Here is a 57671-nt window from a genome sequence, read left to right on the forward strand (position 1 = left end):
TGAGAGCAACACCACTCACGATGTGTACTTCGATGACCTGAGGATTCCCACACCAAGAGCAAGATTCTACAGGAAGATTATTACTATTCTTTTGGGATGAATATATAGGCATTGTATTCTAGTGTGCCCTTGCCCAAATCAAATCGGTTCAAGTATAATGGAAAGGAGCTTAATGAAGAATTTGATCTGGATTGGTATAATTATGGAGCTAGAAATTATGATTCACAGATTGGAAGGTTTTCAACCATAGACCCACTTGCGGACAAGTATCATTTCCAGACACCTTATGTCTATGCCGCTAATAATCCAATTAGATGAATTGATTACAATAGGGAAGAGTATGAGTCGAGTATGAGGGAGGGGGTGCAAGAAATTAGAGATTTTTATAACATGCTTGTAAATAATAATGAAGAAGATGATAATTAGGTATAAGTTTTTGTGTTTGGCTCTATCGGTTCTTTTAATCGGAGTGTCTTGCCAAGGTGAAACAGTCAATGGAAACGGTGAGAAAATAATGGGTAGATGGAGTGCTTATGAAAGAACTACTGCGAATGGCGATACACTAATGAGCACTGGGATAAGAACTACTTTAATATCTGATATCGAATTCATGAATGGCTCAATTGTGAAGGACTATAGTACCGAGGATTTTTTTTATGATTTCAGACTGGAAGGTGATACCTTGATTTTAGGTAGAAAAGAATATATAATCTCTTTTATCGGTAATGATACTCTTATAATGAAAGAGAAAAAAGGACTCATTTCTGATGGGGGGTTCATAAATTACTTAAAAAGATATTAGTTGGAAGCTAAGACCCAGTTGAAGCTGAAATCTGGGGATTTTGGTTTGATTAGAAAGGTCAAGTTGTTAGCCTACGTGCTCTTAGGTGTTGGTTATGGTGTCTGGCTTTTTTTTACTCCAGCTAGGCCTAATTTAGATTCATTCTCATTTCTTTTTGGTATTTCAAGAGAATGGAACATGTATTTCTATACTCTTAGTGGTGTTTTTGTTTTGAGTGGTATAATTATTTATCTGAAGTATTTGAGTATTAAAACTGGAGATTTACTTCTTATTACTGATAAAACGATTAATTATAAGAATACTAGGTTTAATATAAGTAAATTGAAGTCTATCGTATTTGAAATCAAGAATGTAGGTTTGAATGGCTATGGAACACGAAGTTTGAGAGTAGGTGGAGGTAATTTTTTGTCGTTCAACTACAAAGGACAAAATCAGAGAATTGAGTTTTATGTTGAAAATAAAAAAAGTGAAGATTCTATAAGATCATTTGTAAAAAAACTCTCCACTGACTTTGATGAAATAGTTTTGAAGGAGTAGGTATGCTATCAATTATCTGTTAAAAACACAAAGCCCTCTTCGGAGGGTTTTTTCATGAATACGCCTGTTTGGCATTGAAGTCCCTTAGGAGTGCATTAACAACCCTCCAGAGTCAGTCTTTTTCCTCATTAGGACGAGAGGAAGTCTCCCTTGGTCTTTAACCAAGTCTATTGGTGCCTTGGTGGCATCTACCAAAACCTCTAAAGAGCAATAACTGTGTGCATCGGGTGAAGAAACCTGAACAAGGGCCACAAAAAGTGGAATAACTCCCGTGCGGAACATAATAGGTACTTCGCAAGGAAGGCAAAGAAAAAAATAGCCTCGACCCTGCTGGTGATTCTTGCAAACGTTACTTCCTATGAACAAGGAATTAACGGGAGATATAATTTCATTGATTTCATTACGCTTTAAGGAATCTTGGTGATGCACAAACGTTTGCATCAAAGTTTTGTAGTACAGCAAAGTTCTGCACCGGCCATATCTGTATTTTTGATATTCCTTTAAAAGCCAGACGCATGAATTTTAAACTTAAGCATCCGTACAAATTTGGTAAAGGCTATGAGAAGCCCGTGGCCTATTTCTCTATGGAATTTGCCATCGACCAGCCCCTTAAAATTTACTCAGGAGGCCTGGGGTTTTTGGCCGGATCGCACATGCGCAGTGCCTATGATCTTAAGCAAAATATGGTGGGTATTGGTATACTTTGGAAGTACGGCTACTACGATCAGGTAAGAAAACACAACAATGAGTTGGATGTACTCTGGCAAGAACGGCACTATAATTTTCTTCAGGAGCTCGATTTCGATATTGAAATTACGGTCGACAACCACCCGGTTAAGGTCAAGGTGTATTATCTGGCGCCCGAAGTGTTTGGCACAGCCCCGTTGTTTTTGCTTTCTACCGACCACCCGCAAAACGACCACCTGGCCCACACCATCACGCATAAACTATACGACAACAATATCGCTACGCGCATTGCTCAATACATTTTGCTTGGGGTGGGGGGAGCCAAACTTCTGGAAAAGTTAGGTCATGAAGTAGAGCTTTACCATTTCAATGAAGCACACGCCCTTCCCGCAGCTTTTCGTTTGTTGGAAAAACTAGGAAGCGTAGAAAAAGTGAGGGAAAAACTGGTGTTTACTACCCACACCCCTGTTAAAGCAGGTAATGAGATAAACGACCCCAATTTCTTACATAAACTTGGGTTCTTCAACGGATTCTCTATTGGCGAAATAGATCGACTCATTGGCTTAGATGAAGGAATGTTCAACCACACTCTGGCGGCCTTGAGACTGTCTAAAATAGCCAATGCCGTATCCAAAAAACATCAGGAAGTTTCATCGGCCATGTGGGGAGGCTACACCAACATCTGCGATATTATTCCAATTACCAACGCTCAGAACAAAACTTACTGGACCGATAAAGAACTGGAAAAGGCCTATGAAAAACGAAGTGTGAAAAAGTTTACTAGCAGAAAGAAGACTTTGAAAAGCGAGCTTTTTCAACTGGTGGCCGACCAGACCGGGAAGATCTTTGACCCCAATATACTCACTATTGTATGGGCCAGACGCTTTGCAGGATACAAGAGGGCCGACCTGATTGCCCGGGATGTGGCTCGCTTTGAGGCCCTCCTCAACGATAAAAACTACCCTGTACAAATGATTTGGGCAGGAAAACCTTATCCGCTAGATCATTCGGCTGTAAGCACCTTCAACTGGCTGGTGCATTTTACACGAAAGTACCACAACGCCACAATCCTAACAGGCTACGAACTGAGCCTTTCGGCCATGATGAAAAAAGGATCCGATGTATGGTTGAACAACCCCAGAATTCCGTTGGAAGCCTCAGGAACTTCAGGTATGACAGCCGCTATGAACGGCTCGCTCAACTTTTCTACCAACGATGGCTGGATTCTGGAGTTTGGAGAGCATGGCAAAAACGCTTTCGTTATTCCGGAGGCCGATACAACCGCTCCGGAAGGCGAGCAAGACCAATGGGATGCCGACCATATGATGCACATACTTGAAGAGGAAATCGTGCCCATGTATTATAAAAACCACGAGCAATGGGTGGAAATGAACTTTCAGAGCATGGCCGATGTGAATAAGTACTTCAGGGCTTCGCGAATGGCCGATGAGTATTATAGAAAACTGTACAACCATCACTAGAAACTAAGATTATTGCTATAATTGTAAGGCAGTTGAGAGACCGTCTTTTTATTGGAGTTTCCAGGAGTACGTGCTCAAGTTGTATGGCTTGAGCTTCTCATACTGGCATCATTGGTGTCTTCACAAATGAGTCTTTTAAGACGTTAAGAAACCGTCAAGCCGGGCTTAGGCTTGCAAAAGGGGTATTAGCTCAGTTGGTTTAGAGCGCTGCCTTGACAGGGCAGAGGTCACTGGTTCGAATCCGGTATGCCCCACAAAATGGGGAGAAGCGCTTAGGCAGGAATACGTGCCCTTGCCTTATCTAATCTGTAGCTTCTCTGACCCTTCGTTTAATTCTCTACCATACCTTCAGCCCAACTTTTGGTATTCCCCAAAAATCCATTCACAATCACCAAATGATGCCTACAGTGTCTGAGGGAAAAAATCAGGAATTGGAACTAATACAGTGCATTTGGTAAAGCCATTGTTTTAGTTCAAAACCAAGTACTTCTGTAAATAAGACTGCTCGTTTTCTGTGACCTTTTGCTAGACATTCGTCAAAAGGAAAGCTATATTAGAAAGAGAAGCGTAACAGATGAAAATAAGAAAAGCAGTATTGGGATTTCTATGGTGCGTTGTGGTTCAGGCAACCATGGGGCAGTCCAATGAAGCCATTCGAAAATATACTGAAACCATTAGTGCGGGAGTGCCTGTGCAGGTGAGAGGTGAGCTAATTCACAGTGTTCGCTTGCTACCCGAATTTTATTTTGAAAATGAATTCAGACGGGTGTGGACCCGCCCCCTTCAGGAGTCTTTTCTCAATCTGGTGAATAAGGCCTATGATCATGGACTTACCCCGGCCGATTATCACTTTGAGGTGCTAAACCGCCTTTATGCCGATCCTGTGGAGTCGCAGAGCACCGATGCCGACTTACTGTTTACCGATGCCTTTCTTTTATACGCCAGTCATTTTCTCAATGGAAAGCTAAACCCGGAAGAAGTAGAAGGCGAATGGCAGGCAGTGCGTAGAGAGGGCAATGCCAAAACCTTTCTGAAAAAGTGCCTGCAACAAGGCAATATGGAAGAGCAATTTGAACAATTGCAGCCCGAAAGCCAAAGCTATCGTGGCTTGGTGAGCGCACTAATGCACTACCGCGAAATAAGACAAAACGGTGGCTGGAATACCATTGAAGCTGGAGAAACATTGAAGCCGGGTATGAGCGGAAGCCGGGTACAATCGCTCAAATACCGACTTTCCATAGAAGGCTATTTTCTTATGGAAGAAGAACCCAACGATCAGTATACACAAGAGCTGGCCGAGGCAGTAAGACGTTTTCAGCAACACCATGGGCTGGAGGCCGATGGCAATGTAGGTAAACAAACACTGGCTACCCTCAATGTGTCGGTAGAAGCCAAGATAGCCAAGATAAAAGCCAATCTTGAGCGGCTTCGTTGGATAAACCAAGACTTGGGCGATCATTATGTGTTTGTAAACATTGCCGATTATAAAATGAAAGTATTTAAGCTCGATTCGCTCACCTTTGAGCAGCGGGTAGTAGTGGGCAAGCCATTTCGGAAAACCCCGGTTTTCAGCGATACAATGACCTATTTTGTGCTGAACCCTTACTGGACGGTACCCCCAACCATTCTTTTCAACGATGTACTTCCTGAAGTGAAAAAAGACGTAAACTACCTGCAAACCAAGCAAATGAAAGTGCTGCAGGGAGGGCAAGAGGTAGCTGCAGAAAGTATTGAATGGGCCAAGCTCTCTAAAAACTATTTCCCCTATACCATTCGGCAAGAACCCGGCCCGGCCAATGCCCTTGGAGCTGTTAAGTTCATGTTTCCCAATAAGTACAACATTTACATTCATGATACTCCCAGCAAAGAACTCTTCAATCGACCCGACAGAGCCTTTAGTTCCGGATGTATCCGTCTCAACCAACCCCTTTCGTTTGTCAATTACCTGATCGCTGAAATGCCCGATTGGAATACAGAGAAAATAAAAGCGGTGTTGGAAACCGGCAGAGATAAAACTGTCATGCTGCGTAAGCCACTCAGTGTGCATATTCTTTACCTCACCGCCTGGGTCGATGAAGATGGCGTGCAATTTAGAAACGATGTGTACCAGAGAGATGCCGCGGTAATTAGTGCCCTTTCGGAAAGTGCTCCCAACCTTAATTAACTCATGGTTAGAATAGCCTCTACACTAATGCTTCTGGTAGCACTAAGTAGCGCTGCCCAGGCAAAAAATAAACTCTCGTTTCATGTGTTGGTCAACGGTGAAGAAGTACCCTATAGCCTCTTTAGTTTTTTTGTAATGCCCGGTGAGGTACTTGATGTTTCGGCCAATACCGATTTTGAGCTGCAGGGCAATGACCTTTCCGTGATCAACATTTCGGTTATGGCCTATAAAGTAGAAGCCCCTGCCAAGCCTGGAGCATATTCCGTTGCTATTAGCAAGGGCGAAGAACGAATGGTCTTGAACATTCTGGTGCTTACGCCTATGTCCAATAAAAAGGGAGAATACCTCAACGGATATCGTATAGGCAACTATCCGGCAAGAATGCTCAACAATGATCCAATATATGAACGCCCCAAAGGCTTGTTTGAGGTTACAGAGGCCACGGCCAACCTTCAACTCACTCCACATTTCAACATAAGCCAGTTTTTGTGTAAGCAAGCCGGAGGTTACCCCAAGTACCTAATTGTGAGAGAACGTTTACTGCTCAAGTTGGAATACCTGTTGGCCATTGCTCAGGCAGAAGGTATTGCCATTGAAACCTTTGGCTTCATTAGCGGCTATCGTACCCCTTTCTATAACAAGTCCATTGGTAATGTGCCCTACAGTCGCCACGTGTGGGGCGGGGCTGCCGATATTTTTATTGATCAGAATGGAGACGGACAAATGGACGATCTTAACAATGATGGGGTAGTAAACGATAAGGACGTGCGCTACTTCTATAACCTTGTAGAGGCAGAATACAATAAGCAGGAGTACAAAAAATTTATTGGTGGCCTGGGCTTTTACAAGAAAAATAGTCGGCATAGTGGTTTCATTCATGTAGACGTACGAGGTAAAAAGGCCAGGTGGTAGCTGTTACGCTTAATGGCCAAGCTCTTCCATGGCCTCCTCCAACAAAGGGTCTTTACCCTCCGGAAATTGGCTTAGCGTAGTATTTATTTCCCGATCCGGGGCAATGCCCAAATAGTCCCAGTTGTGGCCATCAGCATCCAGAATTTTCTCGAACGTAAGGGAGAACCACCAGCCATTGAGCATTTCGAATCCCCTCACCGAGCCCTGGGACCCTGCTGTGCGCTGTCCTATTACCGTAGCGTTTTCCAGGAGCTTCATGGCCAGTACAAACCGTTCTCCCGCACTTACTGTATAGCGGCTGGTGAGCACTATCACCGGTTTGTTGTAGTAATAATGAATTGAAGGATTGACGAACCACTGATAGGCCTTATCGAAATCGTTGGGTAGTGGTCCGTTTTTATTGAACGATTGATGCCACAAAAGCTGGTTTTGTGTAAAGTAGGCGGCAAGAGCCTGAGCATATATAGCGCTGCCGCCATCGTTGTTGCGTAGGTCTATTATTAGCCCACTCGTGGAACGCAGGGCGTTCATAGCCTCCTGAATTTCTGGTGGAGGTTGGTTGTAGATTGTCCAGTTAGTAAAGTCAGGCAGGTAGAGGTAGCCAATATTTTGTTCCAACCGACCATAAACTGCCCGACTGTTTTCTGAATATAAGCCCTGCAGATAGTGGTTTTTAATTCGGGCTAAATCAACCGTTCGCTCATAGTTTAGGTAATTGAAGGTAAGAAAGGTGCTGTCGGGTGTTACCAAACGAATGTGCGGATCCTCAAGACTGGCAAGTAGTCGGGAGCAAATAACAAAAAATTCGCTTTCTGTAGTGTGGGCATTTAGCTCGTCTTGTGCCAGCCGGTAAGCCGCTTCAAAATCCGGTCGTTGGTCAAAGTTGGCATAGTATGCCTTGGTGGTTTCATACAAATGCCTTAAAACCAATTCTTTATTACTCCTTTCGGCTTCTTCCATCAGGCAGCCGTTTAGTAATAGGACGAAAATCAGGGCAATCCATTTTTTCATACTTACAACCGATATTCCAATAGAACCAACCATTGCAGGCGTATGCCTTTAGACACTTTGGGATAATTAATTTTATAATGCTCGAACATTAGTTCGGAGCGCAGGCTGAGTGCATCAGAGAGCTCCTGAGCATAGAAAACTTGCAAGGTATATTGCCAAAAGCCATTGAAGGGTAATGACCACTCACCGTATTTTACTATACCCTTTTTCTGAAAAAGGTCGGCCAGAAAAACTTCATCTAAGGTGAACTGTGGGCGGTGAAGGTAGGCCAGTATGGGAAGCTGCACCTGCCAGCCTACTTGTTCTTTACCCGGTAAATAGGCGCCACTATACACCGCAAACAAACCGTTGACCGACTCCCAGCTATAGCCGTCCAAAGGAGTATAGACCCTGAAAAAAGTGGTGGAACGCAATGAGCCACCCAGGGAATGTGCCCACAGCGATTTTTGTTTAAGGCTGTAAAGTAAGGTATAGCTAATATCCACCCAATGCCATTCCCTTGTTTCAGTACCCACCTTTGTGCGCATGGGGTAGGCGTTGGTTAAAAGACTCGAAGTGGCTTGTATATTGAGTCGGTGCGTGTATTGCCGAGTGTTTAGGGAAGCTCCCAGAGTAAGCGGGAAACCATATCCGGAATAGCTGAGGGGAGACCCGGCTAGATCGTACGATTGCACGGTTTGCACCCCCGTACCCAGGCGTAGAAATGTGCCTTGCTGGCCTATGGCCTTCAGACCAACGCATAGAAAGAGTATGAAGGCTCCGTATTTCACCATTCCTCCAGTTTTCCACGGTCCATTACATGTCCTGATTCTACCCGTTGAGTCATTATAAAAACATCTTCTTCAGGAATGCCCACAATATCCTGTACCAACTCGAGAAAGCTTTTCTGCAGTTGTTTTATGCCCTCAGAGGGCCACAACGTAGGAAGGTTTATTTCAGCCCTCAGGCTGTAGTGTGCTCCGGCTGTCAGATAGTCCGTAAGCAATACAATGTTAATGTCGGCCGGACGGAGCCGGTTCAGAATAGACCAGGCTTTTACCAGTCGGTTCCAGTCGGCCGGTTCAGCGTATTTTTCAGAAACATAGCAGGTAAGTAAAGGCATAGAGAAATGAGTTTTTGGTTATACATGAGTTGGGAATGTATTCATTGATGGCCGAGACTATATCGCTCCATGAGTTTTCGCAGAGCAGGCGAATCTTCAATGAGTGAATGCTCCAGAGCCGATTCTATGTGCTTTAAGTATTGCTGATTCAGCTTGGTGTCTTTGAGCCAGTAAGAGGCCTTAAGTAACTCTATATAAGCTCCCGGCCGGCTCGGAAACAGTTCGTTGGCTAGTTTCAGATAGGGCAAACCATCTTCGATTTGTCCTGTCCACGTTCGGTCTCTCCCCAATAGAAATAATGGGTCAAAACTCACAAAGCCGGCATCTTTGGCCAATTGTGTTTGCAGAAGCTCTTTGAGCCCACTCCAGCCTAGCTGCTCTTTGAGTTTCACGATTTCCTCCTTTTGAAGAGGAGGGGGCAGCGGAGGGAAGTGGGTGAGTTTATCCGGCTTCCGAATAAAGCCAAAAGGCTCCATTATAGTATCGTTGAGTGAATTGTTGAGGGCTTCTGTGAGTGTCACCTTTAGTTGCAGCAAATGTTGCGAAGCTTCGGCCATATGGGCACTGCGGTACTGGTTAATGGCATGTGGGTATTGAAATAAACCATGAGTGGCCAGGCTGTCAGCCAAGCGAATCCAGTACTGGTCGGCATAGCGGAATGTGCTTTGAAACGAACTATCGATGCGGCTGGTATCTGGCCCATGCACCATAACATAAGGTATGTTGAGTTTTTGAATTTGGTAGTGCAGGGGGAAGAGCTCTTGAAAATGTTTGGTACTGCCTTTCCAGGTTTCTGTACCGTCAAATGAAATAATACCGTCCAATATGCCGGTGGCCTGTTGCAGCGCGAAGATAACAGCTCCTCCATAACCACTGCCCAAACCTAATAGGCTCTTGTATTTCAACCCCAAATGTGCGGTTATAAAGCGCAGACCAAAAAGCAAATCTTCAACAGAGCTAAGTTCCTGATAAGGCATATCCAGACCATCCACAGCCAAAGCAATAAAACCCTTCTGCGCCATGGCTTCGTGGAAGGCCCACTGAGCCTTCACATGCCCTGAATGAATTAAAAGAGGAAAAGCCGATTCTATGGGGTGGGCATTCTTAATGGCCAGCGATTTTTCTTCAAAAAGGCTACGGGCCGAGGTCAGGGGGAGTGAGGAGAGCAGGCGCTCCTCTTGCTGTGTACGGCTAGCAGCATCTGGTACTTTTTGTTGCAGAAACTCTTCTACCGCCCAATGGTAGTCTTTATGACTCATGTATTCAGGTTGGGTAGAAGCAATGGCCGGATACCAAACATGAATGAGCAACTTACGGTAACGCTGCTTGGGTGATTCTTTTAAATAATTGTGGAGTGAATTTTCCTGACGAAGCGAATCGACCCATTCAATGGCCCGGTAACCCACGGGATAATGACCTTGAGCATTTAGGGTTGAGAGCGCGAAAGGGCCAAGTGTAATAAGCACTAGAAAGACGCTGATACTTCTTTTCATATCGGTTTAGGGCTATTGTTTCTTAATGCATCGGCAGTTAATGAGCATGTCTGAAGTTGCACTGATGTAGGTTGGCTTTATGGTTGTGCTGTCTTTACCCTGATGGTAGAGATGAAGACCTATGATTTTAAGGTCGTTGTATGGTTGACTTTCGGGGGCAGGGTTGTTCCAGACCGTATCTGTGCGGCTCAGCCAAACTTCCATGGAGCCTCGGGCACGCAGGGGAGTTTCGTTTTCAGCAAGGTAAATGCCCGCCATTTCTATGTTCAAAGGATTCAAAACCTGGCGATGAACCCGTTTGCCTCCCCGGCTATTGACCTTGCCTTCTAATCCTGCAATCAAGTCTAACAAGTGGGCGAAGGAGGGCAATTGCCAGCCTTCCGGGCAAATTTTGGCAGTGTCGGCCCAGTGGTAAAAAAGTCCCAGGGTATGGCAGTCAGTTTCCACCGGGCAGAGTGCCGAGACTTCAGAGCCTCGGTAGGAAACATTTCTGGTAAACCATTCCTGTCCATTCAAGGGCAAAGTGGGGTATTCCTGTCCATCTCGGGAGTCGAGAGCTATGCCTTGCGCCTGAACAGATGAGGCCAGGAGCAACCCTGAAAACACAAGCATCCACTTACTTTTCATGGAGTGCAGGGTTTAGTGAAATTGGGTTAATCAGGTAGCCATCGTGCAGCGACTTATCGTTAGCCGGGGTACCGGTGAGTGAAATTTCCTCACCATTGAGGTAGAAGCGAATACCATAGGTGTCTTCTTTCAGCGAACCAAAACTCACCACGAGTTGGGTGTTTTTGTCAAAGTGTTGATTGGAAATAACCATTTCGAACTCCCTGTAAGAGCCCATGGTCCAGGTGTTGGCCGTCCAGCCAAAACGTTCATAAAACTCTTCAATAGTATCGACTCCATTCGGATGTTTCTCGTCCCATGAAGCCGGGTCACGATAAATCCATTCGAAGTTTTCCGTTGGTGTGGTTAGTTGTTGGCCGGACCGTTTGTAATCTGCCTGACCCAGGGCGGCTGAGGCATGAAGTATCTTCAGTGAATCATTATTTACCAAATAGGCATTGAGTATGGTGAAGTTGTTGGATCGTATCCCTATGTAGGTGAAGTCGGTCGATTTTTTCACTACATAAAGTGGGGATCGGCTCACTTCCCTCATATAAGTGGTATCGCGAATTTCGTGTATCGAGACACTGCCATCAATCGAGTAGTTTTCCGGTAAGTGCTGTAGGGAAGTCCAGCGAGGCCCTGAGTTAAGTGAAATGGAGTCGATTAGTCCGTTTTTGCCGGTCACAAATAAAGTATTGCTCACCAGCAAGGCATCGTGCAGGTGAGGCCATTCATTGGGCAATACGGACCAGGTATTGCCTCCATCTCTGGTTCTGAAAACAAGGGCTTTTGGGCTGTCTTCGTCCAGAGTTCCGCCAATTACAAAACCATCGTTGGCATTCTGAAAAAGTACCTTTCGGAGCACCCACCGGTCGTCCGGCTTAAAACCCGGAAGCAAAGCATTTTCCCAGGTATTTCCTCCATCTTCCGAATGCTGTACCACCCAGTTGTTATTCACCTTTCTGGTCTTCCAAATCTGCCGATCGTTAAGGTAGAACATCCCGTTCATGTAGGCCGGAGACCCGACTCTGTAATCTTCGGTATTAAGCAACTGGCGACTAATCTGATTCCAGGTTTTTCCACCATCGGTAGTGGTAAAAGCTATGGGTGAAAATGAAGGTTTTTCAGCCGATGGCTCGGTGCTAAATCCTGAGATGTAGCCGTTCTGTGCATCTTTAAAGTGCATGTCGTAGTAAGCCACAAAAACCCCTTTCGGTTGCTGGTTCTTGCCTGGAATGTTTCGGTAATGTTCCTTAATTCGGCCGGGAACCAACGGGCTTATTTCGGTCCAGTGGTTTCCGCCATCGGTTGTTTTATAAACATAGCCGTAGTCTCCGCATACATAGCCTGTCAGGGAATCCGTAAACTGTATGTCTTCAAAGAACTCTGCCCCTAAATGGGCTTTTTGTTGCCATGACCTACCGAGATCATTGCTGGCAAAAATATGGCCCCCACCATAGTCTACAGCCCAAAAGGAACCGTTTGACAGGGTAAGCTTATGCAAGGTAGTACCTTCGGGTAGTCCGCTGAGTTGTTTGGCCTTAATGGGTAAAAAGAATAGGTGTAAACAAAAGAGCAAGGCAAAAATTCTCATGGTTTAAAAGTTTAGCGTGGTCCAGTTAATGGTTTGTTTTCGGGTTGAATTGACCGGGAAGATCACTGGTTGAAAACCTTCCGGCCCAATCATATTGCGGATTTCTATGCGCCATAGGGCATTGTTTAAGTCGAAGTGCTTTTTGCTAAACTGAAACTCCATGCCATCATAGGCTATGTAGCTGCTGGAGTAAGGGTTGACCTCCGGCATACTGTCTCGGGCAAGCTGCATTTTTTTCCTGTCGAAGCGCACGGTGTTGGCCGTCCAGCCAACCGTGTACCCCCAGAGAGTGGGTGGTTCGGTGTCTGTCCAGGTGCTGTCTGGCAATGAGCGTGCACCGAGTTGGGAAGATGCGTGAATATTGAGCAAACCGGAGGCTTGTTGTATAAACACATCGACATACAAGGGTTTAGTTAGCTTACTTTTTACGGCCACATAGTAGTAGTACTCATCCGACTTTGAATAAATGCTATTGAGCGAGTCAAGGGTTACAACGTGGGCATCGGCCCATTCCGTAGTGCTAATTTGCCCATCAATCATAACGGGCCGGCTAAGATCTCCGCTGCAGCCTTGAAGGAGTTGAAAAATTGAGATGGTGCTCAAAAGTAGCCTACTCATCAAACATCGCTTTTAGTGACTCTCTGTATATGTTCAGCCGTTGTTGGTTTTCATATGATCCGCTGTTTACCAGCAGAATAAACGTGGCATCGTGCTCAGGAAAGTATTGGGCAATGGTTAGAAAACCATCGATACCTCCCGTATGACCGCTGGAATTGCCATAGGGGGTGCGGTTGTGTTCTAGCCCCAGACCATTTTGGAAATGGCCAAAATCCTCATCTACCCAGTCGGAAGGTAAGTCTTCATAGGCAGTCATTTCTGCTAATGATTGCTCACTAATGATGTCGCCCTGGAGCAATTTTTCGAAAAATAACCCCAGATCGTAAGCATTTATGGCTATGCCTCCATCGGCTGTGTTTAGCTCATCTCTGTACAGAAACTCACTTTCTACATACTGACCGTTGCCGTAAATATCTACATAGCCTTTTACAGTACCCGGGGGAATGGGCCGGGTGGTGCTGTAGTATGCACTAGAAAGCCCGGCCGGGATAAAGATTTTTTGCTCGTAGGCTTCTTGAAGCGATAGCCCTGAGGCTTTTTCTATGACCATGCCCAATAGCAGGTAATTGGTATTGGAGTAGTAGTAGGTTTCTCCAATGGCATTGGTGGCTTTTTTGCCGAAAGCATAGGCCAATACTTCTTCCTGAGTCCAGCCGTTGTCTTCGCGGTTAATCCGATCCAACTCAAATTGCAGGGTATAATAATCGGGAATACCACTGGTGTGGTTCAATAAATGGCGCAAAGTACTACCCTTCACGTTCTCGAGTTTCTCGGCTATTTTGCCATCCACCCATTCCGTTACGGGGTCGTCCAATGATAATAGGCCATCATCTTTAAGGGCCATTATGGTGGCGGCTGTAAACGATTTGCTGATGCTGGCAATCAGAAAAGGGCTACAAGGAGCCACATCGATTCCCGAAGCAATATCGGCCTTGCCACTGGCTCCAATCCACACGCCATCACTGTCTTTAATCATCATGGCAGCACCTACAATTCCTGCTTTCCGGTTTCTGTCCAGAATCTCCTGATAAACCGCTGCCCTGGGATGATTTTGACTGGAATCGTTGAAGTTGAACGAGCAGCTATAGTAGCTTTCGGGGTATATATCGGGATTGGCGCAAGCCCACAAAAGAACTATGAAAAGGGTCGGAAGTAAATAGGTTCGGTTCATTTCTGCTGAAGTTTTATGTGAGTACCTGCTTTCAGAAATGAGTGTACCATTACGGGGATACCATTGGCAAACGGAGTTTCAATGGCGAAATCCTGGCGTATGAATGGCTCCCAGGCCGATGAGTTCCGATAAGTGAAACCCAGGCCCGCATTGGCCAGCAAGTGAGGGCGGCCCGTTTGTTTTACGCTTTCAAAGGTGCCACTATCGGGGTTTAGCTCATACACTTTACCGGGGTAGAACACGTGCATGTATCCTGCTCCATAATAGACATCGGCTGTAAACGAGTCGCTAATCTTAAAACTCACTGCCCATTCGGCCTTCAGGTAGAAGGCGTTTTCTACTTTGCGGTGAAAATACCAACCCAATTGCAGGTTCATGTTACTGAGCCTGTTGGTGTGTTTTTTTTCATTGAGCTCGTAGCTCATTTCCATACCCGGGTGCAGTGGCGTAAACCGTGTAAACGGAAAGGCCATACTCTCAGTCATGGCGGCAATAGATATGCGTTGGTTGTTTTGAGCTTTTGCAACTTGCATAGAAAGACCTATGAAGATGAATAGTAATTGTCTTCTCATAAATGGGGTTATTTTTCCTTCTTAAATGTTAATAGTACTTCCAGTTGACCGTGCCACTCGGGTTTTTGACCATTGGGGTAGGTCTCATCGTAAAGTTTCAGGCTTAGTGTATGCTGGGTTATCGTAAAAGCATAGTATTGTCGGCCACCTTCAAAACCGGGAACCTTGGCTATGTCCGGAACCGCCAGAAATACATGCTCATCCATGAGGCTGTAGGGGCCACTGTTAAATACTATATTTCTGAAAGCTGTTATGGTTTCCTTGTCGCTTGGGGCAGATAAAGCAGAAAATGCTTTTCGGGCTTTGGCGGTTGGGGTGTATACAATGCTATAGCGGTTGCGGCCAACCAGCAAACTACCTTCCTGACCCTGAAAAGTGTAGGTGGTGTCGGAGTAGATGTAGTCGATTTGCGAGAGCTTCCAAGAGCCTATCAATTGATTTTTCGTGCTGCGTATCTGCTCTATATAGCTTTTTAATTCTTCGTTTCCGTAGCCCAAAGCCAGGGTATAGGCCGTTTCTGAGTCATCGAAGCAAGCTACTGTGTAGCTGGCTCCTTTGTCGAGAAGTAGACGGGCGGCTTTTGTGTTTTCGTAGAATATAGCCCAGTGCAAAGCCGTAGATTGGTTGATTACATCGCGATGATCCAAATCTGCTCCCGCTTCAATCAGTGCTTTAATTACATCCAAATGGCCTCCCACAACAGCACCAATGAGCGGAGTGAGGCCATAGCTTTCACCAGCCAGATTGGGGTTGGCCCCGGCTTCTAAGAGTTGAGTAACCAAAGGCAGATACCCGTAACGTGCGGCAATGGCAAGGGGGCTTTGCCCAACCCGGTTCAACAGATTGGGTTGTGCACCGTTGGCCAATAGAAGTGCAACTATTTCCGGGGCATTGATTCTGACGGCATGATGCAGAGGGCCTTGTCCAAGCCCATCGAGCCGATTGATGTAGATGCTTTTTGGAAGCTCTTTTTTCAACCAGTGGCTTTGTCGCGATCGCACAGCCCTGATGAGTTGCTCCAATGGCCGGGGTGTTCCGCTATCGAGTGTGGTACCTTTGAAAACTTGTATGACCGAATCGGCATGCCACAACCTATAAGCTACATCCAGGGCGTTGCCGTGCTTACTGTGAATAGATAAGTCGGCTCCAGCGGCTATGAGTTTTTTCATATGGGCTGCATGGCCATAGTATGCCGCCCAATTCAGGGCTGGGTCTCCATTTGCATCGAGTGAGTTGAGCTCGGCTCCGGCATCAAAAAGTAAGTCCATAACTTTTCCATCGGCAAAGGCACTGGCATACATTAGTACGGAGGGTTTTAGGCCATTGTCGATGAGGGTATTTGGGTTTGCCCCTGCTAGCAACAACTCTTTAGCCCGGTTGTAATCATTGTTTTGCACAGCTAGTGATAGCAGGCTGTCGGTTGAGTTAGTCTGAGCACTGGCAGGCCTTATGCCAAGGATACATATTAAAAGGCAAAGGCTTGTTTTAAGCCACATAGGTGAGTCTTTTAAAGAATACAGAAAAGAGGATAATACCGGCCAGACAGAAGCCTATGATATGATCGGCCATGTTGGGAATTACAAACTCCAACGATAACTTGTACCAGTTCATCAGGGCCAGATCGGAGGCAAAGCCTGTTAGCATGGCGGCTAGCAGGCAAGCCAAAAGGGTGGCTCGCAAGTCTTGAGGTTTTACCTGTGCTAAAAGAAGATAGAGAGCACCAACTGTAAAAAGGTTAATGAGGAGGCTTTGCAAAAAATCAGTCGGATTGAACAATTGTGATGGCCCCGATTTGTACACCATTAGAGGAATTCGGGGGGCTGTAGCCAGTTTTTGTTCCAACTTTTGGAGGCTTTCCGGACTGTTGTCTTCCGGAAAACCGGGGTAATGATATACTCCATCTTCCAGACGAACACTACTAAGTTTGGTAAACTCTACCACGGCATCGGGTAGGGGCTGGAGAGACTGCCCGTGAAAGGGCAGCCCCATCCATGAAATGGCATTCCAGGCAAAAAGTGCCAGGGTGGCCAAAACGATTGCAATTGTTTTTCTTTTCATGGTTATGGTTGGTTAAAGACCGCAGTTTAAGGGTTCCGGCAAGGGTTGTGAGCCGTTTACTCCCCCTGATTCAGTGCCTAAAAAGGCCACACGGCATAGATTGTCTACACTGAATTTCCAGCGGTGATAGTTATCGCATAAATCGTAGCAGTCGTGCCACTCAAACACAAAGTCGTAGTAGCGAATGTCGTGGGTCTGATTGTAGTATATTCTGCCCGCACCGGCCGTTAGTAGGTTGGGTTGTGCATTGGTAATATCGCGGTGGCTGGCTTTCAGGGCCCGGGCAAAAGCAGGCATGTTCAACAACCTATCGGTACGAATTACGGCTGTGTGGTTGTTGTACTGTGTTAGACTAAAGCCATATGTTTCCAAAAGTCCGTCTATTGCGGCTATGCCGGTGCTTGTTTCTCCTGAAGCCCAGGCTCGGGCCACTTCAGAGTCTTCATTTACCTGGACAATGCAGCTGTAAACCGCCTGATTATTCACTACATGATGTACACAGTATTGAGAAAAAATGGAATCTCTTTGGGGTAGAGTGCTGCGGAAAATGGCATCGAGTCCACCCCATATTTTATCGGTTACTGAACCGGGTAATTCTATTTCGTGGGCCAGGGGATGTTCTGTTTCTAACATATAAGCTATGGCAATACCGGCCACATCGCGCTCATAGCTTTGTTTAAGTGGGGGAGATAAATCATCACCACAATTGGAGGGAGAAACACTGTCGTCTTTCTTACAGCTGCTCAGGCTTAGTAAAAGAATCAAAGCCAATGATGAATATAGTGGTGCCACTTTCATGCTTGTGAAAGTACGTGGTGCGGGAGAGCATTGCCGTTAATTAGGCTTTGCAGTTGTTAATTCCAATTGGGATTAACAACTTTTACGATTGGTACTGGGGTTTTCCTTGCGGTATTGAGAGGGTGTGCAGCCGGCAAATTTTCTAAACGATTGCCCAAATGTGACCTTGTTGTTGAAACCCGCTTTTTGGCCAATGGCTTCAATGGTAAATCGCTTGTATTCCGGATTAGTAAGCAGCTGCTTGGCCAGTTCTATACGGTGACGGTTCAAATGTTCCTGAAACGATTCGTTGATCTCTTCTGAAAAAGTTTGGGAGATGTGGTGGCTTTTTTCTTCAATGTGCAGGGCGAAATCGGAAAGGCTGAGGTCGTTGCGTTGGCATAGTTTCGGATCCTTGAATGCTTCTTCGATCTTTTTGCTAATGCGTTTTTTGTCTTTGGCAGAAATGGTCGACTTCATGTATTTGCGCGTAATCTGCTTTAGAAAATCAGGGTCGGTATAGAGTAGGTAACCAATTAGCAAGGTGAGTGTAGAGGTAATCACATAATACACATCAAAGTCTCTCCAGGTATTGGCAAACTCTGTAAACCAAGAAATGGTGACACAAGAAATAAAGTAAATGGCCGTAATAAGCCAGGTGTAGAGTCGCTCTTTGGGGGCTAGAGAAAACCCTTTGCGAGCCAGAAGTATAATCATAACAACACCATATGTAACAAGGTGCATGGCCCTTACATAGTTCAGGGGCATAATTACCTCCATAAAGTTTTCTTGTATATAAATGAGTTTTTCTATGCCCGACATTTGAAGGATGTCCCATAAGTAGATAATGGCCAAAAGGAAGGGGAGCAAGTGCAGGGCGTGCACCGGGCGCAAGGTGAAAGACTTGCGGATGCAAAGCTGAAGGTGCCAAAGCAGAAGAGGACCAAAGATAAAGCCTGACAGATAGTAATACTGAATGTAGTACTCCGGGTAGAGGTTTATGAACGGGCTGGTACCATATAGAAAGACCAGAATCTCCAGCCCTAGCATAAGAATGAATACCCCCAATGTAAGCGGGGCCTTACCCGAGTTTTTAAAAAGCAGGCCTCCGGCTACCAAAAACGATAGTATAGCGTAAATGAATAGAAGGTGTTTCAACAAATTGCTGTTAAGCCAGAAAAATAAAAAGGATTACGCAAAACCATTCTTTTACTAATACTTTTATGAAAACAGACAAGCGGCTGGAGGTATTGGTTGTAAGAGAAGCTGAAGTTAAAAAACAAAAGAGGCCAATTGGCCTCTTTTGTTTTGTCGGGGTGGCAGGATTACAACCACCCCGTGCAAATCTTTATGTATCAGTAAGTTACAAAACGTAATTTCAGCGGGTTCACCGTTCAGTTCTCAATTTATTCGAACTGGTTTGAGTACATTTGGTGAACTCCGAAACCTTTGTAAATATACAAAAAAGCCCGCTTTTTGGGTTCAAATCGTGGCAAAAAGTGCTGAATTTTATTGGTAAGGGGGCATAGAATTTAGTGCCGTTTGATTGCCTTCATTTGGCAAGGTCAATCGGTGATGTAACGCTCAACAATGGCAGGTGCAAGGCCGGTGAACTCGCAGAATTCATCTACACTGATGAACTGGTGTGGTTCTTTGGAAAACGCCTCCCTGATCTTGTTTAGGAGCTTCCTTCCGTAACGCTCGCTCTTGCCGGTGATGCGCTGCACGTCTTTTGGATAAATACAGGCTCGTTTGGTTTCGATCATACTCTATCTATACTTCATCTACGCTTTTGCTATACTGTAAATATACTAAATGGCCTCCGCAGTTCTTTTTGAACGAATCGGAATAAATGGTATCCCATCGTCCTATACGGAACCGGTCTTTTGTCTGCCTGAAGGATATGGCTGATTTTCGGGTGAGTTGCAACAAAGCAACGAATCAAAATCAAGACGTATGGCACGACAAAAAGGCATTATTAAACTGCAAGGAACCATCGGAGATGTGTCCTTCTACAAGAGCAAAGACGGTTATTTAGCCAGGGAAAAAGGTGGTGTGGATGGAGAACGGATCAAGAATGATCCGGCCTTCCAAAGGACCCGGGAGAATGGGTCGGAGTTTGGACGGGCAGGGAAAGCTGGTAAGCTAATTCGCACGGCCTTCAGGCCGCTCTTATTGAAAACTTCAGACAGCAAGGTAGCCTCCAGGTTGACCAAGCAATTGATGATCGTCCTTCAATCGGATGAAGACAATTCAAGAGGAGAGCGGACGGTTTCCAATGGAAACCTGGACTTGATCCAGGGGTTTGATTTCAATGCGGCTGGCCGACTGGAGGCCACACTATACGCTCCCTATGAGGTGAGTTTTGACCGTGCGGCTGGTACCGCATCCATTGACGTTCCTGAGTTCATTCCAGCCAATAGCCTGGCTTATCCTCAAGGTGCTACGCACCTAAAGATGGTGGCGGCTTTATCGGAGGTGAACTTCGACAATGATGAATTCACTTTCAATCTGGCCGAGTCGGCAGATGTGGAAATCAACAATGTGGCAACCGGTCCCCTGAAGCTGGATTTGGCTTTTAATGCCAACAGCGAGGAGGTACTATTGGTCGCCTTTGGCATTGATTTCTATCAATCAGTGAACGGCCAAATGTATGCCATGAAGAATGGTGGATTTAACTGTCTGGCTTTGGTTGAGGTAGACAAGTTTATCCAGCTACCGGAAAACTAATGATGCCCTGAAATGGAATTAACCCTATTCAGAGTTTATCATCAGGACGGTACCAACGGAGAGCTCTATGATGGGGAGCTGCTGATCAGCTTCACCATCGAGCTTCCCTGGAGGGAAAACCAGCGGATGGTATCGAGCATCCCGGAAGGGAGGTATGAGCTTGTAAAGCGATATACAGACAAACGGGACTGGCACCTGCTAGTGAAAAATGTACCCAATAGAAGCGGTATCCTCTTTCACCCAGCCAATGACGCCCTGAAGGAACTGAAGGGCTGTATAGCCCCGGTTTCAAAGGTCATCGGTCCAGGTAGAGGGACGCAATCCAAAGCTGCCGATTCCAGGGTGAAAACACTTGTGTTTGAGGCCATGGAAAGAGGCGAAAGTGTATTTCTCAATATTCAAAAAGCAAAAAGCGTATGACGATCATAGAAAGGGCGAAAGCCCCAACTCCCAAGTTTTTTAAGGTTCTCCGAAACATTGGCCTAGCACTGGCGGCAGCTGGTGGCGCATTGTTGACAGCTCCAATCAGTTTACCGGCCGGAATAGTCGCCCTGGGCGGCTATCTCACCGTAGGTGGAACGGTACTGACTGCAGTCAGTCAAGTGACCGTAGAGGAGAGTGCAAAAGCGGACAGGAAAAATGGCTAACCTGGTAAGTGGAGGAGGCATGAAGGCAGGAACTGCCGGAGGCACGTTGCTGAGTGTCCTGGTGAATATCAGCTCTGGGGATATCCTCCACACCTGTGTATTAGCTGCTGTTGGAGCGGTAGTGAGCTTTACCGTGTCCATTCTACTAAAGGTGTTATTCCAACGGTTCAAAAGAAAACATCCACCTCCGAAGGGGATGTGATTCCCGCAAGTCGGGAAAGTTTGTGTTCCTCTCAATGAAAAGGCCTCCTCGTGGGGCCTTTTTTCATTCCAGGAGTATCTGAAACATGATAGCCCTCTTGACCTGTTTCACGAGCTCCACCTGCTTTTGCAGGATCTTTGCTTTCTTCTCAAAGTCCTGAAGGAGTGCCAATGACTTTAGGTACTTCCTATGGTCTTTCAAGGCCTTTTTCTGCCCTGCCAGCAATACCGCCCTGGCATCACCTATCCTGATGAATGGGACAACAGAACCGGTCAGGTATGGCGTGAACGCCTGTGCCTGCCAAAGACCGTAAGAGAGCCAGAAATAAAAGTTCCGTGCCTCCTCCGATTCTGTGGTGATGGCGAAGCAATTGGGACAAGGGGTTTCGAGCGGCTTTCCCGCATTCATTCCTTTGGAAAGAATGAAGAAATGAGGCTTAGAGCTGGTGGAGTTTTTTCGATAAGTTTTGATCTGAAAAGTGTGCATAGTATGAGCATTTAAAGTTTTGCTCGCTGCGCTTCGCACACATTTCAAAAGAGAAAAGAAAAAAGGGAAAAAAAGAAAAGAGAAAGCCTTTGGTCAGGTGGGCATGGACAGGGCAGTCAAGGTTTTTTGGAAAAATACTACCCGTAGGGTGGAGATTTTTTCAAAAACCCGTAGGGCTTGACCTTGACGGTCCTGATTAGGGTTGGCCTTGTGGGGCCCGCCTAACTTAGCTGCACTCTTTGTTTTGTTTTCTTTCCGGAGAGGTCACTTCGATTCAAAAGAAATCACGGATAACATTCAACTGCAAACGAGAATGTGGTTTGGAACGATAGTGCGGCAGGAACCCCACGCAGGAAAAAACAGCCTTGAGCTAAAACGGCTGGACGGAGGCTGTGGAGCGCAGCGTAATGGACGAACGGCCAAGCCAGCCGTAGAGAGGAACGATCGGAGGCTTGCGAGCCGCCTGCGAGTGGAGCAAGGGGGCTAGACCGGAAAGCAGTGAGGTACGAACTGCGGGGGCTTGCTATGTGTGAAGTGAAATGCAGGGCTTTTGTAATTTTATCCTCCACAAAAGCCCGGAATGAAACGGAACTACACAAGGGCTGGCGTGATTTTTTGCTTTGAGCATCGGGAAAGGTATAAGCTATTGCCTGTGTGCAAGGATACCGTTGGGTTGTTGCAAAAAGCATGACAGTCCCGCAGCCCGCAGCGACCCGCAGGCGAGCAAAAACACTGGCAGCCGGTGGATTTTTAGCTATGCCACAAAGGGACGACTGGCAGGGCTAAAAAGACAGAGTAGGCTGCCGTGAGGATGACAACCGAGATGCAAGCAGCATGACAGGCTCGGAGCTTCAGCGGAGACCTGTAAGGCAACACAGCTTATTTTTTGACCTTAAGAAAATAGACCCTTTCAAAAAATAGGCTGTGGTGGCCTGGCATGATGCTATGCCGAGGGCGGAAGACGAACACCGCTTTTCCTGCGTGGGGTCAGGGTTGGAAAAAAGCAAGTGTGGCACGGTATGGAATGGAGCGAAGCGGAATGCAATAGCGGGCTACTCTTGCTGTGCGGTGCTGGAAGCTTGTGAGTGCAGCGCAGCGGAATGAGCAGGCTGGAGGCACAGGAGTGTGGGGAGGGACTATCTTCAGTAAGGGATTGACCTTAATTCGCTTCTCTTTGAAGGAGATCATGATGTATGTTAGACATCACTCAGTAATTCCGCTTTACACTTTCTTAAAAAGTACTTGAATTGAAGTAAATCAGATTGGCTTCTGACATCATTATTGAAAGTAGAAGGCTTACCATAAATCAAGGATTCAAAAGTGATTAATACTTTGTTCGTGCCAAGGCCATCGTAAAGGTTTATAAGCCCATCAAATACTTGGTCTCCCATCATGATGAAAACTCCATGGATATTCAGGCTTATGGCGTGTTCAAAACTCATTATTTCTGATTCTGATAATTTCTCAGAAATTAGACCTCTATCTAACAGCCTTTTTACGAATTTCTTTCTAGCCTGATAGGCATTAAATTTTTCTTGATCAAAGGTATACTCGTTAATCTGGACTGTAACTTTTTCCAAATCGAGAAATTTGCACAAAGCCATTCTGTGCTGACCGGTGGTAGTAAAATAAAGAGAGCCAAACTTTGAAACCGTTCTGGATTCGTTGTAATCACTTTGGGCGTGCTCGATCAACTCTTCATGAGTCATGTTTGAATGACGAATATCCTTAAACCTTTTCAAATTATTCAGTAAGTCAATCCAGGTAATATCACTCCCATCGTTATAAGCATAGGCGTATTGAATGCCTTTTATATCTAGCGGACTAATGATTCCTCTGTAAGTCTTTGTTGAATTCCGAGAATAGAACCTATAGTTCTCAATTTCATTTATTCTGAGAACCTTTTCAGTATGCCACTTTTTAGGCTGAATTGGGCATCTTTTTTTCAGCCAATCAAGGTTGCTCTGCTTACTCTCCACCATAGATTTCATCAAATGTTGAATAGTTCTTAAAGCCTTTCCCGCTGTTGATCCTGCCTTGTTTTGTGTTGTCTATGCGATACTGAAGGAAGGAACAAAGAGCCTCAAACTGGGCTTCTGGGACTTGGTAGGCACTGGCTTTAAATTCCTTTTTGATGATGCCCCAAATGGCAGCATAGTTCATTTTGGATTTACCAACATCTCCTTCCTTGTATTCGTTATAGCGATCAATCAGATGCTTCACATAGTTTTTCAATTCCGCTTTTTTACCTATGGCACCATCTGCGAATTCCATTTTCGGTTTACTTCGGGATTTATAAACAATGGTCTGTGCACTGATCGAATTGGCTACCGTGGAGTTGGATATATTGCCTTTGATGTTGATGGTATTTGATGATTTTGCACTGGATTTGCCTTTGGCTTTAATCATAAGATAGGTCTTGATTTGTTTGACCTCCTCCTCACTAATATCACCTTTAGTAATCTTGGAATGGCAAATCGGGCAAAGCATCAAAAGGTTGTCAGGGGAATTGTTTTCGGGAATTTCGTCAATATGATGAATCTCAAAATGATCTACATTCTGATCATCACAGATTGGGCACTGGGAGTTAATCTCTTGTTGCAAGAGAGATTTCGTTTTTTGGGGTATGGATTTGCGAGCTTTGGCCATGATCTAACTTTGCTTCAGTAGTTGGTACAATTGCTGGTTGATGAAAATATTCTCTTTCCCGATAGGTTCGAGTTTTAGGATTCCAATGGATTCCAAAGTCTTTAAGTACCTGGAAGCTGCTTTTCTTTCTACGCCCAACCCATTGGAGATATATTCTATTTTGGTGTATGGGTGGACAAATAATTGCTCGATCAAATCCTTGGAATAGATTTTAGGGGCTTCATTTTTTACCTTTTCCTGTATCTCATTGAAGATGCTGTTGATCCCATGGATCTGGGAAATGGCCTTTGTCGCAGTATCCTCAATTGCCTTGAGCATAAACAATATCCAACCTTCCCAATTGTCTTTAGTCCTCACCTCTTGTAGCAATTTGTAGTAAGCTCCTTTGTGGCCTATAATGTAGCCACTGAGGTAAAGCATGGGTATTTCCAACAGATTGTGAAGGATGAGGTAAAGCACGTTGATGATCCTTCCCGTCCGGCCATTTCCATCATAGAATGGGTGGATGCTTTCGAACTGGTAATGTTGTATAGCCATCCTGATCAGAGGTGACATTCCATCGGGTTCATCATTGATAAAGTCTTCCAGATTTTTCATCAGTCTGACGATTATTTCCTTATCATCTGGCGGTGTATAAATTGTTTTCCCTGTCAGATCATTTTTCAAGGAAGTACCTGGTAGCTGCCTGATCCCAGCCTCGTTCTCTTCCAGTATAGCCTGAATGCGTGCAATACCATTAGTATTCAGGAAGCCTTTCTTTTTGATCTCTTCAAAGCCATAGAGCAGGGCTTCCCTGTACCGTAGGACTTCTTTTGTCGATGGGTCAATTGTCATTGACTTGGCCGCCAAAGCCTGGTAGAGCTTGTCATGTGTAGTAATAATATTCTCCACCTCTGAACTGGCCTGTGCTTCTTTGAGTACAATGGCATTGATCAAAATACCCTGATTGGGTAGTGTTCTTGCCAATCCCTTCAGCTCAGCAAGGGCAACCGCTGCTTTACTCTCCTGTTTGAGGATTTCGATAGTCTCCACTTTTTCCACCGGAGGAGGTAAAAGAGGCAAATCATTGAAAGGCTGTGAGGGATCAATATTCTTCATTCCTATAATTACGTGAGACAAAAATACGAAAATTGGGACATGAAACAAGTTATATGTACCATGATGGGACATGAGACAAAAACCTTAAGAATAGGACATGAAAACCTGCACATGTACCACGAAGGGACACGTCATATCCTTTTGTCCTTGGCCTCCTTCTCAAAAGCTATTACATTCATCATCTCCCTCATCCTTGATCTTACCCGATTGCCATAGCAGCTTTCAATCTCACTGGCGGAAAGATTGGTGGTGGCATGAGTAAGCATGTGTTGGCCAATGAACATATCGTAGCGGCTCAAAAGGATCTCTGCCATTACATTGGTTTCGTTTCCATAATATTTGATATTGGACTCCACTCCCAGGTCATCGAAGCAATACGCTTTTGGGGTTAGCTCTCCGCTTGTTTGCTGGAAGGCTGCTTTGGAGTATTTGTTGATAACTGGATAGCCGTCCTGGATGAATTCCAGGGTGATGTCACGAGCGGATTTGATGATGTACTGTTCTTTGGGTGCAAGCATGAAGCGAAGCAGGGTCATCAGGGAGGTTTTGCCACAACCGACCAGACCAGTCAGCAAGATGCCCTTGTGGAGGTCAATGCCGTGCTTTTCAGCATTGGGTTTGTCCTGATAGAAGTAGACCAAAAGTTTGAATATAATCAAGTGGTCTTCCTTCCATATCTGGAATTTAGGACTGATGTATTCTTTGCCTGCTTTCTCCAGGAATTCAAGGCATTTGTCGAATTGGATGATGTTGCTTTGAACACCCTCCGCCCTTTGGGCATCCCGATATTCATGCGGGACAGGCTCTCCCTCAAGGGAGGATTTAGAGCGGCTCGCCATAGTCCTTGCCGGTTCCTGAGTGGAGGTTTCCGGGTTTAGGACCTGACTGATGGTTTCGCTGATCTTTCGCATAGGTATTGAATTTTTGTGCGTTCAGCATCCAGTTGCGGGCTGCTGCTTTCCAGTCTTTCATCTTGGAGCGACCACCTACCAACCAGCCATTGCTCTGGAAGTAGTTATAGAACTTCTCAGCCTCCACGGGCGGATAGCCTTTTTCATCAAAGTAGATTTTCACATGGGCTTCCAGAGGCGGAATGTCCGGGCCATAGCCGGTCACTCTTTCTCTTTTAGCGGAACTTTTCTCTTTCTTCATTTCCTCAGCATTTGAACCTCTATCAAAATTTTTGGCTCGCTCAACCAAGTTTGTTTCGTTTTCATTGTTTAAAGAGTTTGTATTGTTTGTATAAGGTCTCACTGCTATTTCACCTCCATTATCAGCACCTGTATCACTACCTTTATCAAAACTGTACAGGTAAATGAGGCTGCCCCGGTGCGGATTGTAGGAAGGTTCGTAGCGGATATAGCCATATTGATCTAGTTCCTTCAGGCACTTGGTGTAGGTGTTCACTGAACCAATTTTTGACAACCTCATCAGCTCGTCCCTGGACACGGATATCGGGTTCTTGAAAAAGTTGAGGTTCCACCGCCTGAACAAGGCCATATACAAACTGATATGGTAGGGCGTGAGCCTGGTATCTGCATCCATCTGCTGGAACACTGCGGAAAGGTGCCTGATGTAGTTCATGCCCGGCCATGTGCTTTACCTCAAGCGGTTCTGAAACTTGTTGGACTGGAGCATCGCCTGAATGTCCGCATAGTCATAATAAATCACACCTCCTATTTTGGTAAAAGGCAATGTGCCGTTTACTCTGAGGTTCTGCAGCGTGCCGGGTGAAATGCCCAGGAGCTTGCGGACTTCATAGGATTTCAGCCATTTCTTGGTAGGCTGGCCGGAATGTTCTTTAAGTAGCCTTTTGAGGTCTTCCAGGAGTTCGATCTTGAACTCACGGAGGTCATCTGTGGTAATAACTTCTGTTGCCATTTCTTAACAAATGTTGATTGAACAGCGAAGGTGTTACCGTTTGGTGGGTTTTATTCACAAGTCAAACCGAAGTTGGGAAAGATTTTTTGTTATTTCTCATCAGCTTCATCCATCCTTCGGGTCAGACTCTCCCTTAGAGAATCCAGAAATTTAGTGCGTCCGGTCTTGCGGATGCGGATTTCGAGAAATGTGCGGTGATATTGGCCCACCTCGATACCGAAGGTATCTTCAAAAAATGCTGCGATTTCTTTTAGATCGGCAATGCCGTTGTTAAATACTCCACGGGCTTGTAAGGCATACATCAACTCGATTAAAGCTACTTTAGAATCTGTCCATGTTAGTTTCCCCTTCGGTTCACCTTGTGATCTTCCATTGCTTAAATCTCTCATATCCAGTTTGTTCAATTCATCTTCCAAATAGACATTGAGCAGGTCATTGGCCAGGATGTTGGAAACCTTAAAATCATGGCTAGTTGAGAAGTTTGGGTCAGTTTCAAAGAAGAAAGAATCAAGCGTTAACCTTATGTCCTGTTTGCCCCTGACAAAGTATTTGTGATCCAGGTAATTGCTGTGAGTACGGTAATAGCGATAAAATTCCAGATTGTTGTCAAAATATCGTTTCAGTTTGTCCAGTTCATTCTGATAGTATTTGCGTCTTACTTTGATACCTCCATTGGGCTTGTTGGTTTCAATGTTGAACACACTAAGGTGATAGATGAGCTTACTGACGAATTTCGGTTTGATCTCTTTGAAAAAAAGAATTTCACTGGCTTGAGAATCTACAGGGCTTTTAGTTAAGTCATCCCGCAACTGGTTAATGGCAATCAGTACCATTTGAAAGCTCAGCTCTGATTTTTTGAGGAGGTTATCTTCCTCCAGATCGATCATTCTAAGTTTGTCCTCTAAATCTTCATATTGTTGGTTATAATTTTCAGGCATTTAAAAAGTGAGTTTATTGATTCCATAGCATGTTCTAAGTTAATTTTGCTGTATCCTTACTGCATTTAAAATAGCCAATAATGCCACACCTACATCAGCAAAGACCGCTTCCCACATGGTGGCCAGGCCTCCGGCACCCAAGGCAAGGACTATGACTTTTACACCGAAAGCCAGGCCGATATTTTGCCAGACTATCCGTTTAGTCTGTTTACCTATTTGAATAGCAGTAGCAATTTTAGAGGGCTGGTCGGTTTGGATGACCACATCGGCTGTCTCGATGGCGGCATCACTGCCCAGACCACCCATTGCCATGCCTACATCGGCCAGAGCAAGGACGGGAGCATCGTTGATACCATCCCCCACAAATGCGATGACACGGCTGGTATCCTTTTTCAGTTCTTCTAACTTTTCCACCTTTTGCTCTGGCAGCAGATCGCCATAGGCTTTATCTATCCCGAGTGATTTTGCGACTTGTTGGGTCACTGCATTCTTGTCTCCAGACAGCATGATCAGTTCCCGAACTCCTGATTTGTGTAATGCACTGATTGCCTGGACAGCATCCTCTTTGAGTTCATCGGCTATCACCAGGTAACCGGCATATTTTTGGTCCACTGCTACATGAATGACCGTATTGACCTCTCCGGCAGCATCAGCACAGGCAACAATCCCATCCTTATCCATCAGTTTTTGATTGCCGATCAGCACATCCTTACCATTTACTTTTCCTTTCAGGCCATGCCCGGCTATTTCTTCTTGTTGCTCGGGTTCTGAAATTTCTTTGCCCTGCTTTTTAGTATATTCTGTAATGGCTTTTGCGATGGGGTGGGTGGATTTGCTTTCCATAGCTGCCGCCAGGCTGAGCCAATCGCTCGTGATGCCGTCCATGGTCACAGCTTTCTGAACTTCAAACACACCCTTGGTAAGCGTACCTGTTTTGTCCATCACCACGGTGTTTACCCTGGTCATGAGGTCAAGAAAGTTGGAACCTTTGAACAATATGCCTTTGCGGGAGGCTGCTCCAATCCCTCCGAAATAACCAAGAGGAATAGAAATGACCAACGCACAGGGACATGAGATCACCAGGAAGATCAATGCCCGGTATAGCCAGTCTTCAAACACATAGTTTTCTACAAAAAAGAAAGGTAGGAAGGTCAATCCCACTGCCAGAAAGGTAACAATGGGTGTGTAAACTCGTGCAAACTTACGGATGAACTGTTCGGTTTTTGCCTTTCGGGCGGTGGCGTTCTGCACCAACTCCAGGATGCGGGCCAGCGAACTTTCGTTGAACCGCCTGGTCACTTTTAGTTCAATCAGCCTGTCGAGGTTCACCATCCCAGCCAGCACATTTTCTCCTTTGTTGTAAGTGGCAGGTTTGCTTTCACCCGTCAGTGCGGAGGTGTTAAAGCTGCTTTTTTCACTGATCATTTCCCCATCGAGCGGTACTTTTTCTCCGGGTTTTACTTGTATGGTTTCCCCAATTTGTACTTCCTCCGGGTGTACGGACACCATTTGCCCGTTTCGCTGCACGGAGGCCGAATCGGGGCGTATATCCAGCAGGGCTTTGATGTTGCGTTTAGCCCTGTTCACTGCTGCATCCTGAAACAACTCCCCAATAGCATAGAAAAGCATCACCGCCACCGCCTCGGGATATTCGCCTATGGCAAAAGCCCCCAAAGTGGCTATGCCCATGAGGAAAAATTCAGTGAACACATCACCTTTCAGTATGGACATCCAGCCTTTGACCAATACCGGCCAACCGACAGGCAAATAGGCCAGCACATACCAGCCTATGCGGATCCATCCCTGGAAAAATGCAGGCTGTCCCCATTGGTCAACGGCTATTCCTGCAAGCAGCATGACAAGGCTTACAATACCACTTCCCCAGGTTTGCAGGAAAGTGGATGAGGTTTTTTCCTTCTGCTTTTTTGGTTTGTCCGGATGCTGGTCGGTGCTGCAGCAAGCTTTGTTGTCTATATTGTTTGTATTGGTCATACGCTTGTCAGTTTTTAATGTGTGAAAAAGGAAATGATGCCCGTGATAATGAGGATGCACCCCGAAACCAGCCCGGTATTATGCTCCAGCCTGTGCCAGTTGAAACGGTGCAGGCCTTTCTGGGCGAGGTACACCCAAAAGGTGATCCCTAACACGGAAACGATGGTGTAGAGCAAGCCCACGGTCAGGATCATCGGCCATCCATGAGTCCCTGCCATCAGAAAGTAGGCTTCAATTTCCAGGCAGGGGGAAAGAAACATCATAAATACCAGCAAGGTCACTACTTGTGTTGCTCCGGCCTGGTCCAGCTTTTGCTTTTCATTGAAGTGAAAATGATGGTGTCTGTGGTGTTGGATGATGAAATAGAACCCTATGGCAATGAGCAAAGCAGGAATGACCCAACGGGTGTAACTGTTAAGCGTTTCTGCCAGTGAAAGGCTGAATAAGCCCAGAAACACGCCCAACAGAAAGGTACTCAGCGAATGAGCCAGAGCTGCCATAGCCGCAATGCGAACCGTCTTGCTACCTTGCCAGCCAAACCGTTCTTTCAGTGCCAGCACAAGCAACCAATGGCTGGGGATCAGACCGTGCAGGAGACTGAGCATGATGGTACCGGTGAGTAAGGTGGTCATGTTCGGCTTGGGTTAAATCTAGAATTCTATCTCGTTTTCGATAAATGCTTTTGCTCCACCGGGCCCTGATAGTTCAAGCCAGATAGGAGATCTTGGCCCGGCAACCGTAAGACTGAAAGTGAAAAAGTCACAGCAAAGCCGTTCGGTTTTGATGAAGTCGCTGATTAGGTCCAGCGTTTGATCCGAGCCATCAAACCTGTACCTGAACCCGTTGACAAGTTCCTGTTTTTCTAATACCATCTCTTTTAAGGAAGCTATCACAGTAGCTTTTCTTAACCTCAGCTCCAGAGTAGTGAGCTTGCAAGTGATTTTGTTTTCGTCCATAGTGATTGCTTTAAGAAGTTCGTGGGGCATACATGATTATGAGTATTGAATCTCATCTTGTTAAGTACCTACCTGAAAATACGTGTAAACACAATGCACAGTAATTGCAATTTTCATCCTGCACACTTCCCGCAAACTCCCTTTACCACCAAGTTGGCTTCTTCGCCTTTGAACTTATCTGGCAGGTCAATTTCCGGGATTTTGTACTTGGGCAAACAGAAGGTTTCGCTGCACACCCGGCAATGGAAATGCACATGCAAGTCCCTCTCAATATTGCATTCACAGCCTTCTTCACAAAGCGCATACTTTGGCGCTCCGGTACCGTCATCAATGCTGTGTACCAGTCCGTTTTCCTGAAAGGTTTTCAGGGTACGGAACAGGGTAACCCTGTCCGATTTTTCAAAGGCTTTTTCCAGGTCGGAAAGGCTGATGGCAGCCTCCTGACCGGACAGGGCTTCCAACACCAACAGCCGCATGGCTGTTGGTCGGATATCCTTTTGCTTGAGTTTATTTTCAAGTTCTTTGATCACCATTGTTGGCTCTTTTAATGCCCATGTCCACCGCCTTCTTCTTCAGTATTTTTGGCCTTCGCCAAGAGCGTAAAGGCACCTTTGGTGACCAGTTCAATGGCACTCAAATCCTGCGCTGAATCAGCCAGCGAAATCTGAGTATAAGCATCCTCGGTATAGCCTTTGATGACTTCCAGCATTTCAAAATTGTGCATGGTTTCATCGTTTTCTGATTTTTCGCCTGCGTATGCAAAAACATAGTGCTTGCCCCCGAACCGCACAATGGATTCCTCCGGAACAGCCCAGACTTCATTGCTATCAGTTTCCACTTTGGCCGCCACATACATACCTGGTTTCAAATCTTCATACATTTGTTTCAAATGTCCGTGTACAGTTACCGAACGGTCTTCCCTGACTCCACTGCCCACCAGGAATACTTCGGCCTCACGCCATTCATCGGGTGAATTTGCAAGGGCAAAACGGATGCGCTGACCTTCATTGACCCGTGGAATGTCGTTTTCATAAACGGTGAGTTCCACGTGCAGGTCTTCCGAGTTGGTAATGTCCATGATCACGTCCTGTGGGTTGATGTATTTGCCCACATTGGTGAACACCTCACGAACAGCGCCTGTTACCGGAGAATAGATGTTGACGGACGCAGAAACGGTACCTTCTTTGATCTTGGGGATGCTGAAACCGATTAATTTCAGCCTTTCCTCCATGCTTTTGATACGGGCTTCATTGGCCAGGAAGTCACTTTTTGCCTGTTGAAAGGATTTGCCGGAGGCTACCTTTTCATCAAACAATTCCTTTTGTCGGTCATATTCCGCTTTCAGAAACTCCTGGTTGGCCAGGCTTTCCAAATAGTCCTGTTGAAATTGAATGAACTCCGGGTTTTCAATCACCACCAACAACTGCCCTTTTTTCACCTTTGTGCCGGGCAGCATCTCAGTATATTTCACAAAGCCTCCATAGGGCATATTGATAGAAACATTGCTTTGCGGAGGCACGTCAATAACTCCATTGACCCGAAGTTCTGAGCCAATAACCCGCTGTTCCACGTTTCCTATTTTGATACCTGCCTGCTCAAATTGCGCCTGCGACAGTTCCACTGTATTTTCACCTTCTTCGTGATGTTCTTCTGTGGCCTCCTCATTTTTTGATCCACAAGATGTTATAGCCATTCCTAAGAGAAGGGCCATCGAAATTTTACTAATGTATTTGAATGTATTTTTCATTGTTGATTTCTTTTTTTATTGAACACCTGAAATGAACTCGATCTCGATAATGGTTTGATTGTATTGGTTGAGGATGTCCAGGTAATTAAACCGGACTGTCAATGCCCGGTTAAGCCCCTGAATATATTCCACATAGCCAATTTCACCGCTTTCAAAACCCCTTTGGGCTTGTTTGAGAATAAGCTCTGCCTGAGGCAGGGCGTTTTGCTCATAATAATCCAGACTGGTTTGAAACTTTTGGTACTGCTGAAAGAGCGACCTGAATCTGCCTTGCAGTTCATTGGTTATAGCTTGCAGCCTTGCCTCACTTTCCTGTTTTCTGAGTTCAGCAGCTTTGATGACCGAGCCTTGTGCCTTTGCTCCAAAAAGGGGAATGGCTATAGCCACCTGAAAACCTGTGAAGCGGTCGCTGGAAGAGAAAGTGACCGGATTGCCATCCAGATCTTGATTCGGCCCATTGAGCGACTGGTTGAAATAACCCACCGTAAGGTCGGGTAGCAGCCTTGACTTTTCCACCGACTTTTCCCTTTCGGCTACTTCTATTTGTTGCCGGAACCATGCCAGGGTAGGGTTGTTGGCAATACTTGTGGTATCAAGAAGGACAGTGCTTTCCCGTACTTCGAGCTTGCCAACCGTGATGTCCACCGGGCTTTCCACATTGAGCAGGGTTTGTAACTGCGTCTGGTAAATCTCGATATCTGACAAGTTTTGCTGTAACATGGCTTTGATCTCAGCTACCTGCGATTCGGCTGTTGCTTTTTCAAGCAGGTTGCTTTCCCCGGTTTCATAGCGAAGGTTGGCAGCCCGCACAAAGCGTTGGTAAATACTGTCCTGCTCCAGCAATAACTGCCTTTTGCTTTTCTCCAGCCAGAGGATGTACCAGGTAGCCTTTACCTGCTGCACCAGTTCGTTTTGCGTAGCGTTTTTCCGCCATTCGCTTGCTTCCATCCTCGCTTTGGCCAGCTTGTTTTGATTGGCATAAACCGTAGGGAATTCGATGGATTGAGAGATATTGAACTGGTTGTCATTGTCGTAAATGCTGTTGTACTGCCCATGTGTAAGGCTGAAATTGGTTTTGGACAAATTCCAGCTGGCACCTTTTAATGCTCGTTCCTGTTGGGTTTGCAGGTCTGCTGCCTTCAGGGTCGGATTGTTTTGAATCGCTACTTGTATCGCCTCATCCAGTGACTGAAAGGAAGCAGGTGATTCCTGTGCCTTTACTTCTTGAAACTGGAAGAAAAAGAGACCGATAATCAACAAAGGTGCTACTGCTCCGGGTTTTACTTTAATCCCTCTTTCAAAATAATAGTAAAGGATAGGCAATACAACCAGTGTCAGGAAAGTAGCAGTGATCAACCCGCCAATCACCACAGTGGCCAGCGGACGCTGAACTTCTGCGCCACCGGACTGGGAAAGCGCCATTGGCAGAAAGCCCATGGAAGCCACGGCAGCCGTCATGATTACCGGGCGCAGACGTACACTTGTCCCTTTGTAAATCCGCTCGAAAATATCGGAGATGCCCTCTTTTTTCAGGTGATTGAACTCGCTGATGAGCACTATCCCATTCAACACCGCTACCCCAAACAAAGCGATGAAACCAACGCCTGCCGAAATACTGAAAGGCATATCCCTGAGCCATAAAGCGAAGATGCCACCTATAGCAGAAAGTGGGATGGCTGTAAAAATGAGGATGCCCTGCTTAATGGAACCGAAGGTGAAATAGAGCAATACAAAAATCAATAGAAGGGCCAACGGTACAGCAAAGGAGAGTCGTTCACGGGCTTCCACGAGGTTTTCAAACTGGCCACCGTAAGAAACGGTGTAGCCAGGAGCAAATACCACCGATTCATCAATTTTCTGCTGAAGCTCGGTTACTATGCTTTCTACATCCCGGTTACGTACATTGAAAGCTACAATGATCCGTCTGCGGGTGTCGTCTCGCTGGATTTGGTAAGGGCCTTCCTGGATTTCCACTTCGGCCACCTGGTAGAGCGGTATTTGGTGCCCATCTTTGCGGGCGATGTAAAGGTTCCGAACGGACTCTACATCCTCCCTGTTGGTCTTATCCAATCTGACCACCAGGTCAAAACGCTTTTCATTTTCATATACCAGTCCGGCTGAAGCCCCGGCAAAGGCTGCCTGTACCGAACGGTTTACATCCCGGATGCTCAGGCCGTACTTGGCCAGTTGATCCCGTTTGTAATTAATGACAATTTGCGGAACACCAGTTACCTCTTCTATGTACAAATCCTCAGCTCCTTCCACACCAGAAGCCAGCCGTCCTATCTGTTCGGCATACTCCGAAAGCTCATTGAGATCCTCTCCGTATATCTTAACCGCCACATCCTGGCGAACCCCTGTCATGAGTTCGTTAAAACGCATCTGGATGGGTTGTTGAAATCCGAAAGTAACTCCCGGAATGACCTCCAGAGCTTCGGCCATTTTGTTGGCCAGGTCTTCCCTGTTAGAGGCCGAGACCCATTCATCTTTGTTTTCCAGGATCACCATCATGTCAGCAGCTTCTACTGGCATGGGATCAGTTGGGATTTCTCCTGCACCAATTTTAGATACTACCTGCTTTACTTCCGGGAACTGTTCGAGTAGAATTTTTTCCGCCTGGGTAGTAGCTGCAACCGTATTTTGTAAGGAACTTCCTGTAATCACCCGGGTTTCTACCGCAAAGTCGCCTTCCTCAAGTGTTGGAATAAATTCCCCTCCCATATTGGAAAAAACCCAAAGGGAGGTGCCAAATAATCCAAGTGCAATGGCTAACATCAATGGCCGTTTTTGCATCGCCCAACGAATTGTCGGGTCGTACAGTTTATGAAAGAAAGCCATGATCTTGTCTGAAATATTGGGTTTGTATTCCGTCTTTTTACTTAGTACAAGAGCGGACATCATGGGTACATAGGTAAGCGAAAGGATAAAAGCACCCAGTATAGCAAAGCTTACAGTCTGTGCCATAGGGCCAAACATTTTGCCTTCTATCCCTACTAAAGCAAGGATGGGCAGGTACACGATGAGAATAATGATCTCCCCGAATGCGGCTGAGTTCCTTATTTTGCTTGCAGATTGATAAACCTCCTGGTCCATTTCCTGCTGGGTAAGTTTTCTTCCAAGTTTCAGTAAACCCAGGTGATGGAGGGTAGCCTCCACAATGATCACCGCTCCGTCCACAATCAACCCAAAATCAATAGCTCCCAGGCTCATGAGGTTACCCGAAACACCAAAGAGGTTCATCATGCCAAAGGCGAAGATGAGCGCAAGGGGAATTACAGAGGCTACGATCAGGCCAGCCCGAAGATTTCCCAGCAACAGTAAGAGGACAAAGATTACGATCAGCGCGCCTTCTGCCAGGTTTTTGGAAACTGTGCCAATGGCGGTATCGACTAGTTTGGTGCGGTCCAGAAAGGGTTCGATGGTCACGCCTTCAGGTAAAGTTTTGCGGATTTCGGCAATCCGGCTTTTTACATTTTCAATGACTTCCGCTGAATTTTCTCCCTTTAGCATCATCACAATGGCACTCACCACTTCGCCCTCACCATTGCGGGTAGTGGCGCCATACCGTACTGCATTCCCAAGCTGTACCTTTGCCACATCTTTTATGAGGACAGGAATTCCATCCTGATTATTTTTGATGAGCATGTTACGGATGTCATCCATGTCGCTTACCAGACCTTCACTTCGGATGAAATAGGCACTGAGGTTTTTCTCGATATAAGCCCCTCCGGTATTCTCGTTGTTTTCTTCCAGTGCCTGAAAAATATCGGCTATAGAAACGTTCATGGCCTTGAGCCTGTCCGGGTCTATGGCAATTTCATATTGCTTGAGATAGCCTCCAAAGCTGCTTACATCCGCCACCCCTGGAGTACCGAGCAACTGCCTTCGCACAATCCAGTCCTGGATCGTCCGTAACTCACGGGCGTCATATTGATCTTCATAGCCCGGTTCGGTACCTACCACATATTGATAAATTTCCCCCAATCCGGTAGTAATGGGGGCCATACCCGGCTGACCCACTCCCGGTGGGATTTGGGCTTGCACATCGGCCAGGCGTTCGTTTACCTGCTGACGAGCCCAATACACATCCACATCTTCTTTGAACACGATGGTCACCACAGACAGCCCAAAACGGGAGAATGAACGGATCTCGTCCAGTTCTGGGATGGTGGCCATGGTGATTTCGATGGGGAATGTGATTAAACGTTCTACCTCCTCAGCAGCCAGCGAGGGGGAGGTGGTGATGACCTGTACCTGGTTATTGGTAATATCCGGTACGGCATCAATGGGAAGCTTCGTCAGTGAATAGCCCCCCCAAATGATCAGGCCTAGCGTAAGCAGGCCAATGATCAGTTTGTTCTTGACTGAAAATTGAATGATTTTATCCAGCATTTATTTTGCATTTTATATCCTGATTTAATGAATTGATTGGGGCGAAGATGCCCATCAGAGGAATGCCGGACGGCAATAGAAAAACTACACTTTACTTCATTACGCAGTGCAACGAAGTAAAAGTCATTTAAATGTGTCCGGTAAATCAGGCCTTGGGAGGCTGGAAAGGGGATTCTGAGTACTCAGAACAAAGAGAAAAACTATAGCGTGTTGCTCTTATTTCTGTTGTAATGTGAATGGGAGTCATTTCTGTATACCCCCATAGTTGAGCTATGTAAGTGTATCCGTGACAGCACTGGTGCTGGCCATGAAAGGGCAGGTTTTCGTCATGCTCATCGTCATGGTGATGGTCTTGCGAATTCTGCCCATCACCATAATGAAGGTCTAAAAATGAAATAAATGATATTCCATCATGCTCAGCGTATTCTTCGTAGTGTTCAAATAAATTAGGCAGCTTAGACAGCTCGCAGCATATATCCAAATTTGGCCCCATTGCCTGCACCAGGAACAGAAAACTAAACGATATGGATAAGATGGAATTCATTTGTCCGTAAATATACGCAAAATTAAGGTGCAATGGTATTGCAAAGTCGGCAAGTACCCTTGGGAGATTTCTAAATAGTTCAACTTTTCATCTTCCTTTTCAGCAATTGCGCATTAATGGCCACTATGATCGTACTCAGGCTCATGAATACTGCGCCTATAGCAGGACTAATCACCAGGCCGGGGATAAACCCTGTGGCCAAAGGCAATGCAATTGCGTTGTAGCCGGTAGCCCAAGCGAGGTTCTGGATCATTTTGTTGTAAGTGGCCCTGCCAAACAGTACCAGGTTGGCAATGTCTTTTGGGTTGCTGTTAACCAATATGATATCGGCTGTTTCGGCTGCCACATCGGTACCTGAACCTACAGCAATACCCACATTGGCTTGTGCCAGTGCAGGGGCATCATTTACCCCATCACCCGTCATAGCCACAAAGTGGCCTTCTTTCTGAAGTTTCTTGATGATGTCTACTTTTTGGTGTGGAAGCACTTCGCTATAGTAGCCATCCAGCCCAAGTTTGTCGCTTACTGCTTTGGCCGTTTTCTCATTGTCACCGGTAGCCATGTATAGTTTCATGCCTTTTTCCCGAAGCGTTTCGATGGCCTTAGGGCTTTCTTCCCTGATTTGATCGGACAAGGCTATGAAGCCAATCAACTTTTCTTCCAAAAGCACAAAAACTATGGTTTCTGCGGCATCAGATCCTGCCTGTTCAGGGATGTTTATGTTGTTTTCTTTCAGGTAGCCAGGGCTGACTACTTTCCAATTTTTTCCCTCGATCTTGCCCTGAATGCCCTTGGCCGTCAGCGATTCAAAATTTTCAACCTTTTTCAATGTCAGACCTGCCTCTTTCGCTGCTTTCACAATGCCTTGTGCAATTGGGTGCTCCGATTGCTGCTCCAGCGAAGCGGCAAAGGACAGCAGTTCATTTTTGTTCATATCATCAGAAAGGCTCTCATATCGTGAAACCCCAAACTTCCCTTCGGTCAGAGTCCCGGTCTTGTCAAATACCATTGCAGTAATTTTCCGGGCATTTTCAAAAGCGGTACGGTTACGGATTAGCAAGCCTTTGCTTGCGGAAACAGCTGTGGAAATTGCTACGACCAATGGAATGGCCAAACCCAATGCGTGTGGACAGGAAATAACCATGACGGTCACCATTCGTTCAAGGGCAAAATCAAGTGGTTTACCCAAGCTGATCCAGGTCACCAGCGTAGCTGTACCGGCACCAATGGCGATGAACGTGAGCCATCTGGCGGCAATGTTGGCCAGATTTTGGGTTTTGGATTTGGCTTTCTGAGCCTCTTCCACCAAAGTGATCACTTTGTTTAGGTAGCTTTCTTTCCCGGTTTTGGACACTTTCACCTTGATGGATTGGCTGCCATTTACCGATCCGCCAATGACCTGGTCTCCTTTGGATTTTTTCACAGGTCTACTCTCACCGGTGAGCATGCTTTCGTCCAGATGGCTTTCGCCCTCCACTACTGTGCCGTCCGCAGGTATTTTCTCATTGGCTTTTATCAGGATGATGTCTTCTTTTTTTAGTTCATCTACTTTGATGTCCTTGATATCGTCACCCTGTACCAAATGCGCTTCGGAAGGCATCATCTGTACTAATAATTCGAGAGCCTTCGATGCTCCCATTACCGATTTCATCTCGATCCAATGCCCTAGCAGCATGATGACAATCAGAGTAGCCAACTCCCAGAAGAAGTCCATTCCCTCCAAACCAAAAACCACTGCCGAGCTGTACACGTAAGCCACGGTAATGGCCACTGCGATCAGGGTCATCATACCCGGGTTTTTGTCTTTTAGCTCGTCCCAAAGTCCTTTAAGAAAAGGCCAGCCCCCATAAAAGAAGACAATAGTGGAAAGCCCAAAAAGGACGTACTGATCACCAAAAAAGGTCAGCTCAAATCCCAGTAATTGCTGGATCATGTGAGATAATGCCAGGATCGGTACCGTGAGCACCAGAGAAATCCAAAAACGCTTCTTGAAATCATCGATCATCATGGCATGATGGTCGTGGTGTCCATGCTGATGGTCTGATTTGTTGACGGTTTGATCATCTGATGATTGGCTCTTTTGGTGGTCATCATCGTGGTGATGGTGCTTGTGATGTTCGTGATTATGCTTTTCCATGAGTAAAAATTTTAGTGGTTAATCTGTTTTAAATGGAAGGGAAACACTTAGCTTTTCCCAAGACATGCGGATAGCGCCCGAACCCTCTCTTTTGTCTTCAATGGTATAAGTAAGCCGTTCTGATAGCGGCATTTCTGTTTCAGGTGTTACCTCGATCCTGATAATATCCTCTGCCTGATCGTAATCATCAGCAAGGTGCTGCTCCCAGTTTTTGTTTAGGATCAACGTCCAGCGTTCCTGTCCGGGGATAGTAAAGAATGCATATTTCCCTTTGGGTATGGTCGTACCTTCTATCTCGATTGCTTTGGAAAATTCTATGCTGGTGGCACTGTGGGCACCCGCAACCCAAACTTCGTCAAAAGGTACCAGGCCGCCCCAAATGACCCTACTTCGAACCGCAGGTGAGTGGTAGTACACAGAAACGTGGGCATCACCCACATTGCCATGCGCTTCCTGAGGGATGCTCTTTTTCGAGTTGTCCGATTGCTCAGTAGGTGCTTTTTCCGGCTGATGGTGTTCGTGACCACCATTTTCACCTTTTTTGTTTTGGCAGGATACGATCAGCAATCCCAGTGCAAGTGTGTAAATCAGTTTGTTCATCATTTATTCTTTTTAAGTTTTGAAGTGGTTTTTAAGAAAGTTTTAGAGGATACTGCGTAAAGTGTAAAGCCTGATAGCACTGTAAATAGGCCAAAGACTGAAAATGCCCTGAGCAGCCAATTGTTAAAGTTGTCCCGCCCGGCATAATCCATGGTGTGAAACATCCAGAGAAAATCGAACCAACGCCAACTGTTGTGCCTTACCCGCTCAAAGCGGCCATTGGAGGCATCAATGTACGCTACCAGTTTTTCGGGATGATCAAAGTGGACAGCCCAGGCTGGTAGCGGCCTGCCACGGTATTCATGATGGTTGTCGGTTTCAGTAATCCATTCTGTTTTCAGGATTTCCAGGTTTTTTACAAGATGGTTCTGTGCGATTTCGACCGCCTCCGTTTCGGTTATGCCCTTTTTGATTTGTCCGGTCTGGGCATTGTAGAGCAGACTATCGTTGACCCAATAATGCGGTTGGTGATTGATGTAGCGAAGCTCAAGGGATGAAATACCAATCGTTGAATCCAATTGTGCCGGACTGATCAGGTTCCGGGGTGAATGGGTCGTGACATGCTCATGGTGGAACTGGTCTCCATGGATTTCGTCAATATCCGTCCAACTGAAATAGAGGCCGCTGACCGTCCACCCAATAAACTGAATGCCTATAAAAATCCCCAGATACCGGTGTGTTTTTCGGATGTAGTAGTTTCTGTTTCGTTTCATTTTTGGGTAGATTTATCTGCTCGACTTAAGAACCATTTTTCACCTGCGAAAACTAGTAGCATCACAGATGCAGAAACAATAAGAACCAAAAGGTCAGATGATGCCTTGATCCATAAGAAAGCTGCCAATACGATGAAATCCAACACCATCGCTGTGAGTACAATTGTTCCATTGGCTTTCACCTCTTTCCTCAAATACTTATATACACCCCAATGAATAATGATGTCCATCACCAAATAAAAAATGGCTCCTATGGAAGCAATTCTGGACAGATCAAAGAAAATAGTCAGGATGATAGCGATAAACACCACATACACCAACATGTGCTTCTGTATTCGGCCTGACATGCCCAAATGACTATGTGGAATAAGTTCCATATCTGTAAGCATAGCCGTCATACGAGAGACTGCAAAAATGCTGGCAATCACTCCCGAAATAGTAGCTATTATGGCAATAGCAACGGTAAAATGAAGACCAAAATCTCCAAAAGCAGGTCTGGCAGCTTCAGCAAGGGAGTAATCTTTGGCTTGAATAATTTCAGAGATTGTAAGGCTTGAGTTTACAGCGAAAGCAACCAGAAAATACACCACTGTGCATATCAACAAAGAAATAATAATAGACAGGCCAACATTTTTTTGAGGTTCTGTAATTTCGCCACCACTATTAGTTATTGTAGTGAATCCTTTGTAGGCCAAAATGGAAAGTGCTAAAGCCCCAATATAACTGGTTGCTGAATAATCAGTGTTTTCGATGGCTTTTGGTATCAACCCTTCCAGAGAAAAACCCACTGCCCAGAGAGCTCCTATGGCAAAAATCAGAATTCCGATAATTTTGATAAATGACATGAACTGTGATGACTTTCCTATCAGCTTGTTGCCAGATATGTTAATCAAAAAAGCGCTAACCAAAAGAGCAACACCCAATATGGGAATCCAAAGTTCCTTGTTTTCAACTTCGAACAGTTGTAGGGTATAAGAGCCAAAAGTTCTGGCAACCAGGCTTTCGTTGATTACCATGGATAGTGCCATTAATAATGATGCAGAAGCTGTTATGGTTGATTTACCATAAGCTTTTTTCAAAATCATGGCTATCCCCCCAGCCGAAGGATACGTATTAGAAACTTTGATGTAGGAGTAAGCACTAAATGCTGAAATGAGAGCTCCCAAAACGAAAATGTAAGGAAACCAGGTCCCTGACAGTTCAGCCACCTGGCCCAATAATGCAAAGATTCCTGCACCGATCATTACACCAGTGCCTAAAGCAATTGATCCTAATAAACTTAAACTTCCTTTTTTATAACTTTCTTCCATAACTTCCTAATTAAAACATGACAGATAATCCGCCCCCTGCTCCGAAGCGGTTGTCATAGCTTGTCATCAGTGAAAAATTCTTAGAAAGCATGTATTGTGCACCGGCACTCCATACAATTTCTTCTTTGTAATTTTGGCCGGCCTCCAGACCGTTTACCAATCCTGCATCAATTTGATATTCGTAATAGCCAAAAATTGATAACTTCGGAAATATCATCAGCGATCGACCGATTCCAATTCTAGGCCGAAGCTCATTATCTATCCTTAGGTCAACATTGAACATATAAGGTGTAAACCACCGGATACCAGCCACGGCAATTGTCTTCATATCATCCAAACTATTCCTGGTGGTATTCTCAACATTAATACCTCCAAAAACCCTCAAATAATCGTACAGATAATACTCATAAGAAAATTCAGCTTCCAGGTTCTGATTCCATCCGTATTCCATTGATAAATTGAATTGATTGCGGATGTTTGAGGTGGTCAGATTTACGGTTGTATTATGTGAAGCAACATCTGCCATTCCCCAACTATAGAAGCGGTTGGTTTCGTGAATCAGTTTGGAAATTGGAAAGGGTTTCATTCTAGGGTCTTCCGGGGTATCATAGCTGACTACACGTGCCATTCCTCCCATCATGTGATAAAGAAGATGACAATGAAAGAACCAATCTCCATATTCGTTCCCGTAAAACTCAATTGTAACTTTCTGCATCGGGGGTACATTCACCGTATGCTTCAGGGGCGAGTAGTCCCCGTTTTCGTTGATGACACGGAAAAAATGGCCGTGTAAGTGCATAGGGTGGTGCATCATAGTCAGGTTATTGAGGGTGATTCGGGTAATTTGCCGCTCTTTGATTTTTATCTTGTCAGTTTCTGACAGTGGAATCCCATTCATGCTCCAGATGTAGCGGTTCATATTCCCAGTAAGATTGAGCAGGATTTCATTGACTGGAACATCCTTTTCGTAAACCGTTTTATTAGGTGATTTGAGGTAATTATAATTGTATTCTGAAAACATTTCCATGTTTTCCATCCCGGCCATGTCAGCCATAGGGTCACTTGACGAATCCATTTGGGAGCTTTTATCATTAGACATATTGATTCCGGAATGATCCATTTGGGAGCCCTCTTCCTTATTTCCTGTCATATTCATACCCGGCATGCCATTATCCTGTTTTTTGTCGCTTTTCATTTGCATTCCCCAGTTCTCCATCATTTTTTGGGGATCGTCCTTTTTGGGATTAAATTTTAGGGCAGGAGCCCCCATGCGCATGTCCATTTTTGCCATTTGCATCATCATCCCTATTTTATCAGGGCGGGGAACATCTTCGGCTGCTAAAACTTCTCCTTGGCCCAAAAAAGCAGAGGCTGTTCCCGAACCATCCTGAGCGGTGGCCCGAAATTCCATCTTTCCACTTTCCGGAATATTTACAATAAAATCGTAGGTCTCCGCAATGGCAATAAATGTTTTATTGCGCTTGACCGGCTCAACGTTTAGTCCATCAGCCGCAACTAAAGTGGGCTCCTCACCACCAAACGTCATCCAAAACGAGGTAGAAGCTGCCCCGTTAATAATTCTTAGCCTAACCTTTTCTCCCGGTTTGAAATTGGGATATTCCTGAATTTGTTCTCCATTTACTAAAAAGGCCGGGTAATAAATGTCGGCAATGTCAGCACTTTCCATTCTCTGCCTCCAGAAGTTTAACTGTGCTGCCAAAGCGCCTCTGGCAATAACCTGATTTAAGGGGGTAGCCGTACCTTTTCGCCAATTGTACCATTCAGTTCCTCGTTTCAAAAAACGGAGTACGTTCATGGGCTTTTCATTTGTCCAGTCAGATAGCATTATGACAAGTTCTTTATCGTAAGCCAGGGTTTCTTCTTTGGGATGGATGACAATAGAGCCAAAAACACCACTCTGCTCTTGCAGCATGGTATGTGAATGATACCAATAGGTACCGGCTTGTTTCAGGGGAAATTCGTACTTCTGTGTTTCCCCAGGCGCGATGGGCGGAGTGGTAAGGTAAGGAACCCCGTCATAAAAATTTGGCAACAACAAACCGTGCCAGTGAATGGAAGTTTCTTCATCCATCTCGTTTTTTACATATATTACGACATATTCACCTTCAGTAAAAGTAAGTGTGGGTCCCGGGACACTGCCATTAATGGCCATTCCCATTACTTCTTTGCCTGCCTTGTTCACTTCCAGCTCATTTATGGAGATGGCATATTCTCTTACAGGAAGGTTATCAGTGTTGCCTTCGACTGATTTTTCAGTGAGGTTTTGCGCATTAGTTAGCCCTGATAATAAAAAAGACAAGGCAAATGCGAAAATTGCTAAAATTATATTAGGGAATTTTTTCATTATCTGATGTTTAATGTTCATGCTCCAGTTCCAAAAAATTACCTTGCGGCCCTACACCTTCTATGTGTACCAATTGTGCTCCGTAATGTCCTGCCTGTGCCACAGCATAAGCAGCGCTCAATAACACAACTGCTACAATAGCCATTGCCCATCTTCTGGATTTGAAAATGAACAGGTTGACCCCTTGCAACAACACTCCAATAAACCCAAGATTGATCGTCCAGTCAGCCCAGAAGTCATGTTGTTCGAGCACGAGCTTGGCATGTTCGGTTAGTCCGTGAGTATGCGGATGGAAGTTTCTGCCAGCTAAGTAAGCAGCTACAAAACCTACCAGCACCAGGGCAAAGGCTGTCCACGCCAATTCCTTTTTGATGAAATAGATGTTGACAACCGCCAGAATGGCCCCCACAATCAGTAATACGATAGCGAAATGGACAATCAGTGGATGGATTGTGGGGAAATCTGCCAAATCAGCCGTGACCTTTTTTTCGTGGTGTGCATCTTTCTCATGCGCATCGTGGCTCACTGCCTCACTGGTATGTTCATGTTCACTTTGATCTGCCTCGCTGGTGGGGGTGGTCATCACAGTATCCGCTTGTTGGGCGGTGCTGTCTTGTTTGCTTTTGTGGCCGTCATGAGCCGATACGGTTGCCGTAGTGAATAGTAGCAATACGACTGCTTTTAGAATATTTTTCATTGTTAAATTATTTAGGTGATTAATGATTGGTCTGTGGTCTTCTTGCTGACGAATGAGTTTGCCATATTTTCCATTGACCGTTTTCTTTTTTCAAAATGCTGGTGGCAACTCCTTTTCGCTCAATAACTGATTTGTCATTGCTTAGCACAATTGTGTATATGTAGGTTTCAGTGGCAAAGGCAAATGGCAAAGCGACTTCAATGGCTACTTCATAGTCACTAAACTTGAAAGATTCGAAATGATGGAGCTCCGGGCCCAGGTGGTTGGCCAGATAGTCCTGATATCGGCCTTCAACTTTGCCTGATTCAATAACAATTGATTGCGATACAAATAAATTACCTGTGCCCGTTGTGTCGAGGCTTTCAATGGCCTGTTTGTATGATTCCAGGACTTGTTTTACCTTGTTAATTTCATCCGACTGTTGCGCTTGAGTCTTCACGGCCACTATGGCAGCAAGACCTAAAAAAAGCAGTTTCAATTTCATGGATTTTGGGTTAAAGGATTGTTTTTAGTTTTTCTTAAATGCGTTGTAATTAGCCTCTGATTCAAAGTAGGCAACTGCACCTTGTTGGTTAGTCACTACTATAAATGCTTCTGATTTATCTACAGGATTACCACTATAGGGGTCAATCGCGATCCTTGCGCTTTCCAGGTTGTTAAGCTTATCCACGCACATTTCACAGCAACCATAATAGGTTTTGCCATTGACCGGTACCGGGATTTGGGCTACACCCATATAGGCGTCATTGACCATACATACCAGGCTTGGTTCAACTGGTCGCTCAATTTCATCCTGGATATAGCTGACAGAAGGCTTTAGCTGCTGATGGTTAATCCAATACACCAATGCTGTGGCTGTCACTAATAATGCCGCAATGGTCAGGTAGACATACACCAGATTCCGGGTAGATGTCTTAGGGTTGTCCTTGTTGGTTTTCTTCTTCATGACTTTTCTGTTTGGTGCCTGATGGAAGAGTGGCGGCAGGATTGTATGCATGACAACCTACACAAGAGCCACTCTCCAACAGGGCTTTACTTTTTACTTATCTTCCTCTTTTTTCATTTCCTGTTCCAAGAAGAAACAGTGAGCAGCACACGCATGTAGTTTATAGTTTTTGTGTACCGTGCCTTTCTTGTGACCTTCCAGATCCAGGATTTCACATTTATCACCCATCGTTTTGGTACTCAAAATGAAAACTCCATCATTGTTGTAATAGCGGCCATCTTTTTTGGCTTTGCCCAGGGAATTTCCTTCAGCATCATACACTTTACCATTTTTGATAAAGCCCAGTTTTTGACCCTGATTGTTAAAGACTATGTCTTCTTTACTGATGTACCCGAGTTTGGTGCCCCGGTCATCCGATACCTCGCCTTTTCCATTGATATGTATAAGGCGTTGCTCTGTCTTGCTACTTGGCTGTGCCAAGACCCCCATGTGCTACCAGCAGCATTCCTCCAAGGAATACGATGCTGAAAATGATGTTCTTTTTCATTTCTCATTGATTTGTGCCTGGTGTAAGGATCGGGCTCAGCTTATCGTGAACCCAATCCCTTATGCCAGGACTTGTGTCAGTTAATTGTCTCTTTTACGCTTCCGCACTTCAGCATCTTGTCACCGAAGTAGGGGTTGCGGATATCCTTTTCATTGGAAAGCCAATAGCCTCCTGTGTTGCCGTTGGCCATGGGGCAGTATTCCAGATAGAGTTCTCCCATGCTGATATCAGCACCCTTCACCAAAGTGGCCATCTCATTGCTTAAGGCGGTGAAAGCCTTTCGCTGGTTTTCCAGTGAACCTGCCTGCGCAACTTTGGCCGCCTCTATATGGACTTTATCACTTCCTTTTACATTGTGAAGAGCTTTCACCAAAGATTCAGAAGCAGATTTTGCTTGCTGAAAATCAGAGGCCACCAAAGCATTCTTCAAATGAATGTAGTGCGTGTAGGAAGAACCCAATGCCTTGTCTTTAAACATTGGTTCCATCGTTTGACTGCTTGTTTGTGCACCATGCGCTGCATGGTCGTGTTGTGCGTTTGCTCCCCAGCTTACTAAAGCCAGGCATAGCATGATCATTGTTTTTTTCATTTTTCTATTTGTTTAAAGGTTAAATACTTGAATCAGGGCTAAACCAGTGACCAGAAGAATGACTATTCCTCAGGCAATCCGGCTGCCCCATTTTTTTATTGTTGAAGGAGCTTTTTCATCTCCTGTTTTACAGCAAGTTTTCATTGAATTGTATTTGATATTTTATGTTGAATCAACTTGATATTTGAAAGGCCAAAAATCACGAGCAGGAAACTTAGACCTACTTCCATCATGACTAGCAACTTGGCAGGAATAGAAAGAGGCACAATGTCCCCATATCCTAGGGAAGTGAAAGTGACAACACTCAGATAGAAGTAATCAAAGAGCCTTTTCCAAGAAGACATGTTGGTATTATCACTTATCCCTTTAAATGATTGCCTGTCAAACTCTGCCAAACAGGAGAAATCTGTTGCAAATGAGAAGCTCATTAAGACTACCAGTAATGCAAAAATCAAAAGCACCTCACTGATTCCAGCAAGGCGGTTCATCAAAGCCTGCATCTTTCGGAAGGTGAAGAAGGTGAAGAAAATGACCTTGCAAAGAGCCAGTACCGGAATAAGTATAATAATCGATCGGGTGCTGTGGTCGATGTACTTCATTAATAACACATAAACCAGGAAGACTATACTAATAAACAGAATGGTTATGCTTGATTTATTTACCAATTGCCCGATGAACTTCAATAATTTCATTGCTTCAAATTTTAACTTGGATTTATCCGTAATTTTTAGTGATTATGACCACCAGCTGCTTGCTTGGCAGGGCCTCCTTCCTCAAAAACTTTTTGGCCTTTGAGATAAGTCTTTTTTACCTCACCACAGGAGAGCATGGACTCACCGAAGTAGGGGTTGAGAATCTCTTCCGTTTCACTGAGCCAAAATGCGCCCTTATTGTCAAATGCCATCGGGCAGAAATCCTTGTACACTTTGTCCTTTTCCAGTCCGAAAGATTCGGTCATCTCCAGCATATTTTCAGAAAGCATTGAGAAGTGTTGCCGCAGGCCATCCAGGCTTTCTTCAGCCTGCATCATTTTAGTTGCTTCTGAAAACTTCTGTTTCAAAGCCATCCAGTGATCGTGTGCCTGGCCTTTCAGCCCGGCCATGTCAATCTGGTCCAAAGCTGCCTCCAACTGTTCCAATGCGGATTGTGTAGCCTTTGGATCATCAGCAACCAAACCATTCTTTACTTTGAAATAAGCATCGGCCAGCGCTGTGATTTGTTCCCTGAAAGCCTGTGGTACGTCCATGGTTTTCACATCCGGACGCATGAGCATACTGTAGTTTCCGGAAAGTTGTGCAGCCGCATCGATGGCAAATACTCCATTGGTCACTATCTCTTCACCCGCTTCCAGTCCGGCTTCCACCAGCCACATTTCGCCCATACGTGGGCCAATGGTGATTTCACGCATTTCGTAGGTAGGGAATTCTGTGTCGGGTACCTTGACATATACAATGGAGCGTTTGCCCGACCAGAGCAAAGCGGTACGGGGTATGGCCAGGGATGATTGTCCTTGTCGAAGTGTGGTTTTAACCTGTGCATTGACAAACATTTCAGGCCGTAGTTCCCCACTTCTGTTATAAGCTTCTGCACGAACAGAAGCCGCCCGTGTATTTGGATTAATCACCGGGTCTATGTAAGTGACCTTTGCTGTGAATGTTTGTCCGGGGATCCCGGCAGCCGTAAAGCTTACTTCATCACCAATTTTTACAAATGGCAGATCGGATTCGTACGCATCGATCATGATCCAGACTCGGCTCAGATCGACCACATCAAACAATACTGATCCGGTACCCACATAGTCGCCCACGGCAATGTTTCGCTGGGTCACTATACCTCCTTTGTCTGCGAGAACATCAAATTGATCCCTTACTTTTCCTGTTTTTTCTATTTCATCGATTTGGTTTTCATTGAGTTTCCAAAGCCTGAGCTTCTCACGTGCAGCAGTATAAAGCTCAGGGTAGGTCTCTTTCGTGGAGGCAGCTTCCAATAATTCCTTTTGGGCTGTAACCAACTCAGGCGAATAAATGGTGGCCAATCGTTCCCCGGTTCTTACCACCTGCCCTGTGAAGTTTACAAAGAGCTGCTCTATTCGCCCGGGAAATTTTGCCGTAACGGAAGCCAACTGGCGTTCATCGGCCTTCACTTTACCGGTAAGGAAAAGCTCACCTTCAGGTGACACTCCTGTAACTCTGGAGGTATGGATATTGGCCATGGCCACCGCTTCAGGGGTCATCTCATGAATCAATGGATTCGAACTGGCTGATGACCGTTTAGTGGAAGCTGGTATCAGGTCCATTCCGCAAATGGGACATTGGCCGGGTTCCGATTGCCTGATCTGCGGGTGCATAGAACAGGTCCAAACCTCATTACCTTCATCATGGTTATGCACGGCTGCTTCCGTCTCCTGATGACCTGAAGATGGTTTTACCATCCAGCCGAGTACGCCTCCCAATGTCAGCGCTACGAGCACGATCAGTAGGAGTTTTTTATTTTTAAATATTTCTTTCATCGTTTTAACTTTTTAGATCAATTAATTCAGTTCTGTTGCTGCCAGGTTTTCCAGCATGGCAATGGTGACGTGCTGATCTACTATTGAAGTGATCAGCTTGAGTTGATAATCGAGCAATTGCTGTTGTACCCGCAGCACTTCCTCGAAATCCCGTCCGTCAGTAGCGTAGCTGGTCATCAGCAGGTTCAGAGTTTGCCTGGCCAGGTCGGTTTGCTCCCGGTACAGCTTTGTCCTTCTGGTTGCATCGTCCAAATCCCGCAAGGCGGTTGACCATCGGGTGGTCAACTGATTGACGGTGTTTTCCCTGCGCTGCTGAACGGCCAATTGTTTCAATTCCGCCTCTTTCTGTAAAGCATTGTACTTTTTCCGATAGATGGGTATAGTCAGCCTCAACATGGGCATCACCATGTCATTGCCGCCCATCGGCATTCCATTTTCTGTCCTTGGACTAAAGGGCATATAGTTGACGCCTGCCCCCAACATAGGCCTGCCTTCCAGCCGAGCCATCTTTTTCTGTGCCTCATAGGCTTCTTCCTCGGCATCCAGCATTTTCAACATGGGATTGTTGTGCGTAATGCTGTCCAGCAAAGCCTGGCGCTCCCAAGAGACTACTGATCCGCTCAATGAATCGGCTATGCTTACCACTTCATTGATATCCCGGTTAAGCAACTGATTGAATTCGGCTTTAATGGGCAGTCGGGAGTCTTCAAGCAAGGCAAGTGTGTTTTCCAGTTCCTTGATCTGAATCCTTACCCTGAGCACATCACTCATGCCTGACCCGCCCCCGTTCATTGATGAGGAAGTACCCATTGAAGAACCACCTTTTGAACTGCTTTTACCGGAAGTGCCACTGGTCATTCCACCGCTCATTCCACCCATTGACGATGCTGATGAGGTGGAGGAACCGCTGTTCATGCTTGTAGCTTGCTGCATATTGCTAGGGCCGGAACCGGTTCCTATATCTGCACTCTGAAAACGAATGAGCGCCAGCCGCTCATACTGTTTAAGAATCTCAAGGTTTTCCTCCGTAATGCGGATTTCCTCTTCTAGCCGATACAGTTGATACCAGGTGTTTTTTACCTGATAAAACAAGCGGTATTTGGCATCCTGAAACACTTCGTACTGCGCCAGTGCCATTTTGCTTGCTTCATCCTTTTGGGTTTTCAGCATGCCGAACCAGGGAAACATCTGCATCAACTGGATGTCGGCTTGCTGGTTGCCCATGAACCGCTCCATTGGTTGAAAGAAGAAACCCATGGTCAGTTCAGGATCAGGAAGTGCTCCCACCTGAGGTACTTTTTCCAAAGAGGCCAGATATTCATTGAAGTAGGCTTTTAACTCCGGGTTGTTTTCTGCTGCTACTTTCAGGTATTCATCCAGGCTTTGTGAAAAGCTTGTGGACTGAACTCCTAAAAACAACAGGAATATGATTGCTATTTTTTTCATCTTCCTCTATTTATGATTCAGTAAATACTTCGGGATTGCGTCTTAACTTGCGCTCTGCCCACCAGCAGTATAGGACTGGCACCAGCAGTACTGTAATGATCTCGATGATCATACCCCCGAATGAGGGAATGGCCATTGGGATCATGATATCCGAACCCCGGCCTGATGAAGTAAGCACCGGCAAAAGTGCTAACAAGGTGGTGGCTGTGGTCATCATGGCTGGCAATACCCGCTTTTGTCCGGCCTCCAAAACTGCGTTACGCACCTCTTTCACGCTTTCCGGTTCCCGTTTTTCGAAGCTTTGCTTCAAATAGGTGGCCACTACAACGCCATCATCTGTGGCAATCCCGAACAAGGCAATAAACCCGACCCAAACGGCCACACTCAGGTTATACACCTTCATTTGGAAAAGCTCCCGCATGTTGGTGTCGAAGACAGTAAAATCCATGAACCAGTCCTGACCGTAAAGCCAGAGCATCATAAAGCCCCCTGAAAAAGCCATCGCAATCCCCGTGAATACAAACAAGGTGGTTGAGACAGCCCGGAACTGGAAATACAGGATAAGGAAAATAGCCGCAAGACAAAGCGGAACCACTATGGCCAATCGCTTTTCAGCCCTTACTTGATTTTCATAACTTCCTGAGAATTCATAACGAACCCCGGCAGGTACAATGAGTTCGCCCGAATCAATTTTCTCGCGAAGGTGGCGTTGCGCATCTTCCACTACTGTTACCTCCGCAAATTCCGGGAGCCTGTCCAGGAGTACATACCCCACCAAAAAGCTATTTTCCCCCCTGATCATTTCGGGCCCAGGCCGGTAGGTGATGTCTGCAAGCTGCCCAAGTGGGATATAATTGCCCAGTGGCGTAGGTACTTGCATGGACTCTATGGCCGAAGGGTCATCCCTGTACTCACGGGCATAGCGGACTCTGATCGGGAAGCGTTCCCGGCCTTCCACCGTGGTGCTGATTTGCATTCCGCCAATAGCCGTTTCTATATAGTCTTGTACATCCCGGATATTGAGCCCGTAGCGGGTAATCTGATCTCGGTCAATGTCAATTTCGAGGTAGGGCTTGCCGACAATACGGTCGGCAAAAACAGCCTCTTTCTTGACAGAGGGAACTTCCTTGAGATACTTTTCCAATTGTAACCCAAATTCTTCAATGGTTTTCAGGTCTGGCCCATAAACCTTGATCCCCATGGGCGCCCGCATACCCGTTTGGAGCATTACCAGCCGGGTTTCGATCGGTTGAAGTTTGGGAGAGGAGGTTACGCCCGGAATATTGACGACACCAACAATTTCGTCCCAAATGTCATCCGGTGTTTTGATGTGATCCCGCCACTGGCGGAAATATTCTCCATCAGGATCAGGAGTGAGATGCTTTATATCTATTTGCTCAGGGGACATGGTTTCCGGGTCATAAACGTCTCCATTTTGAAGCAGAAACTGACCATCATCATTCACCCGAAAGCGTTGCTTGGTTCCATCTATATCCGAAACATATTCGCTTTTGTAGCTGATGGTATTTTCAAACATGGAGATAGGGGCCGGATCAATGGCCGTTTCCGCACGGCCGGCTTTACCGACCACCATTTCCACTTCGGGGATGGCCGTTACCATCATGTCCAGTTTTTGTAATACTTCCCGGTTCACTTCAATGCCGGAGTGTGGCATGGATGTAGGCATCAACAAGAATGAACCTTCATTGAGCGAAGGCATGAATTCTTCCCCCAAACCGGGGAAAACCTCTGATGCTGCCGTCCATCCGGAAGTTTCCCTCAGGTTCCAACCAAGTTTCTCAGTCGTATTTGGCAAAAAACCAAATACCCTGTCGAAACCCAGCCAGATATTGGCTCCTAACAGGACAATCACCACTGGCGCTATGAAGAACAAGCCTTTATTGTCCAGGCACCACATGAGTATTTTAGGGTAAAGCCTGAGGAACAAAGCGAAGGTGCCAAGCACCAGTCCGAGGATTACAGCAATAAACAGAAAATTGACAAGCAGGCTATTGGATACCCCCAAAGGTACCCATTCGGTGGTCAGTAGCCAGGCTACAGTCACTACTGTTACGCCCACCATCATCAGATCGCGGTATTTTCCCAGTCTATCAGGGTAGTGGTGCAGCAGCACGTTCACCAGCCCGAAACCAAACAGCACCCAGCCTGCCCATGACCATACGGTAAAGGCAATTACGGGCCCGGCAATTAGCAAAAGATAGTTCAGGTACAGTCCCGTTTTGCCTTTTGCCTTTTTCATGGAAAATATCCAATGCGAAAAAGCCGGCATGATGACAAGGGTAAAAATCACGGCAGACACCAGAGCAAAAGTTTTGGTGTAAGCCAGCGGCCCGAAAAGTTTGCCTTCGGCAGCTTGTAGTGTGAATACCGGCAGGAAACTGACGATGGTAGTACTAACAGCCGTGATAATGGCTGTAGCTACTTCGGTAGTGGCTTCATAAACGGTTTTTAATTTTGACTGGCCTTCGGGGGCAATTTCCAGGTGCCGGAGAATGTTTTCATTCAGGATAATCCCCAGATCGACCATGGTGCCGATGGCAATGGCAATACCGGACAGGGCTACAATGTTGGCATCTACTCCGAAGTATTTCATGAATATGAAGCACATGAGTACCGCCAGTGGCAAAAGCGCTGAAATGAGGATAGATGCCCGCAGGTTGTACACCATCACAATGATCACAATGATGGTAATCAATATTTGCAGGCTGATGGCTTCATACAAGGTACCAAGGGTTTCGTAAATCAAGCCGGTGCGATCATAGAAGGGTACTATCGTTACTTTAGAAACCGTGCCGTCTGCCAGTGTTTTGGACGGAAGTCCATCGGCTATTTTTTCAATTTCCGCTTTTGTCGCATTGATGATTTTCAAGGGGTTGTCACCGTAGCGGGCAATGACCACTCCGCCCACAGCTTCAGCTCCTGATTTGTCCAGGATGCCGCTCATGTTTCTTGGTTGGGGGCCAATGTTTACCTTGGCAACATCTTTTACCCGGATCGGGACATTGTCCGTTACTTTTACTACAGCCTTGTCCAGATCAGCCAGCTCTTCTACATAACCCAGGCCTCTTACGAAATAATCCACCCGGTTTACTTCAATGGTGTTGGCTCCCACATCGATATTGCTGTTTCTTACGGCCTGCATCACATCCATGAGGCTAACCCCATGCGCTTTCAGTGCGGCAGGGTCAACATCTACCTGGTATTCTTTGACATATCCACCCACAGAAGCCACCTCTGCCACCCCTTCCACTGCAGTGAGGGCGTAGCGTATGTAATAGTCCTGGATGGTGCGCAGTTCGTGGAGATCCCAACCTCCGGTAGGGTTTCCGTCTTTGTCCCGGCCTTCCAGCGTGTACCAATACACCTGCCCCAGGGCGGTAGCATCAGGGCCAAGTTTTGGCTGCACATCCGGTGGAAGCAAACCTGCCGGTAAAGAGTTGAGTTTTTCCAGCACCCGTGACCGGCTCCAGTAGAACTCAATGTCTTCATTAAAAATGATGTAGATGCTGGAAAAGCCAAAAGCTGAACTACTCCGCACACTTTTTACACCGGGAAGGCCCAGCAAAGCCGTGGTGAGCGGATAGGTGATCTGGTCTTCCACATCCTGTGGAGAACGTCCCATCCATTCAGTGAAAACGATTTGCTGGTTTTCGCCAATGTCCGGGATGGCATCAACCGGAACCGGGTCACGTGGGAGGAAACTTGTCTCCCAGTTAAAAGGAGCAGTGACTATGCCCCAGGCTACAATGAGTAGCAATACGAGAACGGTAACGAGCTTATTCTCGAGAAAGAATTTGATTATGGAATTGAGCATTTTTCATTCAATTTTCTTTAAAACTGGATTGACTTGAGCGCATACAAATGCATGCACTTGTGGCGCAGCATAATGCTATGCCTAGTGAAAGAATTGAATGAAAAGCTTAAATAAGGAAGGATTGAACGAGCACAGGTATGTCCCGGTCAATCAAGGGAGGGGAATAGTCTTTATAGGAATAATAGTCAACAGCAGGAGCGCTGAAAATGAACGAGACAAGTGCATAAAGCACTGCCACCATGTGAAAGTCAGGAGCAGAGATCGATGAAACCTGAGTCAATTCCTCATGCCCTTCAATGACGAGTGTATGGTTTTCACAACAACCCTTAGCGTTTATTTGCTCATGATCACATATCGAGTGGTCATTGGCTTCTTCGCACGGGATTGATTTTTTCATACTGTCACAATGCCCCGCTTCTGAGAAGATTGCAATGCTTTCAAGCTCGCCCATGCAAAAATGCATACCAAAGGTGTAGCTCGTAGAACTGAGCAGCATCAATGCTGAAAGCAGGATGGTCGATATTTTTTTTAAGCGTTGCACTTCTTTTCAATGATACTTTGCAAATGTACGAAATTTTACCTGTAGAGTTTGGTTCTTTCTGATGAAATTCAGTTTCAAACGACCGAAAGACTTGCTATTTGTCAAGCAATACATATCAAAATCGGGCAATGGTCATGATCACTGACAGCTTTGAACTTTTCAGCAGCAGTTGCCAGGTTCTGCTCCCTGCATTGGTGGGCAGGGAACAGAGCCATAGCTGCAATACACGCAGCAATTCCCTTCCATCGGTTTTAGGATCTGGTGGCAGTTTTCACATTCATAGAAAAACTGACAGGCATAATATTTCTGTTTGTTGCCTTTTGACATTTTTCGCAACCTTGACTATTTCTTTTCGGACTATAGGTTTAGTAAAATGTAAATCCCAATGACAGAAAGGCAATATCATACAAATATGGCAGCATAGGGTGCAGCCAGGAGAACCACGAAAAGGCGCCTGATACACCTGCTATGCCTGTGAGAATGGCCGGGCCCCAACAGCAAATAGAAGGGAGTGATGGCAGAAAACAGGCTTAGGCTTAATAATGTATTTTTCTTCATTGTAAATTCAAGATTTTAGAACTTCAATTATCCTGATATCCCATGTGCCGTTTAAGTGATTAGCCTTTTTATCTTTCACAAAAACTGTTGCTTTGATCTCCCCGGTGTTCAGGGATTTGACTATTTCTGAAGGTGTTTCCGGACTCACTATAAATGTTTCTCCGTTGACATTTATTTGCCATTCGCTTTCTTTCTTCACCAGTTGGCCTATTAAGGTAACTTCTGCATTTCTAGCTGAAAACCCATTACTCTTGACTTCTTCCTGGATTTTTTGCAAGGTCAGATCATTGTCGGAAGCCAATTTGAGATAAGCTTTGCCATCATTGAGACTTACTTTTACACTTTCCAGCCCATCCATTTTTTTAAGCCCACGCTCAAGTCCGTAAGCACAAGGGGCACAGTCCATCCCAAATACCTCCTGATCTACTTTGATCAACTGGGCCATTGCACTGCTTAGGCTAAAAATTGTCAATAATGCTATAATTCCTAACTTTTTCATTTTCTTCTGTTTTTTAACGTTTATAACCAGTAACTAATATTCATGGACAGCCTATATTTCTCTTTTGGTTCCTGACTTACATCCTGGTAAGCAGGGAGTAATGCCCCAAAGGATATACCCCAAGCTCCGTACAGCCCCAAAAATGATGGGCCGACCATTACTTTTTTTCCTCTCTGATCGATGGAAGACGGTTGGCCTTCAAAGGTGTTGCTTCCGGGAAACTCTGCCAAAGATTCTACAAACACCCTCCAATCGGGTTTTGGGTAATCTCCCATAAAGATGTTTGGGCGGTAGCCTACCACCAGGCTGGCATAAGGCAGATCTCCCAGTTGCTCATTGCCTTCCTCGAAATAATATTGATAACCACCACCCACCCAGGCGTACCAGGTACGGGAAGCATACCCTGTAGAGATTGCTCCATGAATGGAATTACTTACATTGATTCCTCCTCTGGTTTTCTCGGTTGGTGTCGAAACACTCAAAATAGCTGTGGACTCGAATCGCTTGCCTACACCGAATGCATTGGAAA

Annotated in this window: 57 protein-coding genes, 1 tRNA gene and 1 pseudogene (1 of these 59 running past the window's edge); 11 read left to right on the plus strand and 48 right to left on the minus strand. The window is 45.7% G+C overall.

Translation table 11 applies throughout. From position 1 onward, the window contains the following. Positions 1 to 123 precede the first annotated feature (123 nt). The 3 genes from B3O12_RS18770 (at position 124) to B3O12_RS00695 (ending at position 1339) form a co-directional block, all read left to right on the plus strand. Complete coding sequence (locus B3O12_RS18770; RefSeq protein WP_414706540.1) at positions 124 to 318, plus strand: RHS repeat-associated core domain-containing protein; 195 nt, start codon at positions 124 to 126, stop codon at positions 316 to 318. A gap of 88 nt (positions 319 to 406) precedes the next feature. Next, positions 407 to 802, plus strand: coding sequence for a hypothetical protein (locus B3O12_RS00690; RefSeq protein WP_286754929.1), 396 nt, complete (start codon positions 407 to 409; stop codon positions 800 to 802). Continuing rightward, positions 803 to 1339 (plus strand): hypothetical protein, encoded by a 537-nt coding sequence (locus tag B3O12_RS00695; RefSeq protein ID WP_286754930.1) that lies wholly within the window; start codon positions 803 to 805, stop codon positions 1337 to 1339. It abuts the gene before it with no gap. Between the two features lie 84 nt (positions 1340 to 1423). Here B3O12_RS00695 and B3O12_RS00700 read toward each other — a convergent pair whose 3' ends face one another. Beyond that, positions 1424 to 1621 (minus strand): hypothetical protein, encoded by a 198-nt coding sequence (locus B3O12_RS00700; RefSeq protein WP_286754931.1) that lies wholly within the window; start codon positions 1619 to 1621, stop codon positions 1424 to 1426. A 233-nt stretch (positions 1622 to 1854) separates the two neighbouring features. Here B3O12_RS00700 and glgP point away from each other — a divergent pair, with 233 nt between their 5' ends. From glgP to B3O12_RS00720, 4 genes are all read left to right on the plus strand, one after another. Beyond that, positions 1855 to 3507 (plus strand): alpha-glucan family phosphorylase, encoded by a 1653-nt coding sequence (glgP, locus tag B3O12_RS00705; protein ID WP_286754932.1) that lies wholly within the window; start codon positions 1855 to 1857, stop codon positions 3505 to 3507. 179 nt (positions 3508 to 3686) lie between these two features. Continuing rightward, a tRNA-Val gene (locus tag B3O12_RS00710) sits at positions 3687 to 3761 on the plus strand. 320 nt (positions 3762 to 4081) lie between these two features. After that, on the plus strand, positions 4082 to 5671 hold the full coding sequence (locus B3O12_RS00715) for a L,D-transpeptidase family protein (protein ID WP_286754933.1): 1590 nt from the start codon (positions 4082 to 4084) through the stop codon (positions 5669 to 5671). 3 nt (positions 5672 to 5674) lie between these two features. Beyond that, the gene (locus B3O12_RS00720) at positions 5675 to 6583 is read left to right on the plus strand and encodes a D-Ala-D-Ala carboxypeptidase family metallohydrolase (RefSeq protein ID WP_189631726.1); all 909 of its coding nucleotides are present in this window, start codon (positions 5675 to 5677) and stop codon (positions 6581 to 6583) included. Positions 6584 to 6592: 9 nt separating this feature from the next. On the opposite strand, the gene B3O12_RS00725 is transcribed toward B3O12_RS00720, so the two are convergent. The 14 genes from B3O12_RS00725 to B3O12_RS00790 form a co-directional block, all read right to left on the minus strand. Beyond that, a complete protein-coding gene (locus B3O12_RS00725; RefSeq protein WP_286754934.1) occupies positions 6593 to 7543 on the minus strand; it encodes a S41 family peptidase in 951 nt (316 codons plus the stop codon). 53 nt (positions 7544 to 7596) lie between these two features. Then, positions 7597 to 8367 (minus strand): hypothetical protein, encoded by a 771-nt coding sequence (locus tag B3O12_RS00730; RefSeq protein WP_286754935.1) that lies wholly within the window; start codon positions 8365 to 8367, stop codon positions 7597 to 7599. Further along, the gene (locus B3O12_RS00735) at positions 8361 to 8696 is read right to left on the minus strand and encodes a hypothetical protein (protein WP_189631729.1); all 336 of its coding nucleotides are present in this window, start codon (positions 8694 to 8696) and stop codon (positions 8361 to 8363) included. Before B3O12_RS00735 ends, B3O12_RS00730 begins: the two co-directional genes overlap by 7 nt. A 41-nt stretch (positions 8697 to 8737) precedes the next feature. After that, positions 8738 to 10189, minus strand: a complete 1452-nt coding sequence (locus B3O12_RS00740; protein WP_286754936.1) for a hypothetical protein — start codon at positions 10187 to 10189, stop codon at positions 8738 to 8740. 12 nt (positions 10190 to 10201) lie between these two features. Beyond that, positions 10202 to 10816, minus strand: coding sequence for an FISUMP domain-containing protein (locus tag B3O12_RS00745; protein ID WP_286754937.1), 615 nt, complete (start codon positions 10814 to 10816; stop codon positions 10202 to 10204). Beyond that, positions 10806 to 12392, minus strand: coding sequence for a WD40/YVTN/BNR-like repeat-containing protein (locus B3O12_RS00750; RefSeq protein WP_286754938.1), 1587 nt, complete (start codon positions 12390 to 12392; stop codon positions 10806 to 10808). Before B3O12_RS00750 ends, B3O12_RS00745 begins: the two co-directional genes overlap by 11 nt. 3 nt (positions 12393 to 12395) lie before the next feature. Then, on the minus strand, positions 12396 to 13010 hold the full coding sequence (locus tag B3O12_RS00755) for a hypothetical protein (protein ID WP_286742855.1): 615 nt from the start codon (positions 13008 to 13010) through the stop codon (positions 12396 to 12398). Then, positions 13003 to 14181, minus strand: coding sequence for a serine hydrolase domain-containing protein (locus tag B3O12_RS00760; protein WP_286754939.1), 1179 nt, complete (start codon positions 14179 to 14181; stop codon positions 13003 to 13005). Before B3O12_RS00760 ends, B3O12_RS00755 begins: the two co-directional genes overlap by 8 nt. Next, entirely contained in the window at positions 14178 to 14753 is a 576-nt protein-coding gene (locus B3O12_RS00765; RefSeq protein WP_286754940.1) for a hypothetical protein, read from the minus strand. Before B3O12_RS00765 ends, B3O12_RS00760 begins: the two co-directional genes overlap by 4 nt. Before the next feature lie 8 nt (positions 14754 to 14761). Then, a complete protein-coding gene (locus B3O12_RS00770) occupies positions 14762 to 16249 on the minus strand; it encodes an ankyrin repeat domain-containing protein (RefSeq protein WP_286754941.1) in 1488 nt (495 codons plus the stop codon). Then, positions 16239 to 16811 carry a hypothetical protein gene (locus B3O12_RS00775; protein WP_286754942.1) on the minus strand — a complete coding sequence of 191 codons (573 nt, stop codon included), beginning with the start codon at positions 16809 to 16811 and terminating at the stop codon, positions 16239 to 16241. Before B3O12_RS00775 ends, B3O12_RS00770 begins: the two co-directional genes overlap by 11 nt. 12 nt (positions 16812 to 16823) lie before the next feature. After that, a complete protein-coding gene (locus tag B3O12_RS00780; RefSeq protein ID WP_286754943.1) occupies positions 16824 to 17609 on the minus strand; it encodes a hypothetical protein in 786 nt (261 codons plus the stop codon). A gap of 72 nt (positions 17610 to 17681) precedes the next feature. Then, entirely contained in the window at positions 17682 to 18746 is a 1065-nt protein-coding gene (locus B3O12_RS00785) for a helix-turn-helix domain-containing protein (RefSeq protein ID WP_189631739.1), read from the minus strand. A 407-nt stretch (positions 18747 to 19153) separates the two neighbouring features. Then, a complete protein-coding gene (locus B3O12_RS00790; protein WP_286754944.1) occupies positions 19154 to 19354 on the minus strand; it encodes a hypothetical protein in 201 nt (66 codons plus the stop codon). Between the two features lie 190 nt (positions 19355 to 19544). Between B3O12_RS00790 and B3O12_RS00795 the strand changes: the two genes are divergently transcribed. The 3 genes from B3O12_RS00795 to B3O12_RS00810 all read left to right on the plus strand — a co-directional run bounded on the left by B3O12_RS00795 (position 19545) and on the right by B3O12_RS00810 (position 21167). After that, positions 19545 to 20318: a hypothetical protein gene (locus B3O12_RS00795; protein ID WP_286754945.1), complete on the plus strand. Its 774-nt coding sequence runs from the start codon at positions 19545 to 19547 to the stop codon at positions 20316 to 20318. A 12-nt stretch (positions 20319 to 20330) separates the two neighbouring features. Continuing rightward, a complete protein-coding gene (locus B3O12_RS00800) occupies positions 20331 to 20738 on the plus strand; it encodes a DUF5675 family protein (RefSeq protein ID WP_286754946.1) in 408 nt (135 codons plus the stop codon). 219 nt (positions 20739 to 20957) lie between these two features. Then, positions 20958 to 21167, plus strand: a complete 210-nt coding sequence (locus B3O12_RS00810; RefSeq protein ID WP_286754948.1) for a hypothetical protein — start codon at positions 20958 to 20960, stop codon at positions 21165 to 21167. A 63-nt stretch (positions 21168 to 21230) separates the two neighbouring features. On the opposite strand, the gene B3O12_RS00815 is transcribed toward B3O12_RS00810, so the two are convergent. Beyond that, positions 21231 to 21653 carry a DUF6943 family protein gene (locus B3O12_RS00815; protein WP_286754949.1) on the minus strand — a complete coding sequence of 141 codons (423 nt, stop codon included), beginning with the start codon at positions 21651 to 21653 and terminating at the stop codon, positions 21231 to 21233. A 313-nt stretch (positions 21654 to 21966) separates the two neighbouring features. Here B3O12_RS00815 and B3O12_RS00820 point away from each other — a divergent pair, with 313 nt between their 5' ends. After that, positions 21967 to 22140, plus strand: coding sequence for a hypothetical protein (locus tag B3O12_RS00820; protein ID WP_286743766.1), 174 nt, complete (start codon positions 21967 to 21969; stop codon positions 22138 to 22140). A 709-nt stretch (positions 22141 to 22849) separates the two neighbouring features. Here the strand turns inward: B3O12_RS00820 and B3O12_RS00825 are convergent. The 32 genes and pseudogenes from B3O12_RS00825 to B3O12_RS00980 form a co-directional block, all read right to left on the minus strand. Continuing rightward, positions 22850 to 23644 (minus strand): hypothetical protein, encoded by a 795-nt coding sequence (locus B3O12_RS00825; protein ID WP_286754950.1) that lies wholly within the window; start codon positions 23642 to 23644, stop codon positions 22850 to 22852. Beyond that, entirely contained in the window at positions 23622 to 24302 is a 681-nt protein-coding gene (locus B3O12_RS00830) for an HNH endonuclease signature motif containing protein (protein WP_286754951.1), read from the minus strand. The genes B3O12_RS00825 and B3O12_RS00830 overlap by 23 nt, the downstream gene beginning before the upstream one ends. A 3-nt stretch (positions 24303 to 24305) precedes the next feature. Next, a complete protein-coding gene (locus B3O12_RS00835) occupies positions 24306 to 25400 on the minus strand; it encodes a Fic family protein (RefSeq protein ID WP_286754952.1) in 1095 nt (364 codons plus the stop codon). Positions 25401 to 25531: 131 nt separating this feature from the next. Beyond that, positions 25532 to 26311, minus strand: coding sequence for an ATPase (locus B3O12_RS00840; RefSeq protein ID WP_286754953.1), 780 nt, complete (start codon positions 26309 to 26311; stop codon positions 25532 to 25534). Further along, positions 26223 to 26984 carry a hypothetical protein gene (locus B3O12_RS00845; protein ID WP_286754954.1) on the minus strand — a complete coding sequence of 254 codons (762 nt, stop codon included), beginning with the start codon at positions 26982 to 26984 and terminating at the stop codon, positions 26223 to 26225. The genes B3O12_RS00840 and B3O12_RS00845 overlap by 89 nt, the downstream gene beginning before the upstream one ends. A 15-nt stretch (positions 26985 to 26999) precedes the next feature. Continuing rightward, positions 27000 to 27281, minus strand: a complete 282-nt coding sequence (locus tag B3O12_RS00850; RefSeq protein WP_286754955.1) for a helix-turn-helix domain-containing protein — start codon at positions 27279 to 27281, stop codon at positions 27000 to 27002. An 89-nt stretch (positions 27282 to 27370) separates the two neighbouring features. Next, positions 27371 to 28219: an RteC domain-containing protein gene (locus B3O12_RS00855; RefSeq protein WP_286754956.1), complete on the minus strand. Its 849-nt coding sequence runs from the start codon at positions 28217 to 28219 to the stop codon at positions 27371 to 27373. 39 nt (positions 28220 to 28258) lie between these two features. Then, positions 28259 to 30211, minus strand: a complete 1953-nt coding sequence (locus tag B3O12_RS00860) for a heavy metal translocating P-type ATPase (RefSeq protein ID WP_286754957.1) — start codon at positions 30209 to 30211, stop codon at positions 28259 to 28261. A 14-nt stretch (positions 30212 to 30225) separates the two neighbouring features. Next, positions 30226 to 30843 carry a hypothetical protein gene (locus B3O12_RS00865; RefSeq protein ID WP_286754958.1) on the minus strand — a complete coding sequence of 206 codons (618 nt, stop codon included), beginning with the start codon at positions 30841 to 30843 and terminating at the stop codon, positions 30226 to 30228. Between the two features lie 18 nt (positions 30844 to 30861). Beyond that, the gene (locus tag B3O12_RS00870) at positions 30862 to 31167 is read right to left on the minus strand and encodes a hypothetical protein (RefSeq protein ID WP_144606382.1); all 306 of its coding nucleotides are present in this window, start codon (positions 31165 to 31167) and stop codon (positions 30862 to 30864) included. Positions 31168 to 31280: 113 nt separating this feature from the next. Next, positions 31281 to 31700, minus strand: a complete 420-nt coding sequence (locus B3O12_RS00875; RefSeq protein ID WP_414706536.1) for a Fur family transcriptional regulator — start codon at positions 31698 to 31700, stop codon at positions 31281 to 31283. A gap of 11 nt (positions 31701 to 31711) precedes the next feature. Continuing rightward, positions 31712 to 32914 carry an efflux RND transporter periplasmic adaptor subunit gene (locus tag B3O12_RS00880; protein WP_286754959.1) on the minus strand — a complete coding sequence of 401 codons (1203 nt, stop codon included), beginning with the start codon at positions 32912 to 32914 and terminating at the stop codon, positions 31712 to 31714. Between the two features lie 15 nt (positions 32915 to 32929). After that, a complete protein-coding gene (locus B3O12_RS00885) occupies positions 32930 to 37306 on the minus strand; it encodes a CusA/CzcA family heavy metal efflux RND transporter (protein ID WP_286754960.1) in 4377 nt (1458 codons plus the stop codon). 145 nt (positions 37307 to 37451) lie between these two features. Beyond that, positions 37452 to 37850, minus strand: coding sequence for a hypothetical protein (locus B3O12_RS00890; RefSeq protein WP_286754961.1), 399 nt, complete (start codon positions 37848 to 37850; stop codon positions 37452 to 37454). A 79-nt stretch (positions 37851 to 37929) separates the two neighbouring features. Continuing rightward, positions 37930 to 39987 carry a copper-translocating P-type ATPase gene (locus B3O12_RS00895; protein ID WP_286754962.1) on the minus strand — a complete coding sequence of 686 codons (2058 nt, stop codon included), beginning with the start codon at positions 39985 to 39987 and terminating at the stop codon, positions 37930 to 37932. Positions 39988 to 40005: 18 nt separating this feature from the next. Beyond that, positions 40006 to 40590: a DUF2911 domain-containing protein gene (locus tag B3O12_RS00900; protein WP_286754963.1), complete on the minus strand. Its 585-nt coding sequence runs from the start codon at positions 40588 to 40590 to the stop codon at positions 40006 to 40008. Continuing rightward, positions 40587 to 41300, minus strand: a complete 714-nt coding sequence (locus tag B3O12_RS00905) for a PepSY domain-containing protein (RefSeq protein ID WP_286754964.1) — start codon at positions 41298 to 41300, stop codon at positions 40587 to 40589. The genes B3O12_RS00900 and B3O12_RS00905 overlap by 4 nt, the downstream gene beginning before the upstream one ends. Continuing rightward, the gene (locus tag B3O12_RS00910; RefSeq protein WP_286754965.1) at positions 41297 to 42610 is read right to left on the minus strand and encodes an APC family permease; all 1314 of its coding nucleotides are present in this window, start codon (positions 42608 to 42610) and stop codon (positions 41297 to 41299) included. The genes B3O12_RS00905 and B3O12_RS00910 overlap by 4 nt, the downstream gene beginning before the upstream one ends. Positions 42611 to 42620: 10 nt before the next feature. Further along, a complete protein-coding gene (locus B3O12_RS00915; RefSeq protein ID WP_286754966.1) occupies positions 42621 to 44975 on the minus strand; it encodes a multicopper oxidase domain-containing protein in 2355 nt (784 codons plus the stop codon). 10 nt (positions 44976 to 44985) lie between these two features. Further along, a complete protein-coding gene (locus tag B3O12_RS00920; protein ID WP_286754967.1) occupies positions 44986 to 45672 on the minus strand; it encodes a hypothetical protein in 687 nt (228 codons plus the stop codon). A gap of 19 nt (positions 45673 to 45691) precedes the next feature. After that, positions 45692 to 46156 (minus strand): nuclear transport factor 2 family protein, encoded by a 465-nt coding sequence (locus B3O12_RS00925; protein ID WP_286754968.1) that lies wholly within the window; start codon positions 46154 to 46156, stop codon positions 45692 to 45694. Positions 46157 to 46180: 24 nt separating this feature from the next. Next, a complete protein-coding gene (locus tag B3O12_RS00930; protein WP_084123564.1) occupies positions 46181 to 46618 on the minus strand; it encodes a hypothetical protein in 438 nt (145 codons plus the stop codon). 93 nt (positions 46619 to 46711) lie between these two features. Beyond that, a complete protein-coding gene (locus tag B3O12_RS00935) occupies positions 46712 to 47098 on the minus strand; it encodes a 5-fold beta-flower protein (protein ID WP_157370187.1) in 387 nt (128 codons plus the stop codon). Positions 47099 to 47241: 143 nt separating this feature from the next. Beyond that, positions 47242 to 47754: a DUF3347 domain-containing protein gene (locus tag B3O12_RS00940; protein ID WP_084121523.1), complete on the minus strand. Its 513-nt coding sequence runs from the start codon at positions 47752 to 47754 to the stop codon at positions 47242 to 47244. Positions 47755 to 47894: 140 nt separating this feature from the next. Beyond that, positions 47895 to 48353, minus strand: a complete 459-nt coding sequence (locus B3O12_RS00945) for a potassium channel family protein (RefSeq protein WP_286754969.1) — start codon at positions 48351 to 48353, stop codon at positions 47895 to 47897. 128 nt (positions 48354 to 48481) lie between these two features. Next, entirely contained in the window at positions 48482 to 50263 is a 1782-nt protein-coding gene (locus tag B3O12_RS00950; protein ID WP_286754970.1) for an efflux RND transporter periplasmic adaptor subunit, read from the minus strand. 21 nt (positions 50264 to 50284) lie between these two features. Beyond that, positions 50285 to 51709, minus strand: a complete 1425-nt coding sequence (locus B3O12_RS00955; protein ID WP_286754971.1) for a TolC family protein — start codon at positions 51707 to 51709, stop codon at positions 50285 to 50287. 10 nt (positions 51710 to 51719) lie between these two features. Further along, entirely contained in the window at positions 51720 to 55544 is a 3825-nt protein-coding gene (locus tag B3O12_RS00960) for an efflux RND transporter permease subunit (protein ID WP_286754972.1), read from the minus strand. Between the two features lie 106 nt (positions 55545 to 55650). Then, entirely contained in the window at positions 55651 to 56085 is a 435-nt protein-coding gene (locus B3O12_RS00965; RefSeq protein WP_286754973.1) for an HYC_CC_PP family protein, read from the minus strand. Between the two features lie 159 nt (positions 56086 to 56244). Then, a pseudogene (locus B3O12_RS00970) lies at positions 56245 to 56382 on the minus strand (GDCCVxC domain-containing (seleno)protein); the annotation flags it as partial. A gap of 268 nt (positions 56383 to 56650) precedes the next feature. Beyond that, positions 56651 to 57142 carry a heavy-metal-associated domain-containing protein gene (locus B3O12_RS00975; protein WP_286754974.1) on the minus strand — a complete coding sequence of 164 codons (492 nt, stop codon included), beginning with the start codon at positions 57140 to 57142 and terminating at the stop codon, positions 56651 to 56653. Between the two features lie 20 nt (positions 57143 to 57162). Beyond that, positions 57163 to 57671, minus strand: partial view of a hypothetical protein gene (locus tag B3O12_RS00980; protein WP_286754975.1) — the 3' portion only. It continues 328 nt past the right edge of the window; only the last 509 of its 837 coding nucleotides appear in the window; its start codon lies beyond the right edge, outside the window; it ends in the stop codon at positions 57163 to 57165.

Origin of the sequence: Roseivirga sp. UBA838 (assembly GCF_002296035.1) — a bacterium.
GTDB lineage: Bacteria > Bacteroidota > Bacteroidia > Cytophagales > Cyclobacteriaceae > Roseivirga > Roseivirga thermotolerans.

Coding starts and splice junctions, on each gene's coding strand:
- B3O12_RS00690 (WP_286754929.1), top strand. CDS start 407: ATGAAGAAGATGATAATTAGGTATAAGTTTTTGTGTTTGGCTCTATCG.
- B3O12_RS00700 (WP_286754931.1), bottom strand. CDS start 1,621: ATGTTCCGCACGGGAGTTATTCCACTTTTTGTGGCCCTTGTTCAGGTT.
- glgP (WP_286754932.1), top strand. CDS start 1,855: ATGAATTTTAAACTTAAGCATCCGTACAAATTTGGTAAAGGCTATGAG.
- B3O12_RS00715 (WP_286754933.1), top strand. CDS start 4,082: ATGAAAATAAGAAAAGCAGTATTGGGATTTCTATGGTGCGTTGTGGTT.
- B3O12_RS00720 (WP_189631726.1), top strand. CDS start 5,675: ATGGTTAGAATAGCCTCTACACTAATGCTTCTGGTAGCACTAAGTAGC.
- B3O12_RS00725 (WP_286754934.1), bottom strand. CDS start 7,543: ATGGAAGAAGCCGAAAGGAGTAATAAAGAATTGGTTTTAAGGCATTTG.
- B3O12_RS00730 (WP_286754935.1), bottom strand. CDS start 8,367: ATGGTGAAATACGGAGCCTTCATACTCTTTCTATGCGTTGGTCTGAAG.
- B3O12_RS00735 (WP_189631729.1), bottom strand. CDS start 8,696: ATGCCTTTACTTACCTGCTATGTTTCTGAAAAATACGCTGAACCGGCC.
- B3O12_RS00740 (WP_286754936.1), bottom strand. CDS start 10,189: ATGAAAAGAAGTATCAGCGTCTTTCTAGTGCTTATTACACTTGGCCCT.
- B3O12_RS00745 (WP_286754937.1), bottom strand. CDS start 10,816: ATGAAAAGTAAGTGGATGCTTGTGTTTTCAGGGTTGCTCCTGGCCTCA.
- B3O12_RS00750 (WP_286754938.1), bottom strand. CDS start 12,392: ATGAGAATTTTTGCCTTGCTCTTTTGTTTACACCTATTCTTTTTACCC.
- B3O12_RS00755 (WP_286742855.1), bottom strand. CDS start 13,010: ATGAGTAGGCTACTTTTGAGCACCATCTCAATTTTTCAACTCCTTCAA.
- B3O12_RS00760 (WP_286754939.1), bottom strand. CDS start 14,181: ATGAACCGAACCTATTTACTTCCGACCCTTTTCATAGTTCTTTTGTGG.
- B3O12_RS00765 (WP_286754940.1), bottom strand. CDS start 14,753: ATGAGAAGACAATTACTATTCATCTTCATAGGTCTTTCTATGCAAGTT.
- B3O12_RS00770 (WP_286754941.1), bottom strand. CDS start 16,249: ATGTGGCTTAAAACAAGCCTTTGCCTTTTAATATGTATCCTTGGCATA.
- B3O12_RS00775 (WP_286754942.1), bottom strand. CDS start 16,811: ATGAAAAGAAAAACAATTGCAATCGTTTTGGCCACCCTGGCACTTTTT.
- B3O12_RS00780 (WP_286754943.1), bottom strand. CDS start 17,609: ATGAAAGTGGCACCACTATATTCATCATTGGCTTTGATTCTTTTACTA.
- B3O12_RS00790 (WP_286754944.1), bottom strand. CDS start 19,354: ATGATCGAAACCAAACGAGCCTGTATTTATCCAAAAGACGTGCAGCGC.
- B3O12_RS00795 (WP_286754945.1), top strand. CDS start 19,545: ATGGCACGACAAAAAGGCATTATTAAACTGCAAGGAACCATCGGAGAT.
- B3O12_RS00800 (WP_286754946.1), top strand. CDS start 20,331: ATGGAATTAACCCTATTCAGAGTTTATCATCAGGACGGTACCAACGGA.
- B3O12_RS00810 (WP_286754948.1), top strand. CDS start 20,958: ATGGCTAACCTGGTAAGTGGAGGAGGCATGAAGGCAGGAACTGCCGGA.
- B3O12_RS00815 (WP_286754949.1), bottom strand. CDS start 21,653: ATGCACACTTTTCAGATCAAAACTTATCGAAAAAACTCCACCAGCTCT.
- B3O12_RS00820 (WP_286743766.1), top strand. CDS start 21,967: ATGTGGTTTGGAACGATAGTGCGGCAGGAACCCCACGCAGGAAAAAAC.
- B3O12_RS00825 (WP_286754950.1), bottom strand. CDS start 23,644: ATGAAATCTATGGTGGAGAGTAAGCAGAGCAACCTTGATTGGCTGAAA.
- B3O12_RS00830 (WP_286754951.1), bottom strand. CDS start 24,302: ATGGCCAAAGCTCGCAAATCCATACCCCAAAAAACGAAATCTCTCTTG.
- B3O12_RS00835 (WP_286754952.1), bottom strand. CDS start 25,400: ATGAAGAATATTGATCCCTCACAGCCTTTCAATGATTTGCCTCTTTTA.
- B3O12_RS00840 (WP_286754953.1), bottom strand. CDS start 26,311: ATGCGAAAGATCAGCGAAACCATCAGTCAGGTCCTAAACCCGGAAACC.
- B3O12_RS00845 (WP_286754954.1), bottom strand. CDS start 26,984: ATGAACTACATCAGGCACCTTTCCGCAGTGTTCCAGCAGATGGATGCA.
- B3O12_RS00850 (WP_286754955.1), bottom strand. CDS start 27,281: ATGGCAACAGAAGTTATTACCACAGATGACCTCCGTGAGTTCAAGATC.
- B3O12_RS00855 (WP_286754956.1), bottom strand. CDS start 28,219: ATGCCTGAAAATTATAACCAACAATATGAAGATTTAGAGGACAAACTT.
- B3O12_RS00860 (WP_286754957.1), bottom strand. CDS start 30,211: ATGACCAATACAAACAATATAGACAACAAAGCTTGCTGCAGCACCGAC.
- B3O12_RS00865 (WP_286754958.1), bottom strand. CDS start 30,843: ATGACCACCTTACTCACCGGTACCATCATGCTCAGTCTCCTGCACGGT.
- B3O12_RS00870 (WP_144606382.1), bottom strand. CDS start 31,167: ATGGACGAAAACAAAATCACTTGCAAGCTCACTACTCTGGAGCTGAGG.
- B3O12_RS00875 (WP_414706536.1), bottom strand. CDS start 31,700: ATGGTGATCAAAGAACTTGAAAATAAACTCAAGCAAAAGGATATCCGA.
- B3O12_RS00880 (WP_286754959.1), bottom strand. CDS start 32,914: ATGAAAAATACATTCAAATACATTAGTAAAATTTCGATGGCCCTTCTC.
- B3O12_RS00885 (WP_286754960.1), bottom strand. CDS start 37,306: ATGCTGGATAAAATCATTCAATTTTCAGTCAAGAACAAACTGATCATT.
- B3O12_RS00890 (WP_286754961.1), bottom strand. CDS start 37,850: ATGAATTCCATCTTATCCATATCGTTTAGTTTTCTGTTCCTGGTGCAG.
- B3O12_RS00895 (WP_286754962.1), bottom strand. CDS start 39,987: ATGGAAAAGCATAATCACGAACATCACAAGCACCATCACCACGATGAT.
- B3O12_RS00900 (WP_286754963.1), bottom strand. CDS start 40,590: ATGATGAACAAACTGATTTACACACTTGCACTGGGATTGCTGATCGTA.
- B3O12_RS00905 (WP_286754964.1), bottom strand. CDS start 41,300: ATGAAACGAAACAGAAACTACTACATCCGAAAAACACACCGGTATCTG.
- B3O12_RS00910 (WP_286754965.1), bottom strand. CDS start 42,610: ATGGAAGAAAGTTATAAAAAAGGAAGTTTAAGTTTATTAGGATCAATT.
- B3O12_RS00915 (WP_286754966.1), bottom strand. CDS start 44,975: ATGAAAAAATTCCCTAATATAATTTTAGCAATTTTCGCATTTGCCTTG.
- B3O12_RS00920 (WP_286754967.1), bottom strand. CDS start 45,672: ATGAAAAATATTCTAAAAGCAGTCGTATTGCTACTATTCACTACGGCA.
- B3O12_RS00925 (WP_286754968.1), bottom strand. CDS start 46,156: ATGAAATTGAAACTGCTTTTTTTAGGTCTTGCTGCCATAGTGGCCGTG.
- B3O12_RS00930 (WP_084123564.1), bottom strand. CDS start 46,618: ATGAAGAAGAAAACCAACAAGGACAACCCTAAGACATCTACCCGGAAT.
- B3O12_RS00940 (WP_084121523.1), bottom strand. CDS start 47,754: ATGAAAAAAACAATGATCATGCTATGCCTGGCTTTAGTAAGCTGGGGA.
- B3O12_RS00945 (WP_286754969.1), bottom strand. CDS start 48,353: ATGAAGTACATCGACCACAGCACCCGATCGATTATTATACTTATTCCG.
- B3O12_RS00950 (WP_286754970.1), bottom strand. CDS start 50,263: ATGAAAGAAATATTTAAAAATAAAAAACTCCTACTGATCGTGCTCGTA.
- B3O12_RS00955 (WP_286754971.1), bottom strand. CDS start 51,709: ATGAAAAAAATAGCAATCATATTCCTGTTGTTTTTAGGAGTTCAGTCC.
- B3O12_RS00960 (WP_286754972.1), bottom strand. CDS start 55,544: ATGCTCAATTCCATAATCAAATTCTTTCTCGAGAATAAGCTCGTTACC.
- B3O12_RS00975 (WP_286754974.1), bottom strand. CDS start 57,142: ATGAAAAAGTTAGGAATTATAGCATTATTGACAATTTTTAGCCTAAGC.